At 71.0% G+C, this 55,046-nt stretch carries 58 protein-coding genes (1 of these 58 running past the window's edge); 27 read left to right on the top strand and 31 right to left on the bottom strand.

All coding sequences use genetic code 11. From position 1 onward, the window contains the following. Together KV102_RS11355 and KV102_RS11350 are read left to right on the top strand one after the other, a co-directional pair. On the top strand, window positions 1–906 hold the 3' portion of the coding sequence (locus KV102_RS11355; RefSeq protein WP_220346349.1) for a DNA recombination protein RmuC. The gene continues 246 nt to the left of window position 1, outside the view; 906 of the gene's 1,152 nt are visible here — the last part of the coding sequence; the start codon falls outside the window, past its left edge; it ends in the stop codon at window positions 904–906. A gap of 28 nt (window positions 907–934) precedes the next feature. Further along, entirely contained in the window at window positions 935–1,408 is a 474-nt protein-coding gene (locus KV102_RS11350; RefSeq protein ID WP_220346348.1) for a DUF6542 domain-containing protein, read from the top strand. Here the strand turns inward: KV102_RS11350 and KV102_RS11345 are convergent. Beyond that, window positions 1,401–1,781 carry an SHOCT domain-containing protein gene (locus KV102_RS11345; protein ID WP_220346347.1) on the bottom strand — a complete coding sequence of 127 codons (381 nt, stop codon included), beginning with the start codon at window positions 1,779–1,781 and terminating at the stop codon, window positions 1,401–1,403. The two genes, KV102_RS11350 and KV102_RS11345, sit on opposite strands and share 8 nt — an antisense overlap. Window positions 1,782–1,897: 116 nt before the next feature. Next, window positions 1,898–4,423 carry a bifunctional FO biosynthesis protein CofGH gene (locus KV102_RS11340; RefSeq protein WP_220346346.1) on the bottom strand — a complete coding sequence of 842 codons (2,526 nt, stop codon included), beginning with the start codon at window positions 4,421–4,423 and terminating at the stop codon, window positions 1,898–1,900. 80 nt (window positions 4,424–4,503) lie between these two features. Here KV102_RS11340 and npdG point away from each other — a divergent pair, with 80 nt between their 5' ends. Continuing rightward, window positions 4,504–5,187, top strand: a complete 684-nt coding sequence (npdG, locus tag KV102_RS11335) for an NADPH-dependent F420 reductase (RefSeq protein WP_220343819.1) — start codon at window positions 4,504–4,506, stop codon at window positions 5,185–5,187. 20 nt (window positions 5,188–5,207) lie between these two features. On the opposite strand, the gene KV102_RS11330 is transcribed toward npdG, so the two are convergent. Then, window positions 5,208–6,182 (bottom strand): 4-hydroxy-3-methylbut-2-enyl diphosphate reductase, encoded by a 975-nt coding sequence (locus KV102_RS11330; RefSeq protein ID WP_220346601.1) that lies wholly within the window; start codon window positions 6,180–6,182, stop codon window positions 5,208–5,210. A gap of 106 nt (window positions 6,183–6,288) precedes the next feature. Between KV102_RS11330 and xseA the strand changes: the two genes are divergently transcribed. Next, window positions 6,289–7,530, top strand: a complete 1,242-nt coding sequence (xseA, locus tag KV102_RS11325) for an exodeoxyribonuclease VII large subunit (RefSeq protein ID WP_220346345.1) — start codon at window positions 6,289–6,291, stop codon at window positions 7,528–7,530. After that, window positions 7,530–7,787 (top strand): exodeoxyribonuclease VII small subunit, encoded by a 258-nt coding sequence (locus KV102_RS11320; RefSeq protein WP_220346344.1) that lies wholly within the window; start codon window positions 7,530–7,532, stop codon window positions 7,785–7,787. The genes xseA and KV102_RS11320 overlap by 1 nt, the downstream gene beginning before the upstream one ends. Window positions 7,788–7,794: 7 nt before the next feature. On the opposite strand, the gene KV102_RS11315 is transcribed toward KV102_RS11320, so the two are convergent. Next, the gene (locus KV102_RS11315) at window positions 7,795–8,391 is read right to left on the bottom strand and encodes a DUF4245 domain-containing protein (RefSeq protein ID WP_220346343.1); all 597 of its coding nucleotides are present in this window, start codon (window positions 8,389–8,391) and stop codon (window positions 7,795–7,797) included. Between the two features lie 128 nt (window positions 8,392–8,519). Between KV102_RS11315 and KV102_RS11310 the strand changes: the two genes are divergently transcribed. From KV102_RS11310 to KV102_RS11270, 9 genes are all read left to right on the top strand, one after another. Continuing rightward, a complete protein-coding gene (locus KV102_RS11310; protein WP_220343815.1) occupies window positions 8,520–8,915 on the top strand; it encodes a molybdopterin-binding protein in 396 nt (131 codons plus the stop codon). Further along, window positions 8,912–9,676: a molybdate ABC transporter substrate-binding protein gene (gene modA / locus KV102_RS11305; protein ID WP_220343814.1), complete on the top strand. Its 765-nt coding sequence runs from the start codon at window positions 8,912–8,914 to the stop codon at window positions 9,674–9,676. The genes KV102_RS11310 and modA overlap by 4 nt, the downstream gene beginning before the upstream one ends. Further along, entirely contained in the window at window positions 9,673–10,476 is an 804-nt protein-coding gene (locus KV102_RS11300; protein WP_308290312.1) for an ABC transporter permease, read from the top strand. The genes modA and KV102_RS11300 overlap by 4 nt, the downstream gene beginning before the upstream one ends. Continuing rightward, window positions 10,473–11,480, top strand: a complete 1,008-nt coding sequence (locus KV102_RS11295) for an ABC transporter ATP-binding protein (RefSeq protein ID WP_220346342.1) — start codon at window positions 10,473–10,475, stop codon at window positions 11,478–11,480. The genes KV102_RS11300 and KV102_RS11295 overlap by 4 nt, the downstream gene beginning before the upstream one ends. An 80-nt stretch (window positions 11,481–11,560) precedes the next feature. Next, window positions 11,561–12,598, top strand: coding sequence for a class II fructose-bisphosphatase (glpX, locus tag KV102_RS11290; RefSeq protein WP_220343812.1), 1,038 nt, complete (start codon window positions 11,561–11,563; stop codon window positions 12,596–12,598). Window positions 12,599–12,605: 7 nt separating this feature from the next. Beyond that, window positions 12,606–13,523, top strand: coding sequence for a carbohydrate kinase (locus tag KV102_RS11285; RefSeq protein ID WP_220346341.1), 918 nt, complete (start codon window positions 12,606–12,608; stop codon window positions 13,521–13,523). Window positions 13,524–13,557: 34 nt separating this feature from the next. After that, window positions 13,558–14,457 carry an alpha/beta fold hydrolase gene (locus KV102_RS11280; protein WP_301022211.1) on the top strand — a complete coding sequence of 300 codons (900 nt, stop codon included), beginning with the start codon at window positions 13,558–13,560 and terminating at the stop codon, window positions 14,455–14,457. Further along, complete coding sequence (locus tag KV102_RS11275) at window positions 14,441–15,079, top strand: spermidine synthase (protein ID WP_220343809.1); 639 nt, start codon at window positions 14,441–14,443, stop codon at window positions 15,077–15,079. The genes KV102_RS11280 and KV102_RS11275 overlap by 17 nt, the downstream gene beginning before the upstream one ends. A 42-nt stretch (window positions 15,080–15,121) precedes the next feature. Then, window positions 15,122–16,516, top strand: a complete 1,395-nt coding sequence (locus tag KV102_RS11270) for a class II fumarate hydratase (RefSeq protein ID WP_220343808.1) — start codon at window positions 15,122–15,124, stop codon at window positions 16,514–16,516. A gap of 125 nt (window positions 16,517–16,641) precedes the next feature. Here the strand turns inward: KV102_RS11270 and KV102_RS11265 are convergent, their stop codons facing one another. From KV102_RS11265 to KV102_RS11225, 9 genes are all read right to left on the bottom strand, one after another. Further along, window positions 16,642–18,090, bottom strand: a complete 1,449-nt coding sequence (locus tag KV102_RS11265; protein ID WP_220346340.1) for a DUF2079 domain-containing protein — start codon at window positions 18,088–18,090, stop codon at window positions 16,642–16,644. After that, complete coding sequence (locus tag KV102_RS11260; RefSeq protein ID WP_220346339.1) at window positions 18,087–19,019, bottom strand: esterase family protein; 933 nt, start codon at window positions 19,017–19,019, stop codon at window positions 18,087–18,089. The genes KV102_RS11265 and KV102_RS11260 overlap by 4 nt, the downstream gene beginning before the upstream one ends. A 52-nt stretch (window positions 19,020–19,071) precedes the next feature. Then, on the bottom strand, window positions 19,072–19,785 hold the full coding sequence (locus KV102_RS11255) for a lytic transglycosylase domain-containing protein (protein ID WP_220346338.1): 714 nt from the start codon (window positions 19,783–19,785) through the stop codon (window positions 19,072–19,074). A 144-nt stretch (window positions 19,786–19,929) separates the two neighbouring features. Further along, on the bottom strand, window positions 19,930–21,180 hold the full coding sequence (locus KV102_RS11250; RefSeq protein WP_220343804.1) for an ABC transporter ATP-binding protein: 1,251 nt from the start codon (window positions 21,178–21,180) through the stop codon (window positions 19,930–19,932). Between the two features lie 5 nt (window positions 21,181–21,185). Beyond that, window positions 21,186–22,184, bottom strand: a complete 999-nt coding sequence (locus tag KV102_RS11245; RefSeq protein WP_220343803.1) for a carbohydrate ABC transporter permease — start codon at window positions 22,182–22,184, stop codon at window positions 21,186–21,188. Between the two features lies 1 nt (window position 22,185). Further along, a complete protein-coding gene (locus KV102_RS11240; protein ID WP_220343802.1) occupies window positions 22,186–23,130 on the bottom strand; it encodes a carbohydrate ABC transporter permease in 945 nt (314 codons plus the stop codon). Between the two features lie 16 nt (window positions 23,131–23,146). After that, complete coding sequence (locus KV102_RS11235; RefSeq protein WP_220346337.1) at window positions 23,147–24,472, bottom strand: extracellular solute-binding protein; 1,326 nt, start codon at window positions 24,470–24,472, stop codon at window positions 23,147–23,149. A gap of 129 nt (window positions 24,473–24,601) precedes the next feature. Continuing rightward, entirely contained in the window at window positions 24,602–25,903 is a 1,302-nt protein-coding gene (locus KV102_RS11230; RefSeq protein WP_308289423.1) for a PhoH family protein, read from the bottom strand. Between the two features lie 272 nt (window positions 25,904–26,175). After that, on the bottom strand, window positions 26,176–26,937 hold the full coding sequence (locus tag KV102_RS11225; protein ID WP_220343799.1) for an isoprenyl transferase: 762 nt from the start codon (window positions 26,935–26,937) through the stop codon (window positions 26,176–26,178). A 64-nt stretch (window positions 26,938–27,001) separates the two neighbouring features. Between KV102_RS11225 and KV102_RS11220 the strand changes: the two genes are divergently transcribed. Together KV102_RS11220 and KV102_RS11215 are read left to right on the top strand one after the other, a co-directional pair. After that, window positions 27,002–27,700 carry a hemolysin III family protein gene (locus KV102_RS11220; RefSeq protein ID WP_220343798.1) on the top strand — a complete coding sequence of 233 codons (699 nt, stop codon included), beginning with the start codon at window positions 27,002–27,004 and terminating at the stop codon, window positions 27,698–27,700. A 17-nt stretch (window positions 27,701–27,717) separates the two neighbouring features. Then, window positions 27,718–28,272: a Uma2 family endonuclease gene (locus KV102_RS11215; protein ID WP_220343797.1), complete on the top strand. Its 555-nt coding sequence runs from the start codon at window positions 27,718–27,720 to the stop codon at window positions 28,270–28,272. Between the two features lie 13 nt (window positions 28,273–28,285). On the opposite strand, the gene KV102_RS11210 is transcribed toward KV102_RS11215, so the two are convergent. Further along, window positions 28,286–30,277: a thioredoxin domain-containing protein gene (locus tag KV102_RS11210; RefSeq protein ID WP_220346336.1), complete on the bottom strand. Its 1,992-nt coding sequence runs from the start codon at window positions 30,275–30,277 to the stop codon at window positions 28,286–28,288. 83 nt (window positions 30,278–30,360) lie between these two features. Between KV102_RS11210 and KV102_RS11205 the strand changes: the two genes are divergently transcribed. Beyond that, a complete protein-coding gene (locus tag KV102_RS11205) occupies window positions 30,361–30,891 on the top strand; it encodes a DUF1269 domain-containing protein (protein WP_220343795.1) in 531 nt (176 codons plus the stop codon). 24 nt (window positions 30,892–30,915) lie between these two features. Here the strand turns inward: KV102_RS11205 and KV102_RS11200 are convergent, their stop codons facing one another. Continuing rightward, window positions 30,916–31,128, bottom strand: a complete 213-nt coding sequence (locus KV102_RS11200) for a hypothetical protein (RefSeq protein ID WP_220343794.1) — start codon at window positions 31,126–31,128, stop codon at window positions 30,916–30,918. Between the two features lie 13 nt (window positions 31,129–31,141). Beyond that, entirely contained in the window at window positions 31,142–32,671 is a 1,530-nt protein-coding gene (locus tag KV102_RS11195; protein WP_220346335.1) for an APC family permease, read from the bottom strand. A 94-nt stretch (window positions 32,672–32,765) separates the two neighbouring features. Here KV102_RS11195 and KV102_RS11190 point away from each other — a divergent pair, with 94 nt between their 5' ends. After that, window positions 32,766–33,581 (top strand): DUF1206 domain-containing protein, encoded by an 816-nt coding sequence (locus KV102_RS11190; RefSeq protein WP_220346599.1) that lies wholly within the window; start codon window positions 32,766–32,768, stop codon window positions 33,579–33,581. Between the two features lie 23 nt (window positions 33,582–33,604). Beyond that, window positions 33,605–34,186 carry a bifunctional 2-polyprenyl-6-hydroxyphenol methylase/3-demethylubiquinol 3-O-methyltransferase UbiG gene (locus KV102_RS11185; RefSeq protein ID WP_220346334.1) on the top strand — a complete coding sequence of 194 codons (582 nt, stop codon included), beginning with the start codon at window positions 33,605–33,607 and terminating at the stop codon, window positions 34,184–34,186. On the opposite strand, the gene KV102_RS11180 is transcribed toward KV102_RS11185, so the two are convergent. The 4 genes from KV102_RS11180 to mca form a co-directional block, all read right to left on the bottom strand. Next, window positions 34,183–34,560, bottom strand: coding sequence for an MmcQ/YjbR family DNA-binding protein (locus tag KV102_RS11180; RefSeq protein WP_220343791.1), 378 nt, complete (start codon window positions 34,558–34,560; stop codon window positions 34,183–34,185). The genes KV102_RS11185 and KV102_RS11180 overlap by 4 nt on opposite strands. Window positions 34,561–34,613: 53 nt before the next feature. Further along, window positions 34,614–35,660, bottom strand: a complete 1,047-nt coding sequence (locus KV102_RS11175; RefSeq protein WP_220346333.1) for a hypothetical protein — start codon at window positions 35,658–35,660, stop codon at window positions 34,614–34,616. 118 nt (window positions 35,661–35,778) lie between these two features. Next, window positions 35,779–35,982, bottom strand: coding sequence for a hypothetical protein (locus KV102_RS11170; RefSeq protein WP_220343789.1), 204 nt, complete (start codon window positions 35,980–35,982; stop codon window positions 35,779–35,781). A gap of 21 nt (window positions 35,983–36,003) precedes the next feature. Beyond that, window positions 36,004–36,855 (bottom strand): mycothiol conjugate amidase Mca, encoded by an 852-nt coding sequence (gene mca, locus KV102_RS11165; protein ID WP_220343788.1) that lies wholly within the window; start codon window positions 36,853–36,855, stop codon window positions 36,004–36,006. Window positions 36,856–36,923: 68 nt separating this feature from the next. Between mca and KV102_RS11160 the strand changes: the two genes are divergently transcribed. Both KV102_RS11160 and greA read left to right on the top strand, forming a co-directional pair. Beyond that, the gene (locus tag KV102_RS11160; protein WP_220343787.1) at window positions 36,924–37,325 is read left to right on the top strand and encodes a DUF4307 domain-containing protein; all 402 of its coding nucleotides are present in this window, start codon (window positions 36,924–36,926) and stop codon (window positions 37,323–37,325) included. A gap of 92 nt (window positions 37,326–37,417) precedes the next feature. Next, window positions 37,418–37,930: a transcription elongation factor GreA gene (gene greA / locus KV102_RS11155; RefSeq protein WP_220343786.1), complete on the top strand. Its 513-nt coding sequence runs from the start codon at window positions 37,418–37,420 to the stop codon at window positions 37,928–37,930. Between the two features lie 81 nt (window positions 37,931–38,011). Here greA and ilvA read toward each other — a convergent pair whose 3' ends face one another. Genes ilvA through KV102_RS11135 form a run of 4 tightly spaced genes read right to left on the bottom strand, consistent with a single transcriptional unit; the run spans window position 38,012 to window position 43,080 of the window. Beyond that, complete coding sequence (gene ilvA, locus KV102_RS11150; RefSeq protein WP_220343785.1) at window positions 38,012–39,229, bottom strand: threonine ammonia-lyase; 1,218 nt, start codon at window positions 39,227–39,229, stop codon at window positions 38,012–38,014. 45 nt (window positions 39,230–39,274) lie between these two features. Beyond that, a complete protein-coding gene (locus KV102_RS11145; RefSeq protein ID WP_255559599.1) occupies window positions 39,275–40,699 on the bottom strand; it encodes an AI-2E family transporter in 1,425 nt (474 codons plus the stop codon). After that, window positions 40,696–41,853: a cystathionine gamma-synthase gene (locus KV102_RS11140; RefSeq protein WP_220343784.1), complete on the bottom strand. Its 1,158-nt coding sequence runs from the start codon at window positions 41,851–41,853 to the stop codon at window positions 40,696–40,698. The genes KV102_RS11145 and KV102_RS11140 overlap by 4 nt, the downstream gene beginning before the upstream one ends. Window positions 41,854–41,913: 60 nt before the next feature. Continuing rightward, window positions 41,914–43,080: a glycerophosphodiester phosphodiesterase gene (locus KV102_RS11135; RefSeq protein WP_220343783.1), complete on the bottom strand. Its 1,167-nt coding sequence runs from the start codon at window positions 43,078–43,080 to the stop codon at window positions 41,914–41,916. Window positions 43,081–43,102: 22 nt separating this feature from the next. Between KV102_RS11135 and KV102_RS11130 the strand changes: the two genes are divergently transcribed. Next, window positions 43,103–44,215, top strand: a complete 1,113-nt coding sequence (locus KV102_RS11130; RefSeq protein ID WP_255560895.1) for a zinc-binding alcohol dehydrogenase family protein — start codon at window positions 43,103–43,105, stop codon at window positions 44,213–44,215. Between the two features lie 17 nt (window positions 44,216–44,232). On the opposite strand, the gene KV102_RS11125 is transcribed toward KV102_RS11130, so the two are convergent. Next, window positions 44,233–45,579, bottom strand: a complete 1,347-nt coding sequence (locus KV102_RS11125) for an HNH endonuclease signature motif containing protein (RefSeq protein ID WP_220343782.1) — start codon at window positions 45,577–45,579, stop codon at window positions 44,233–44,235. Between the two features lie 114 nt (window positions 45,580–45,693). Here KV102_RS11125 and msrA point away from each other — a divergent pair, with 114 nt between their 5' ends. Together msrA and KV102_RS11115 are read left to right on the top strand one after the other, a co-directional pair. Then, the gene (msrA, locus tag KV102_RS11120) at window positions 45,694–46,329 is read left to right on the top strand and encodes a peptide-methionine (S)-S-oxide reductase MsrA (protein WP_220343781.1); all 636 of its coding nucleotides are present in this window, start codon (window positions 45,694–45,696) and stop codon (window positions 46,327–46,329) included. Window positions 46,330–46,333: 4 nt separating this feature from the next. Beyond that, window positions 46,334–47,407 carry a S9 family peptidase gene (locus KV102_RS11115; protein ID WP_255559601.1) on the top strand — a complete coding sequence of 358 codons (1,074 nt, stop codon included), beginning with the start codon at window positions 46,334–46,336 and terminating at the stop codon, window positions 47,405–47,407. Here the strand turns inward: KV102_RS11115 and KV102_RS11110 are convergent. Beyond that, window positions 47,404–47,682, bottom strand: coding sequence for a DUF2277 domain-containing protein (locus KV102_RS11110; protein WP_220343780.1), 279 nt, complete (start codon window positions 47,680–47,682; stop codon window positions 47,404–47,406). The genes KV102_RS11115 and KV102_RS11110 overlap by 4 nt on opposite strands. A gap of 73 nt (window positions 47,683–47,755) precedes the next feature. Here KV102_RS11110 and KV102_RS11105 point away from each other — a divergent pair, with 73 nt between their 5' ends. Continuing rightward, a complete protein-coding gene (locus KV102_RS11105; protein WP_220346332.1) occupies window positions 47,756–49,348 on the top strand; it encodes an FAD-binding oxidoreductase in 1,593 nt (530 codons plus the stop codon). A gap of 15 nt (window positions 49,349–49,363) precedes the next feature. Here KV102_RS11105 and KV102_RS11100 read toward each other — a convergent pair whose 3' ends face one another. From KV102_RS11100 to KV102_RS11080, 5 genes are all read right to left on the bottom strand, one after another. Then, the gene (locus KV102_RS11100) at window positions 49,364–50,389 is read right to left on the bottom strand and encodes a PHP domain-containing protein (RefSeq protein WP_220346331.1); all 1,026 of its coding nucleotides are present in this window, start codon (window positions 50,387–50,389) and stop codon (window positions 49,364–49,366) included. A gap of 48 nt (window positions 50,390–50,437) precedes the next feature. Next, entirely contained in the window at window positions 50,438–50,737 is a 300-nt protein-coding gene (locus KV102_RS11095) for a DUF1540 domain-containing protein (RefSeq protein ID WP_220343777.1), read from the bottom strand. A 221-nt stretch (window positions 50,738–50,958) separates the two neighbouring features. After that, window positions 50,959–51,600 (bottom strand): hypothetical protein, encoded by a 642-nt coding sequence (locus KV102_RS11090; protein WP_220343776.1) that lies wholly within the window; start codon window positions 51,598–51,600, stop codon window positions 50,959–50,961. 153 nt (window positions 51,601–51,753) lie between these two features. Then, window positions 51,754–52,479, bottom strand: a complete 726-nt coding sequence (locus tag KV102_RS11085) for a tyrosine-protein phosphatase (protein WP_220346330.1) — start codon at window positions 52,477–52,479, stop codon at window positions 51,754–51,756. Beyond that, window positions 52,472–53,410: an LLM class F420-dependent oxidoreductase gene (locus KV102_RS11080; RefSeq protein WP_220346329.1), complete on the bottom strand. Its 939-nt coding sequence runs from the start codon at window positions 53,408–53,410 to the stop codon at window positions 52,472–52,474. Before KV102_RS11080 ends, KV102_RS11085 begins: the two co-directional genes overlap by 8 nt. 207 nt (window positions 53,411–53,617) lie before the next feature. Between KV102_RS11080 and KV102_RS11075 the strand changes: the two genes are divergently transcribed. After that, window positions 53,618–54,394: a hypothetical protein gene (locus tag KV102_RS11075; protein ID WP_220346328.1), complete on the top strand. Its 777-nt coding sequence runs from the start codon at window positions 53,618–53,620 to the stop codon at window positions 54,392–54,394. Then, window positions 54,378–55,046 (top strand): class F sortase (locus KV102_RS11070; RefSeq protein WP_308289424.1); only part of this gene is annotated, 669 nt, incomplete at its 3' end. The genes KV102_RS11075 and KV102_RS11070, both read left to right, overlap by 17 nt.

Genomic DNA, 55,046 nt, shown 5'->3' with positions numbered 1-55,046 from the left:
CAGGTCCGTACGACGAGCGAGTCCCTGCGACGCGAGACCGCCTCGCTGTCGACGGCGCTCCGCAAGCCGCAGGTCCGCGGCAGGTGGGGCGAGATGCACCTGCAGCGGGCCGCCGAGCTCGCAGGCATGGTCGATCGCGTCGACTTCGACCTCCAGACCACGGTCCGTGACGGCGGAGCCGCGCTGCGCCCCGACATGGTCGTGCACCTGGCCGGCGACAAGCACGTCGTGGTCGACTCCAAGGTCCCGCTCGATGCCTTCCTCGACGCCACCGAGGCCGATGACGAGGACGAGTACGCCGCTCACCTCCGGCGGCACGCGCGTCAGCTCCGGACTCACGTCGACGGGCTGTCGGCCAAGGCCTACTGGCGGCAGTTCACCACCGCGCCGGAGTTCGTGGTGCTCTTCGTGCCCGGTGAGGCGTTCCTGTCCGCCGCGCTCGACACCGACCCGTCGATCCTGGAGGACGCCGCCGCCAAGCGCGTCGTGCTGGCGACCCCTACGACGCTGATCGCGCTGCTGCGCACCGTCGGCTACGCCTGGACCCAGGCGCAGATCGCCGACCAGGCACGGGAGGTCCACACCCTCGCGCGCGAGCTGTACGAGCGTCTTGGCACCCTCGGCAAGCACTTCGGCAAGGTCGGGCGCAGCCTCGATGCGGCGGTGGGTGCCTACAACGGCGCCGTCGGGTCGCTGGAGACGCGGGTCCTCGTCACGGCGCGTCGGATGTCGGAGCTCCACGCACCCGACGCCGACCTGCCGGCGCCCGAGCCGGTCGAGAGCCTGGCTCGTCCCGTCCAGGCGCCGGAGCTGGTCGACCGCATCGTCGAGGAGATCACGTCCGCTGAGGTCGAGCGCGCCGAGGACGGCGATAGCGTCCTCGGCACGGCGCGCCGTACGGGCTGATCGAGCCACCACGCCATAGCGTGGAGACGTGCAGCAGTGGGCACGGCTCTCCCGCGGTCCTGGTCGGCGGCCGCCACGCCACCGCAAGGCGTGGACAGCGCGCGCCGCCCAGCACGACCTGTCCGCGCGCGGACTGGTGGTCGTCGCCGTCGTGGCAGCTTTCGCCACCGCCTGGCTCGAGATCCTCACGACCGGGCGCCTCGGCTGGTTCTTCGACGTGTTGTTCGTGCTCGTCTCGGCCACGAACGCCCTTGCCGCCTCGCGGCAAGCGCTCTACGCCCCGATGGTCGCGCCGCCGCTCGTCCTCGTGAGCGTGATGGCCGTGGCGGCGATCGCCCGTTCGAGCGCCCTCGACGAGCCGGGCACGCCACCCGACGCCTCGCTCGTGCAGCTCGTCGTGATCGCGGTCGTGCAGCACGCGGTCGCACTCGTGGCCGGGCTCGGCGCCGCCCTCGGCATCGTGGGCTGGCGCCGAGCCTCGTTCGGACGAGCGCTCAGCTGAGCGCTTTGGCCTTGAGCTGGTCGAACTCCGCCTGGCTGATCGTCCCCGAGTCCAGCAGTGCTTTCGCCGTCTCGATCTGGTGCGCCGGACTCGCGTGGCCTGCGGTCTGCTGGATGTACTGATCGGTCTCGGCCTTGGCCGCCCGCAACGCCGCCGCCTGCCGCTCGGCCATGCCTCCGCCGCGGGCGATCAGATACACCAGCGCCGTCAGGAACGGGAAGATGATCAAGAAGATCACCCACACTGCCTTCAACCAACCGCTCAGACGATGGTCACGGAAGAGGTCGGTCAAGATCTGGAAGAGCAGGATCAGATACGCCACGAAGAAGAAGCTCCAGACCAGGAGCCAGAAGAAGTCCCAGAAGTCGTCCATGCGCGACCCTTTCCGTCATGCGGTGCCTCGGCGCGCCCATGCGCTCCAGCAGAACTGTCTCGCCGGACGGACGTCACCAGCATCGCCCGGGAGGGGTGATTCCGGTGGTGCCGCCGTCAGGCCGCGGTCTCCTGCTGGTGGGGGTAGTCCGTACGCCGCTCACGAACGGGTCGGCCGATCCCCTCGGCGATCACCCGGAGCTCGTGGACCGTCTTGGCCGAGCCGTGCTGCGACCCCGCCATGCGGCTGATCGTCTCCTCCATCAGCGTGCCGCCGAGGTCGTTCGCACCGCCGCGCAGCATCTGCCGCGTGCCGTCCACACCGAGCTTGACCCACGAGGTCTGGATGTTGTGGATCCGCCCGTGCAGCATGATTCGCGCGAGGGCGTGGACAGCCCGGTTGTCGCGCAGCGTGGGCCCCGGACGGGCGACGCCGGCGAGATAGATCGGCGCGTTGGTGTGGATGAACGGCAGCGCGACGAACTCCGTGAACCCGCCCGAGCGCTCCTGCACCTCCGCGAGGGTGCGCAGGTGCCCGACCCAGTGCCGGGGGTTGTCGACGTGGCCGTACATCATCGTCGAGCTCGACCGGATGCCGAGGCTGTGCGCCGTCTCGACGACCTCGATCCACTGCGCCGCCGGCAGCTTGCCCTTGGTCAGCACCCAACGGACGTCGTCGTCGAGGATCTCCGCCGCGGTGCCGGGGATCGTGTCGAGCCCCGCCTCCCGCAGCTCCGTCAGCCACTCGCGGATCGAACGGCCCGCCTTGGCCGCCGCAGTGACGATCTCCATCGGGCTGAACGCGTGGACGTGGACGTCCGGCGACGCCGCCTTCACCGCGCGAACGATGTCGGCGTAGGCCGAGGGTCCCAGGTCGGGTGAGATGCCGCCCTGGAGGCAGATCTCGCTCGCGCCGAGCGCGGTCGCCTCGCGGACGCGGTCTCCGATCTGCTCCAGAGAGAGCGTGTAGGCGTCGGCGTCGGACTTTCGCTGAGCGAACGCACAGAACCGGCATCCGACATAGCAGACGTTGGTGAAGTTGATGTTCCGGTTGACGACGTAGGTCACCTCGTCGCCGACCGCGTCGCGCCGCAGGTCGTCGGCGAGACGGCAGACCGCGTCCAGCGCCGGGCCCTCGGCGGCCATGAGGGCGAGGTAGTCCCCGTCGGAGAGGCCCGCGGGTTCCTCAGAGGCGCGCGCCAGGGCCGTACGGACGTCGGAGTCGAGTCGCTCGGGGACCGACGGCAGACCAAGGGGTTCGGAGGTCCGGGACGCGTGCTCGCGCACCTCCTCCCAGTCGCCGTAGACACCCGCGAAGTCGCTGCGTCGGTCCGCACTCCGGCCGACCGTGTCGATCTCGGTGTGCAGCTCCGTACGGCCGCTCGCCTCCGGAGGTGTCTCGGGGTCCTGCCAGGGCCGACCCACGACCGGCGCTCCGGCGTCGGCGAGCCCGTCAGGATCCGCGAGAGCGGACACATGCGGGATCAACCGGCTGTCGAACCACGGGCGCTCCCCCGACAACGTCTCGCGCACGAACCGCGGGTGCACCGTCAGTCGCTCGGCCAGGGTCAGGCCCGACTGCGCGGTCCAGGTCGCGAGGTCGTCGATCTGCGGCCACGGGCGCTCGGGGTTGACGTGGTCGGGCGTCACCGGGGACACGCCGCCCCAGTCGTCGACGCCCGCCGCGAGCAGCGGGGCGATCGAGTCGGGGTCGGAGAGGTTGGGCGGGGCCTGCAACGTGACCCCCGGACCCAGCACGATCCGTGCGGTCGCCAGCGTGGCGAGGTATTCCTCGACCCCCAGATCGGGCTCGTTGCGCATCGCCGTGTCGTCCTTGGCGCGGAAGTTCTGGACGATCACCTCCTGGATCCCGCCGTAGGTGCGCGAGAGCCGCCGCAGCTCGAACAGCGCGTCGACACGCTCCTCCACGGTCTCCCCGATGCCGACGAGGATCCCGGTGGTGAACGGGATGCCGATGCGACCCGCGTCCTCCAGGACCCGGAGGCGCACGGCCGGGTCCTTGTCCGGCGAGGCGTAGTGCGGCTGACCGGGCTCCGACCACAGCCGTGTCGCGGTGGTCTCGAGCATCATGCCCATCGACGGCGCGACCGGCTTGAGCCGCTGGAGCTCCGCCCACGACATCACGCCGGGGTTGAGGTGCGGGAGCAACCCCGTCTCCTCGAGGACGCGGATCGCCATCGCGCGCACGTACGAGAGCGTGTCGTCGTACCCGTGCTCGTGCAGCCACTCGGCAGCCTGGGGCCAGCGGTCCTCCGGGCGGTCGCCGAGGGTGAAGAGCGCTTCCTTGCACCCCTGCGCCGCGCCCTGCGCGGCGATGGCGAGGATCTGGTCCGGCGACAGGAACGGCGCGTCGACACGGTTCGGCGTGGTCGCGAACGTGCAGTAGTGGCACCGGTCGCGGCACAGCCGCGTGACCGGGATGAAGACCTTGCGCGAGTACGTGACGACGCCGGGACGCCCAGCCGCGACCATGGCCGCGTCACGCACGCGCGACGCGACGTCACTCAGGCGCACGAGGTCGTCGCCGCGGGAGGAAGCCAGCGCTACCGTCTCCGCGTGGTCGAGGGACTTCCCAGCCTCGGCGCGGGTCAGCGCCCGTCGGATCTCGCGGTCGCTCGTCATGATCGCCTTATCGTAATCGTCTCCCGCCGTGCGTGAGACGATGCGTCGTGCTGCCGAACACACCCGGATCGAAGGACGTCATGACTCATCACATCGCCGTCGTCGGCGGGACCGGCCCGCAGGGCCGCGGGCTCGCGTACCGTTTCGCACTCGCCGGCCACACGGTCGTCATCGGGTCGCGATCGGCCGAGCGCGCCGCCGAGAAGGCCGAGGAGATCTCGACCCGCGCCGCTGACAACGGCGCGACCGTACGACTCGACGGCGCCACCAACGCCGACGCGGCCGCCGCGGCGGACGTCGTGGTGCTCGCCGTGCCGTGGGACGGGTACGACGCGCTCGTCGCCGACCTGGCACCGGCTCTCGACGCCAAGATCGTGATCAGCTGCGTGAACCCTCTCGGCTTCGACGCCGCCGGCCCGTACGGCCTCACGCTGGCCGAGTCGGCCGCCGAGGGGACGCAGAAGGCCGTGCCGGGAGCGCGGGTCGTCGGCGCGTTCCACCACCTGGCCGCCCTGTCGCTGTGGAAGACGCCCGATCCGCTGTCGCACGAGGACGTGCTGGTGTGCGGGGACGACGCGGAGGCCAAGGACCTGGTCGCCGACCTCGCGCGTACGGTCACCGGGCACCGCGGCATCGACGCGGGGGCCCTGCGGATCGCCCGTCAGCTCGAGCCGTTCACCGCGGTCCTGATCAACGTGAACAAGCGCTACAAGGTCCGCTCGGGCCTGCACCTGGCCGGCCTGCCGGACGACGCCCGCGCCTGAGGGCTGAGGTCCCGTCGGGGTCAGACGGGCTGGCCGGCCTTGCGGAGGTCGCGGCGAAGCTCCGGAGGAAGCGCGAAGATGAGGCTCTCCTCCGCGGTGTGCACGGCTGTCGCGGTCGGGAAGCCGCGGTCGTTGAGGTACGACAGCACGCCCTCGACGAGCTCCTCCGGCACCGACGCGCCGGACGTCACGCCGACCTTCTCGACACCCTCGAGCCACTCCTCGCGCATCTCGCTCACGTCGTCGATCCGGTACGACGCCTTGGCGCCGGCCTCGAGCGCGACCTCGACGAGCCGGACCGAGTTGGACGAGTTCGCGGAGCCGACCACGATCATCAGGTCGGAGCCCTCCGAGATCTCCTTGACCGCGAGCTGCCGGTTCTGGGTCGCGTAGCAGATGTCGTCGCTCGGCGGGTCCTCCAGCTGAGGGAACTTGTCCCGCAGCGCGTCGACGATGTCCATCGTCTCGTCCACGCTGAGCGTGGTCTGCGACAGCCAGGACAGCTTGGTGCCGGCGGGGAAGGACAGTGCCTCGACGTCGGCGACGGTCTCCACGAGCGTGATCGCCTCCGGGGCCTCGCCGGAGGTGCCTTCGACCTCCTCGTGACCGGCGTGCCCGATCAGCAGGATCCGGTAGTCCTCACGGGCGAACCGCCTGGCCTCGTGGTGCACCTTGGTGACCAGCGGGCAGGTCGCGTCGATCGTCTTCAGCCCGCGAGCCTGGGCGTCGTCGTGGACGGCCGGTGAGACACCGTGCGCGGAGAACACCACCGTCGAACCGGCCGGGACCTCGTCGAGCTCCTCGACGAACACCGCCCCACGGTCCTCGAGGGTCTGCACGACGTGCTTGTTGTGGACGATCTGCTTGCGGACGTAGACGGGAGCGCCGTACAGGTCGAGCGCCTTCTCCACGGTGATCACGGCGCGGTCGACGCCGGCGCAGTAGCCACGCGGCGCGGCGAGCAGAAGGTCACGGTCTGCTCCGAGGGTGGGCATGCCGAGAGTCACGGAGTCCGAAGCCATGGCTCCATCGTAGGGGAGCCCTCCACAGCCTCCGACGGCGTCGCGTCCTGCTGTCGGCCGGAGCACCTAGGGTGGCGGCATGGCCCTCGAGACCAGCCCTGACTCCCCCGCGCCGCTGCGTGTGATCTCCCAGCTGATGGGCGACTACATCGCGCGCCTCGGGGCCCAGTGGATCGAGGGCGAGGTCGCCCAGCTGACGCGACGCCAAGGGGTCTGCTTCCTCACGCTGCGCGACCTCGACGCCAAGATCTCCATGTCGGTCACCTGCCGCCGTGTGGTGCTCGACCGGTCCTCGACGCCGATCACGGAGGGCGCCCGGGTCGTCGTCCACGCACGGCCCGACTTCTATCCGACCAACGGCTCGCTGTCGCTCAACGCCCGCGACATCCGCCCGGTCGGCATGGGTGAGCTGCTCGCCCGCATCGAGCAGCGCCGTCAGCTGCTCGCCGCCGAGGGACTGTTCGACGTCGCCCGCAAGCGGCCGCTGCCGTTTCTCCCGCACCGGATCGGGCTCATCACGGGCAAGGGGTCGGCCGCGGAGCACGACATCCTCGAGAACGCGCGCCTGCGCTGGCCGGGGGTCGAGTTCGTCACCACCTATGCCCTGATGCAGGGCAACCAAGCCGCGGCGCAGGTCATCACCGCCCTGCGCGAGCTCGACGCGGACGAGACCGTCGACGTGATCGTCATCGCGCGTGGGGGTGGCTCCGTCGAGGATCTCCTGCCCTTCTCCGACGAAGGCCTGGTGCGCGCCGTCTCCGCAGCCCGTACGCCGGTGGTGAGCGCGATCGGTCACGAGCCCGACACGCCGCTGCTCGACTACGTGGCCGACGTGCGTGCCTCGACACCGACCGATGCCGCGAAGCGCGTCGTGCCTGCCGTGGCCGACGAGCTCCATCACCTCACCCAGCTGCGGCGCCGTGCCTGGTACGCGGTCGATCAGCGGCTCGGACGTGAGCAGCACGGACTCGACGCGATCCGCAGCCGGCCCGTCCTCGCGCGCCCGAGCACCCTCATCGACGAGCAGACAGCCCGCGTCGAGGACCTGTGCGCTCGGGCCCGCCGCTCGCTGGGACACCGGCTCGACCTCTCCCACCACGAGGTCGCCGGACAGCTCGCGCGTGTGCGGTCGCTCTCACCGCTGCGGACCCTCGAGCGCGGCTACGCCGTCGCCCAGGCGCCGGACGGCAGCGTCGTCACGTCCATCGACCAGCTGTCGCCCGACGACGAGGTCACGCTCCGAGTCGTCGACGGCCACGCCCGCCTCCGTACGCTGTCCACGGCGCCCGCGCCGCACGCCGACCTCGACGAGGAGTCCTGATGCCCGACACACCCGCCGGCGACACCCCGTCCGCCGCACCTGCGATCCCCTACGAGCAGGCCCGCGAGGAGCTCGCGGAGGTCGTCGGCAAGCTGGAGACGGGTGGCACGACCCTCGAGGAGTCGCTCGCGCTCTGGGAGCGCGGCGAGGAGCTGGCGGCGATCTGTCAGCAGTGGCTCGACGGGGCCCGTGCTCGCCTGCAGCGCGCGCAGGACCAGGCGGCGCAGCGACGTGACGGGACCGACACCACGGAGTGACGCGCGGTCACTCCGTCGTCAGCAGCTCCAGATAGCGCTCGATGTCCGTGCGCGGCGCAGGCCCTCCGACGAGGAGGGTCATCTCGCCCTCCTCGCGGACGAAGGCAGTCTCGCCGTCGCCCGTCCAGAGCTGCCAGGTCTTGCCCGCGACCTCGACGTCGTCCTTCTGCGTGGCGCCGGACGCATACCGTTCGACCATGCGTGGGACCGAGTCGATCTCCTGCTCCAGGCCGATGTAGCGGTCGCCGTCGGTGAGCACCCCGAGATGCCAGCGGCCGTCGCGCCCCGGCTCGTACGTGACGCCGTTGGCGCGCCACCCGTCAGGCAGGGAGGTCGGCGCGTAGACGGGGAACGGCGCGGACTTGCGCACTCCCTCCACCGTCTCCTCGTACGCGACGGCCGGACGCTCCTCTGGTGTGTAGCCCATGAAGAACTGACCCACGACGAAGAGCCCGATCACGATCGCCCCGATCACCAGCATGGATCGCGCGATGTCGGAGAACGCCGGGTTGCCGCGCGACGAGGGCGGCTTCGCTGGAGGAGTCTGGTCCACAGGCCTGCCGGGTGCCGCCGGAGGAGTCGGGGACGGATCGGTGCTGCTCACGGTGCCATTCTCCCAGGCCCGCCCAGAGCGGGCTCCGGCACGCCGACGGGGCGTACGACGGCGTCCGCAGATGCGCCCTTGGCTCGTATTGTCGGACGCACCTGCGGATGATGCGCTAGATTTTTGACGTGCCTGCGTATCGCTACTCCGAGGCGGCCGACCTGCTCGGCGTCAGCGACGACACCGTGCGCCGCTGGGGCGACCAGGGCCGGTTCACCCCGAGCCGGACGCCCTCAGGCGCGGCGGCCGTGGACGGTCACGACCTCGCGGCCCTCGCAGTCGCCCTGGCGGACGGCGACGAGACCAGCCGGTCCCGTGCCCGCAGCGCTCGCAACCAGTTCCGCGGCATCGTCACCAAGGTGGTCGCCGACACGGTGATGGCGCAGGTCGAGATGTGCTGCGGTCCCTTCAGGGTCGTCTCCCTGATCAGTGCCGAGGCGGTCCGCGACCTGGGCCTGGAGGTCGGCGTGGTCGCAGTCGCCGGGGTGAAGGCGACCAACGTCACCGTGGAGGTCGGCCCGTGAGCCGTTCGCCGCTCCTCCTGTCGGCCGCCCTCTTCGCGTTGATGGCTGCCACCGCCTGCGGCGGCGCAGACGACGGCGGCGGGACGCAGGACCGTACGCTCACCGTCCTGGCAGCGTCGTCGCTCACCGAGGCCTTCGACGACCTGGAGACGGTGTTCGAGCGGGAGCACGACGGGGTGGACGTCCGGCTGTCGTACGACTCCTCAGCTGTTCTCGCTGAACAGGTCATCCAGGGTGCGCCCGCCGACGTCCTCGCGACCGCCGACGAGACGACGATGCGCAAGGTCGTCGACGCGGACGCCGCCGACGGCGACCCGGTGCTCTTCGCGAGCAACACACTCGTCATCGCCACCCCGCCCGGCAACCCCGGCGACGTCCGTGGCGTGCGGGACCTGGGCCGGGCGACGTTCGCCGTCTGCGTACCGCAAGCACCGTGCGGTGATGCCGCCCAGCGGCTCCTCGCCCTCGACGGCAGCACCGCGAAGCCGACGACCGAGGAGCAGAACGTGAAGGGCGTCCTCGCCAAGGTGACCCTCGGCGAGGTCGACGCCGGACTGGTCTACCGCTCCGACGCCCAGGCCGCCGGCGACAAGGTCGAGACCGTCGAGGCGCAGAACGCCTCGGAGGTCGTCAACGTCGATCCGATCGTGGTCCTCGTCGACTCGCAGGCCACCGAGCTCGCTGTCGACTGGGTCGACCTCATCGTCAGCGAGCAGGGGCAGAAGGTCCTCGCGCGGCACGGGTTCGGGCCAGCCGCGTGACCAGGCAGGGCGGTGCCGCCCTCGGACGGGTGCCGGTCACGCTCGTCGTCCCGTCCGTCGTCGGCCTCCTCCTCCTGCTCCTCCCCCTCGGAGGGCTGCTGCTGCGGGCCCCCTGGGGGACGTTCGTCGAGCGCCTCGGCGAGCCGGAGATCCTCGACGCGCTGCGCCTGAGCCTTCTGACCTCGACGATCGCCACGGCCGTGTGCCTCGTGCTCGGGGTGCCTCTGGCGTGGGTGCTCGCCCGTACGACCTTCCGCGGGCGAGGTCTTGTCCGGGCGCTGGTGAGTGTCCCGCTGGTCCTCCCGCCGGTGGTCGGGGGCGTCGCCCTGCTGATGGTGTTCGGGCGGCGGGGCGTCCTCGGGCAGTGGCTCGACGACGCGTTCGGGATCACGGTGCCGTTCACCACCGCCGCCGTCGTGCTGGCGCAGACCTTCGTCGCAATGCCGTTCCTCGTGATGGCCGTGGAGGGCGCACTCCGTACGGCTGATCCCCGGTACGACGAGGTCGCCGCCACCCTCGGCGCGCGCCGCCTGGTGACGTTCTGGCGCGTCACGCTGCCGCTCGCCGGGCCGGGGATCGCCGCGGGCGCCGCGCTCGCGTGGGCGCGGGCACTCGGCGAGTTCGGTGCCACGATCACCTTCGCCGGCAGCGTCCCTGGCGTGACCCGCACGATGCCGCTGGAGATCTACGGCGCGATGCAGTCCGACCCGGACACGGCGATCATGCTGAGCGTCATCCTGCTGGCGATCAGCGTCGCGGTGCTGGTCGGCCTGCGCGGTTCCTGGGCAGGGCGCACATGACCGAGAAGGGTCTCGACGCACGTCTCGTCCTGCGCCGTGGCGCGCTCACCATCGACGTCACGCTGCAGGTCGCACCCGGGGAGGTTCTCGCCCTGGTCGGTCCGAACGGAGCCGGCAAGAGCAGCGTCCTGCGCGCGCTCGCAGGACTGAGCGATCTCGATTCGGGCCGCGTCGCTCTCGGCGGCACCGTTCTCGAGGACACCGCCACCGGCGTACGGGTCCCCACCCCCGAGCGCGACCTGACGATGGTCTTCCAGGATCCGCTGCTCTTCCCTCATCTCACCGTGCGCGACAACGTCGCGTTCGGCCTGCGCCACCACCCCTCCGCGCCCTCGACGAGCCGACGGCCAGCCCGTGAACGCGCCACGGCGGCCCTCGAAAGGAGCGGCCTCGCTCAGTTCGCCGGGCGTCGGGCGACGCGCCTGTCCGGCGGCCAGCGACAGCGGGTCGCGATCGTCCGTGCGCTCGCCTGCGATCCAGGGCTCCTCCTGCTCGACGAACCGACCTCCGCGCTCGACGTCGCCGTCACCGCGCAGGTCCGGGCGTTCCTGCGGCGGCACGTCCGCGACTTCGGCGGCGTGACCGTTCTCGTGTCACACGACCCCCTCGACGCGTTCGTCCTCGCCGACCGCGTCGCCGTGCTCGAGGAGGGACGGATCACCCAGGCGGGGACCCCCGACGAGGTCGCTCGTCGCCCACGCACCGACTACGTCGCGCACCTGATGGGGATGAACCTGCTGCGCGAGCGCGACACCTTCCGGACGTTCTCGCCGACCGCCGTCACGTTGTACGGGGAGGAGCCGGTCACGTCCGCGCGCAACGTGTGGCGGCTCGAGGTCACCGGTCTCGTCCCGCACGGTGACGCGGTCCGCGTCCAGCTGCGCGGCGAGGTGTCGCTCCTCGCCGACGTCACCCGCGCGGCCGTGGCCGATCTCGACCTGCACGAGGGGGTCTCGGTGTGGGCGAGCGTGAAGGCCACCGAGGTGACGACGTTCGAGGACTGACGCCGCCGATCCGCAATTGTGGTGGCACCCACGAAAACGCCGACCCCGAGGCCGCAGCGACTCGGACGTAGGATGCGGCCATGACCGACAGCGCGCAAGGATCCAAGCTGCCAGGCCCTCTCACCCCCGCCAAGGCCGCGCCTGACCGCAACCTCGCCCTCGACCTGGTCCGCGTGACCGAGGCGGCGGCGATGGCGGCAGGCCGCTGGGTCGGCCGGGGTGACAAGAACGGCGCGGACGGTGTCGCGGTCAACGCGATGCGATCCCTCATCAACACCGTCGGCATGAGCGGCGTCGTCGTGATCGGCGAGGGCGAGAAGGACAACGCCCCGATGCTGTTCAACGGCGAGGAGGTCGGTGACGGCACCGGACCCGAGGCTGATGTGGCGGTGGACCCGATCGACGGCACCACGCTGGCGGCCAAGGGCATGCCCGGAGCGGTCTCCGTGCTCGCCGTCGCTCCCCGCGGCGCGATGTTCGATCCGTCGGCCGTCTTCTACATGGACAAGCTGGCGGTCGGCCCCGAGGCCGCCGACGTGATCGACATCCGGCTCCCCATCTCGGAGAACATCCGGCTGGTCGCCAAGGCCAAGAGCCTCTCCGTCTCATCGGTCACGGTGTGCGTGCTGGACCGCCCGCGACACCAGGGTCTCGTCGACGAGATCCGCAAGACCGGCGCACGCATCAAGTTCATCAGCGACGGCGACGTCGCAGGCTCGATCTACGCCGCGCGCCCCGGCACGGGCGTCGACATCCTCGCCGGTGTGGGCGGTACGCCGGAGGGCATCATCACCGCCTGCGCGATGAAGGCGCTCGGCGGCGCGGTCCAGGGCACCCTCTGGCCGACCGGTGACGAGGAGCGGCAGAAGGCGGTCGACGCCGGCCTGGACGTCGACGCGATCCTCACCACCGACGACCTGGTCAAGGGCGACGACTGCTTCTTCGTCGCGACCGGCATCACCGACGGCGAGCTGATGCGCGGAGTCCGCTACGGATCCGGCTCCGCGATCACCGAGTCCCTCGTGATGCGCTCGCGATCGGGCACCTACCGCAAGATCATCTCGGAGCACCGCATGGAGAAGCTCCGCGCCTACGCCTCCATCGACTACGAGAGCTGAGCCGACGATGCCCGCGGTCACCGACCGCACGCTGGTCGTCGGGGAGGCGCTGGTCGACCTGACGCGTGACTCCGGCGGCCACGAGTCGGCGCACCCTGGCGGCTCTCCGCTCAACGTCGCCGTCGGGCTCGCGCGTCTCGGCCTCCCGACGGTCCTCGCCGCGCAGGTCGGCGACGACGAGTACGGCGAGCTGCTGCGCGACCACGTCGACGCCTCCGACGTCGACCTGCGCTCGCTGCCTCCGCACCACGGAGACAGTGCGGTCGCGGTGGCCCAGCTCGACGACCACGGCGTGGCGACGTACCACTTCGAGCTGACGTGGGACCCGTCCGAGATGCCGGGCCCGGCCGGCTTCGCGCTCCTCCACGTGGGATCCATCGGCGCGGCGCTCCGACCCGGAGCCGACGCTGTCGAGCGCCTGGTCGAGGAGGCGGTCGCCGCGGGTGTCCCGGTCTCGTACGACCCCAACGTCCGACCCGCCATCACCCCCGACCTGGCCGACGTCCGCGAGCGCGTCGACCGGATCGTGCCGCGGGCCGCGTTCGTCAAGCTCAGCGACGCTGACGCCGCCAAGCTCCGCCCCGACCTGGACCCCGCCGCCTACGCCGCCCGGATCGCAGGTGAGGGTCCCCGGCTCGTCGCACTCACCCGCGGCGGGGACGGGGCGACCCTCTTCAGCGGCGGCGCGTCCGTCGAGGTGGCGCCTCCGCCGATCACGGTCGCCGACACGATCGGTGCCGGCGACTCCTTCATGGCGGCCCTGCTGGCCGGCATCCTCGTCCGCGGCTGGACGGAGCGGCCGGCGTTCGACGAGGAGGCGCTGACGTGGCTCGGCGAGCTCGCGGTCCATGCCTCGGCCGTCACCTGCTCTCGCCCGGGCGCGGACCCTCCGCACCTCAAGGAGCTCCCCGAGCTGCTCGCGTGACCGGGACGTCGCAACGCCTGCCTACGATGGAAGGGTGACCGACCGGATCGCCAGGCTCGACAGCGGACTCAGCCTCGCCTACGAGACGTTCGGCGATCCGGACGACCAGACTCTGCTCCTCGTGATGGGGCTCGGCTGCCCGATGAACTGGTGGCGGACCGAGTTCTGCGAGTCCCTCGCCGACCACGGCTTCCACGTCGTCCGGTACGACTCCCGTGACGTGGGCCGCTCGACCCGGTTCGACCGCGCCCCCGTGACCCGCGCCCAGGTGGTGTCGACGTTCACAGGGCTGCGGCGTGACGTGCCGTACGCGATGACGGACCTCGCCGCCGACGCCGTCGGCCTCCTGGACGCGCTCGGCGTCGACGCCGCTCACGTCGTGGGCCAGTCGATGGGAGGAATGGTGGCCCAGACGGTCGCCGTCGAGCACCCCGACCGCCTGCGTTCGCTGACCTCGATCATGTCGACGACCGGCCGCCGTACGGTCGGGTGGCAGCACCCTCGACTCCTCGGGATGCTGCTCGGTGCCCCCGGTGAGGGCGAGGAGGCATACGTCCGGCGCTCCGTACGCAGCGCTCGTGCGATCTCGAGCCGCCAGTTCGCTCTCGCGCCCGAGGCCGTCGAGGCGCGCGCCCGCGAGACGTACGCCCGGGGTTGGTCGGTCGAGGGCACAATGCGTCACATGCTCGCCGTGATGACCCAGCCAGACCGCACCCGCGCGCTCGCCTCCGTCGCCGCACCCACGTTGGTGATCCACGGCAGCGCGGACCCCATGGTGCACCCGTCCGGCGGCCGCGCGACTGCCGCTGCCGTCCCGGGCGCCGAGCTGCTGATGGTTCCCGGCATGGCGCACGAGATCCCGGTCGATCTCGAGGGACTCTTCGCCGCATCGATCGCCCGGACAGCGCGGAGGGCTCATGCACACGCGCGGTGATGCCGTCGTCCGCCGGCGTGAGGACGGCGCGCTGGAGCTCCGTGTCAACGGCGTGTTCGTCATGGACGACGTCGAGACGACCTCGGAGCGTCTGCTCGCTCGTACGGCCCTGGCGGGTGCGGCCGACCCGCGCCACGTCGTGGTCGGCGGCCTCGGCATGGGGTTCACGCTGCGGGAGATCCTCACCGACCGACGGGTCAGGCAGGTGACGGTCGCCGAGCTCGAGCCGGCGATCCCCGCGTTCATGCGCGAGGGGACGTTGCCGGGAGCCGATCTCCTCGACGACCGACGGGTGGGCCTCCACGTCGGGGACGTGCGCGACGTCGTCGGCGACCTCGCGCCGCGGAGCGTCGACGTGATCCTCCTCGACGTGGACAACGGTCCCGACTTCCTGGTGAACGACAGCAACGCCGACCTGTACGGAGCGCCCTTCATCGCGACCTGTGCCGAGCGTCTGCGCGACCTCGGCGAGCTGTGCATCTGGTCGATGGACGACTCGGCCGCGGTCCGCGAGGCCCTCGCGGCGTCGTTCGCCCACGTCTACGCCGAGCGCGTCCCCGTACGCCTCCAGGGTCGCGCCGAGGCGTACTGGCTCCTGAGGGGCCGCGTCCCACGGCGGTGACCCCGCGCCCGCCCGTACGTCGGGCCGGATAATCTCGCTCTCATGAGCACTGAGACCGAGTACCGCATCGAGCACGACACCATGGGCGAGGTCAAGGTGCCCGCCGACGCTCTCTACAAGGCCCAGACCCAGCGCGCCGTCGAGAACTTCCCGATCTCCGGCAGCACGCTCGAGCCGCAGCACATCCGCGCGATCGCCCTGGTGAAGCTGGCCTGCGCGAAGGCGAACGCCGAGCTCGGTGTCATCGACCAGGACGTCGCCGATGCGATCGTCGCCGCGGCCCAGGAGGTCGCCGCCGGCGACCACGACGACCAGTTTCCGATCGACGTCTTCCAGACCGGGTCGGGCACGTCGAGCAACATGAACATGAACGAGGTGCTCTCGACCCTCGCGACCCGCCGTCTGGGCCGCGACGTGCACCCCAACGACCACGTCAACGCGTCGCAGTCGTCCAACGACACGTTCCCCACGTCGATCCACGTGGCCGCGACCGAGGCCGCGATCAACGACCTGATCCCGGCGCTCGACCACCTCGCTGCCGGTCTCGCCGCGAAGGGCTCGGAGTGGTCCGAGATCGTGAAGTCCGGGCGTACGCACCTCATGGACGCGACGCCGGTGACTCTCGGCCAGGAGTTCAACGGCTACGCCGCCCAGGTCCGCCGTGGCATCGAGCGCGTCGAGTCCGCGCTCCCCCGCGTGGCGGAGGTCCCGCTCGGTGGCACGGCCGTCGGCACCGGGATCAACACGCCGGCGGGCTTCCCGCAGCGCGTCATCGAGATCCTCGGCGAGGAGACCGGCCTGCCTCTCACGGAGGCGGTCGACCACTTCGAGGCGCAGGGCGCGCGTGACGGGCTCGTCGAGCTGTCCGGCCAGCTGAAGACGATCGCGGTCAGCCTCGTCAAGATCAACAACGACCTGCGCTGGATGGGCTCCGGCCCGCGCACCGGGCTCGGCGAGCTCAACCTCCCCGATCTCCAGCCGGGCTCGAGCATCATGCCGGGCAAGGTCAACCCGGTCATCCCCGAGGCCGTGCTCATGGTGTGCTCGCAGGTGATCGGCAACGACACCGCGATCACGTTCGCGGGCCAGTCGGGCTCGTTCGAGCTCAACGTCCAGATGCCGGTGATGGCCCGTGCGCTCCTGGAGTCGATCCGCCTGCTCTCGAACTCGTCGCGCGTGCTCGCCGACAAGTGCATCGCCAGCACGGTGCCCAACGCCGAGCGCTGCGCGGAGCTGGCCGAGTCGTCGCCGTCGATCGTGACGCCGCTCAACAAGTACATCGGCTACGAGAACGCCGCCAAGGTCGCCAAGACGGCGCTCAAGGAGCAGAAGACGATCCGCCAGACGGTGCTCGACATGGGCTACGTGGACGAGGGCCTCGTGACGATCGCGCAGCTCGATGCAGCTCTCGACGTACTCTCCATGACGCATCCCTGAGCTGGCCGGGTGACCCGCGGGCGCCAGAGGGTGACCCGCGGGCGCCAGAGGGTGACCCGCGGGCGCCAGAGGGTGACCCGCGGGCGCCAGAGAGTGACCCGCGGGCGCCAGAGGGCGACCCGCGATCAGTCGATGCGGCGCGCGACCTGGTAGCCGTCGCGGTCGAGCACGGTCTCCCAGCTCGTGCCCGGGTGCCGCTCTCGTGCGTACGCCGCAGCGTCTGGCGCCTGCCCGCCCCAGCTCGTGAAGGCGTCGATCACCATCCAGTCGGGGACCGCGTCACCCACGGTGCCGGTCCAGTAGACCGTGCGGTCGCTGGTCAGGTGGGTGATCAGGCCGATGTCGGTCTCGACCTTCGCCCCCTCCGGCACGAGCGCCAGGACCTCCTCGGCGGCGGCGGCGCGCGGACTCGCCTCGTAGGTCTCCGCCTCCGCCAGCCGCGCCAGGGGGAACTGTGACACGAGTGCCAGGGCGACGCCCGCCACCAGTGCGGGGACATGCGTGGCGTAGCGGCGGAGCCAGGTCGGCGACGCCCAGGTCCACCGACTCCTCTCCTCGGCCTCTTCCGCGGCCCGCAGCCGCGCGATCGCGTCGAGCATCGCCACGAACACGATCGGCATGATGACCAGGCCGTAGTGCCAGTCGGTGCCCCAGTAGTACTCGTTGTCCCCGACGAAGCGCCACAGCAGCGTAGGCCCAGCCACGAGGACCCAGGGCGACCTCAGCGCGAGGAAGCCCGTGACGCCGAAGGTCGCGATCAGCGTCGGGAGCTTGAGGTCCCACCCCGCCCAGAACGTCGCCCACGGCCCCGGGCCGCCCTCGCCGCCCGCTCCGATCACGCCGACGTAGTCGTAGCCGCCGCCGGGGTTGAACGACGGGATCACGACCAGGAGCGTCAGCGCGAACCCGCAGAGCCCGATCACGGCCGTCGCGGCGCCGATCCGGCGGGCACCGGAGAGTGCGAGGACGATCCCGACCGCGAGCACGGTCAGACCCAGGTCTTCCTTGACGAGCAGCAGCGGCAGGGACCATGCGGCCGCTGTCCACCACCGGCGCTCGAGATAGGCGACGCCGGAGAGGGCCAGGAAGACGGCGGCGAAGGCCACCTCGTGGAAGTCGACCCACACCGCGGAGGCGATGCCGAACGACACCCCGTACGCCAGTCCGACCGCGAGGCCGGCGGCAGAACCGAGGAGGTGGACCGCGCCGCGCGCGATCACCCACACCGACAGCGCGATGAGAACGGCCTGCGCGACGAGCAGGGTCCGGCCGTCGGGGAAGACGCGGTAGAACGGGGCTACGAGCGCGGTGACGGGCGAGAAGTGGTCGCCCAGGATGTTGTATCCGGGAGCCTTGATGTCGACGATCGGCGCCTCGAGCCTCGAGTAGGCCGCGATCGCCTGCTCGAAGATGGCGTTGTCCCACGACGGCGTCTCGAAGCGTCGGAAGCGGAGCAAGGACACCGCCGCGTACGCCGTGCCGCAGACGACGGCCAGCAGAGCGGGGCCGAGGATGCCGACTGCGCCGGAGCGTCTGCGCGCGCCGACGTCGTCCTCGGTCGGGGGGTCGGTCATGCCGACACGCTATCCGGCGGGGCCAGCGGTCCGCCGCGGTCTCCCCGTGCCGATGCCGCGAAGCTGTCACCGAGGAAGGCCAGCTGGCGCGGGGCCATCCGCCGCCAGTAGCCGACGGTGTGTCTGCCGGGTTGGAACCCGCCCGCAGGGCGCCGCTCGAACCCACGCACGTAGTCGCGGGTGGCGGCGGCGAACGGGTCCGACCGTCCGCAGTCGATCCGCACCGGGATCCCTCGCAGGGACTCCTGCCGCGAGGTCACGTCGACCGCAGCGAAATCGTCCGCGTCGTCGTACGCGCCCCGCGCCGTGTCGGCGTAGTCGCGCCACAGCGCTGGACTCATCACGGCCACGGCGGCGACTCGATCGGGCCCGAGGGACCCAGCCAGGTGAAGGGCTCCGAACCCGCCCATCGACCAGCCGAGCAGCCCGACGCGGTCGGTGCGCACCCCGTGGCGGGCCACCAGCGGGAGGAGCTCGTCGACGATCATGGCGGGGGCGTCGTCACCGTCGTCGCGTGCATGCCAGTAGCTCTCTCCGCCGTCGACGCTCACCAGGGCAAAGGGCGGTGTCCCTCCGGCGACCGTTGCCGCGAGAAAGCGATCGAGGCCCAGGTATCCGGGGCTGAACGCGGAGGCGTGGTCGTTGCCCCGGCCGTGGAGCACGACGGCTACCGGCAGGTCGCGGGAGTGCCCTGGCGGCAGTGCGAGAGCCCAACCGCACCGCTGACCACGGCGCGCTGCGGAGCTGAAGGAGCCGGTGAGGAGGCGTCCCGGGCGTACCTGCGGCACGACACCGTCCGCGCCGTCGTCCTCGAACACGCGGGAGGCGACGGCACCACCGGCGACGAGGCCGACGGTGGCCACACCGCCGATGACGAGACGGCGTCGTGTCAGGTGACGGGCGACGGCGGGGTCCGGCGTACGGCGCATGCGGACATCCTCACGGCTCACGACACCGGTGTCCGGCGAATCAGGACCGGCGTCAGTACCAGCCGTTGGCGTTCTTGAACGCCAACGCCGAGCACGGGTCGCCGAAGCGGTCCTTGATGTAGCCCAGCCCCCACTTGATCTGGGTCGCCGGGTTCGTCTTCCAGTCCGCCCCGGCCGAGGCCATCTTGGAGCCGGGCAGGGCCTGCGGGATCCCGTACGCGCTGGAGGTCGGGTTGTCGGCGTTCCAGCGCCAGTTGCTCTCGCCCACCCACAGGTCGTTGAGGCATCCGAACTGGCCGCTGAAGCCATAGTCGGGGAGCATCGCCTTCGCGATCTGGCGCGGATCGCGGTCCTTCATGCGCGCGGTCCTGGTGGCCATCCGGGCGGCGCGGGCGGTCTTTGCAGCCTGCTGCTTCTTCGCGTCAGCGATCGACGGGCTCGGCGCGGCCTTCTGCGGGGCCGGCCGCTCCCCGGATCGCGAGACCTCGGCGTCGTCACGCTCCGCGGCCCTCGAGGGGCTCGAGCGCGGGTCCAGCTTTTCCAGCCCGGTGACGGACTCCACCTCGGTCGCCGGCGGTGCACCGGTCGCACCGACGGCCGCGCCACCGACGATCGCCGCCGAGGCAGCGACCGCCGCGGCCACGGCGATCCGACCGCGCGGCGTACGGGCGCGGGTGAGGAGCCGTGTCGTCAGCGGTTTGCGTTCGGCCTTGCGTCGGCCGTCCTGGGCACCAGAACGGCGCACGGGCATGCGGGGGTCGATCACTCGTGGTCCTCCGGGGGAAGGAATCGCGGTAAGCGCAACCCCCAGGATGCGCGGAGAACATCACGGGATCAAACAGACAACCAGTGAAAATCCGGTCAGATCGCCCTCTGACCTGCACGAACGGACTTTCCTGAGAATCTGGGCCTACTCCCTCGCGACGGACTCCGCGGCGTGCGCCCCACCCGTGGCTGCGCCCGACGACCCGTCGGCGTCGGACGACGTGTGAGCCCCCGCACGAGCGCTCAGCATCAGGTTGTCCCCGGTCTCGGGATCGAAGAGGTGCAGCTTGGAGACGTCGATCGTGAGCTGCGCCTCGTCACCCTCACGCACCCGGGTCGTCGGGTCCAGCGTCACCACGATCTGCTGCTGCATCCGCTCGCCGTCGAGGTCCTTGGCGAGCTGGTCCAGCGTCGACCTGACCTCGGACGGGGCCTCGAACGGGATGTAGGCGTACTGCTCGTTGCCCAGCCACTCCACCACGTCGACCGTGGCCGAGAACGGCACGCTCGCCTCGGGCACCTGGGGCCCGTTGGCGTCTGTGAAGTGCTCGGGACGCGCACCGGCGATGAGGAGCTCGTGCCCCTCGGCCGCCTTCGCCATCTCCGGCGGCATCGTGAACGAGACGAAGGGCAGCTCCAGCTGGTCCCCGTTGGGGCGTGCCGGAAGCATGTTCATCGGCGGCGAGCCGATGAACCCGGCGACGAACAGGTTGACCGGGTCCTCGTACAGCTCGCGTGGCGAGGCCACCTGCTGGAGGACTCCCTTCTTGAGCAGAGCGACGCGGTCACCGAGCGTCATCGCCTCGGTCTGGTCGTGAGTGACGTAGACCGTCGTCACGCCGAGCTTGCGCTGCAACCGGGCGATCTCGGTCCGCATCTGCCCGCGCAGCTTCGCGTCGAGGTTCGACAGGGGCTCGTCGAAGAGGAACGCCTGGGCCTCCCTGACGATCGCCCGCCCCATCGCGACGCGCTGGCGCTGGCCGCCGGACATGTTGGCCGGCTTGCGGTCGAGGAACTCGGTGAGCTCCAGCGTCTGCGCGGCATCGCGCACCCGCTTGTCGATCTCTTCGTCCTTCATGCCCTTCTGAAGGCGCAGCGGGAAGGCGATGTTCTCGTAGACGTTGAGGTGGGGATACAGCGCGTAGTTCTGGAAGACCATCGCGAGGTTGCGGTCGCGCGGCGGCTCGTCGTTGACCCGCCTGCCGCCGATCATCATGTCACCGGACGTGATCTCCTCGAGGCCGACGATCATCCGCAGCAGCGTCGACTTCCCGCAGCCGGAGGGACCGACAAGGATCATGAACTCCCCGTCGGCGACCTCGAGGCTGACATCGTTCACGGCCGGCGCGTTGTCGCCGTACTGCTTGACGATGTTCTTCATCTCGATGGTGGCCATGGTGATCAACCCTTCACTGCACCGGAGGTGAGCCCGGAGACGATCTTGCGCTGGAACAGGAGGACGATGATGAAGATCGGCACCGTCACCACGACGGAGGCCGCGGCGATCGCTGCGATCGGCTGGTCGAACTGCGACGCACCGGTGAAGAACGCCAGTGACGCCGGCACGGGGATCGCCCGTGTCGTGGAGGTCAGAGATATCCCGAAGACGAAGTCGTTCCAGGCGAAGAAGAACGTGATGATGGCCGCCGTGAAGACTCCGGGCGCCGCCAGCGGGACGATCACCTTCCGGAACGCCTGCCACGACGAGGCACCGTCGACCTGGGCCGCCTGCTCCATCTCCCACGGGATCTCGCGGAAGAACGCCGACAGCACCCAGATCGACATCGGCAGGGTGAACGACAGGTACGGGATGATCAGACCGAGCCACGTGTCGTAGATCCCGATCGCGCGCCACATGTCGAAGAGCGGGCCGACCAGGGCGACGACCGGGAACATCGCGATCGCGAGCGCCATCGAGAGCACGAACTTCTTGCCCCGGAACCGCAGCCGCGCGATCGCGTACGCCGCGAACGTGGCGAGCACCACCGAGATGGTCGTGGAGATGACCGAGATGCCGAACGAGTTGACCAGCGCGCTCTGGAAGAGGTCGAACTTGAAGACCGTCTCGTAGTTGTCGAGGCCGGGGTCGTGCGGGAGGAACCCGCCCTGGTTGACGTCGGCGTTGCCACCCTTGAGGGAGAGCGAGAGCAGGTAGACGACCGGTGTCAGCGTGTAGAGCACGATCAGCTCCGCGCCGACGATGGACGACCACGAGACGTGCGGCGCGGTGTCGCCGAGCAGGAGGCCGACGGCGCCGGTGAGCACGAACACGGTGGCCACGATCAGCCAGAGCCAGAGGTCGGGCCGGTCGATCAGGACGAGCCCGGCACCGGCGAAGATCAAGCCGATGACGATCGCGACCAGCGACCACACCACCCGGGACTTCCGTCGCGGTGACATGTCAGTCTCCTCTCACCTGGCTCAGGTCCACCCGGAACAGCTTCATCAGCCCGAAGGCGATGATGAGGACCGAGAGGAACAGCAGCACCGACATGGCCGACCCGAGGCCGAGCTCGACGCGTTGGATCATGGCGTTGTAGACCAGCCCCGACGGCGGGGCGGTGCCGTTGGCGAAGCCCGTCATGATGAACGGGCTGTCGAAGATGCGGTAGGCGTCGAGCGCACGGAAGAGCACCGCGACCATGATTGCGCCGCGCATGGACGGCAGGATGACCCTGGTCAGCCGCTGCCACGCGGTCGCCCCGTCGACCGTCGCCGCCTCGATCGCGTCGTTCGGGACCTGTGAGAGGCCGGCGAGGAGGAGCAGGGAGACGAACGGCGTCGTCTTCCAGATCTCGGCGAGGCAGATGACGAAGATCGAGCCCCAGAAGTCGTCGAACGGGTTGGTGCCTGGGTCGAGGTTGAGCCACTGGTTGACGAACCCGGTCGTCGGCTGGAACGCGTACAGCCATGCGTACGCCGAGACCACCGTGATGATGCCGTACGGCACGAGGATCGAGGCTCGGACGATGCCGCGGGCGACGAGGATGTTGTTCATGACCATCGCGAAGCCGAAGCCGATGACGAGCTCGACGGCCACGGTGACGACCATGATGAACACGGCGACGCCGACCGCACGCCACCACAGCGGGTCGGACAGGACCACGCCGTAGTTCGAGATGCCGACGAGCTCACGGTTGTCGGGGTCGGTCAGCCGGTAGCTGAACAGCGAGAGGTAGAGCGCCCGCAGCATCGGCCACGCGGTCACCAGCAGCATCACGGCGACCGCCGGACCTGCGAGCTTCCAGCCGAGACGGTTCTCGGAGCTCTCAGCCGTGCGTGCCTTCGCCGGGCGACCCTTGTCAGGCGCCGCCTTGGTGGGTTCCAACGTCGTGGGGCTGGTCATCCTCATCGCCTCCCGCTCACAGCAGCGCCTTGCCCTGAAGGACGTCCTCGATGTATCTCTTCGACTCCGCCGGAGTCTTGTCGGGGTTCACCGACGACGGCGGGTGCCAGCTCGAGTAGAGCGCGGTGCTGATGTCGCTCCAGTACGGCGTCATCGGCCGCGCGGCCGCGGCGTCGATGCTCTCGCGCCACAACGGCGCCATCGGGAAGGCCTTGCGCGTCTCCGGCTCGTCATAGATCGCGGAACGTGCCGGCTGGTTGCCCGAGGCCTGGGCGTACGTCTTCTGGCTCTCCTCCGACGTGAGGCACGCGGTCGCCTCGTACGCCAGCTCCGGGTGCTTTCCATAGCTCGACACGCCGATGTTGATGCCACCGATCGGTGGACGGCTCTCCTGGTCGGCGACCGTGCGCGGGTAGCGGACCCAGGCGAGGTCTTCCTTGAAAGGAGCCACGTTGGGATCGGAGTAGAGGTAGGTCCAGTTCACGAGGAAGCCGCCGTCGGCTGCCGAGAACGCGGCGACGGACCCACCCTCGTCCGCGTTCGACAGGGCAGGCGGTGCGGCATCGGACTTGCCCAGCGTGGAGACGACCTCGGCGGCCGCCTTGCCCGCCGGGCTGTCGATGGTGATCTTGGCGTCCTTGCCAGCCTCGGGATCCTCGACGATCTGTCCACCGGCGCCTGCGACGAGGGAGTTGATCCACACGGAGTAGCCCTCGTAGCGCTTGGCCTGGACGCTCACCGTCGTCCCGGTCTTCTCGGCCGCGGCGATGACCTGGTCCCACGTCACCGGTCCGCTCGTGTCGAGGCCGGCCTTCTTGGCGACGGACTTCTTGTACCAGAGGATCTGGGTGTTGGACCAGAGCGGCACGGCGACGAGGTTGTCGTCGTAGGTGGCCGCCTCGATCGCGCCGTCGAGCATGCCCTCAGAGAGCTGGGACTGCTGCTCCTCGCTCATCGGCTCGAGGAAGCCGGCGTTGGCGAACTCGGCGGTGAAGGCCGGGTCGAGGCTCATCAGGTCGATCGACGTGTCCTTCGCCGCCAGGCGGCGTACGAGCTGCTCACGCTGCTGGGAGGCGTCGTTCGGGAGCAGCTGGACCTTGATGTCGTAGGCGCCGTTGGACTCCTTGGCGCACTTCATCGCCAGATAGGCCTGGCCACCGGGGGTCTGCTTGCCGTCCTCGCCGGTGACGTACGGGTCGAGGTTGGAGACGTCGGGGTTGATGTACCACGTCAGGGTCGGCGTACCGCTGTCGGAGCTGCCTCCTCCGCACGCCGCGAGAGCGCCAGCCGTGATGACAGTGGCGGCGAGCACCGCGGCCCGCCGTCGAGCCCTCATCCTCATCGACAGCTCCCGTCGTCAAGGGCGCTCGGACGCCTGCGTACGTGACGTCAATACTGAACCACAGCGGTGGGACTTTCGCAGACCGAGAGACCCGGACTTCGCTGCACCAAGCCCGGGCCGCCCGCCAGGTCAGAGGGTCGGATCCTCCAGCATCTCCGTGACCAGCGCCGCGACCGGCGAACGCTCCGACCGGGTCAGCGTGACGTGGGCGAAGAGCGGGTGGCCCTTGAGCTTCTCGACCACTGCCACCACGCCGTCGTGGCGGCCGACGCGCAGGTTGTCCCGCTGAGCCACGTCGTGGGTGAGGACGACCCGCGAGTTCGCGCCGATCCGCGACAGCACGGTCAGGAGGACGTTGCGCTCGAGCGACTGCGCCTCGTCCACGATCACGAACGCGTCGTGCAGCGACCGTCCCCTGATGTGGGTGAGCGGGAGAACCTCCAGCATGCCGCGCTCGATGACCTCCTCGAGCACGTCACCGGAGGTGACCGCACCGAGGGTGTCGAAGACGGCCTGTCCCCACGGGCCCATCTTCTCGGCCTCCGACCCGGGGAGGTAGCCGAGCTCCTGACCTCCGACGGCGTACAGCGGGCGGAAGACCACGACCTTCTTGTGGAGGCGGCGCTCCATCACCGCCTCCAGCCCCGCGCAGAGCGCCAGTGCGGACTTGCCGGTCCCCGCGCGCCCGCCCATCGACACGATCCCGATCTCGGGGTCGAGGAGGAGGTCGAGCGCGACCCGCTGCTCGGCCGAGCGGCCGTGGATCCCGAACGCCTCACGGTCGCCGCGGACGAGCCTGACCCGCTTGTCGGCGGTGACCCGGCCGAGGGCGCTCCCCCGCGACGACAGCAGCACGAGGCCCGTGTGGCACGGCAGCTCCCGCGCGTCGGGGAGGTCGGCGACGCCCCGGTCGTAGAGGTCGGCAACATCCTCTGCGGGGACCTCGAGCTCGACCATGCCCGTCCACCCGGACTCCAGCGCGAGCTCGGCGCGGTATTCCTCGGACGCCAGCCCGACGGCTGACGCCTTGACCCGCATGGGCAGGTCCTTGGAGACGAGCGTGACGTCGCGGCCCTCGTCGGCGAGGTTCTTGGCCACCGAGAGGATGCGCGTGTCGTTGTCACCGAGCCGGAACCCTGACGGCAGCGAGCTGCAGTCGGTGTGGTTGAGCTCGACGCGCACCGTGCCGCCCTCGTCGTTGACCGAGATCGCGCGGTCGAGCGTGCCGTGGCGGACACGCAGCTCGTCGAGGAGACGCAGCGCGCCGCGGGCGAAGTAGCCCAGCTCGGGATGGGCTCGCTTCGCCTCGAGCTCGCTGATCACGACGACCGGGATGACGACCTCGTGCTCGGCGAAGCGGGTCAGAGCCCGGGGATCGGCGAGAAGCACGCTGGTGTCGATCACGTAGGTGGTGGGGATGTCAGCAGCCACGGCAATCTCCTCGTACGAGCCCACGCGCATCCCCGCGCCGGCTCACTCTCTCGCAGATGGAGCCGGTTGCGGAGCGGCGGGCCCGGGGGCGGGCCGACCTCCCGCCGTGCACACGGGACCGGCTCCTGTGACGAGCGGTCGGTGGTGCACGGAGGGCCTCCCGGTGCCGTCGGGAGGTGGTCCCGTCGACGAGACGACGGTACGACGCGGGCGGTCCCCTTGGACAGCGACACGCCACCAGGTGGACACGTCCTGTCAGGCGGGCGGGCGACTCACTGTCCGAAGCGGCGCTCGCGCTCGGCGTACGAGCGGATCGCACGCAGGAAGTCCACCCGCCGGAACGCCGGCCAGAGCGCCTCGCAGAAGTAGAACTCGCTGTGCACGCTCTGCCAGAGGAGGAAGCCCGACAACCGCTGCTCGCCGGACGTCCGGATGACGAGGTCGGGGTCGGGCTGACCCTTGGTGTAGAGGTGGTCGGCGATGTGCTCGACGTCGAGCACCTCGGCCACCTGGTCGATCGTCCGACCCTGCTCGGACTGCTCGCGGAGGAGCGAGCGCACGGCGTCGGCGAGCTCCTGGCGGCCGCCGTACCCCACGCAGAGGTTGACCTCCATCCCGTCGACGTCGCTGGTCGACGCCACCGTGTCCTGCAGGGATCGGGCGATGTCGGGCGGCAGGAGATCGAGGTTGCCGATGAGCCGCACGTGCCAGCGCCGGGAGGCCGTGAGCTGGTCGACGAGGTTCGCGATCACGGCCAGCAGCGCACGGACCTCGGGCTCGGGACGCAGCAGGTTCTCGGTTGACAGCAACCACAAGGTGACGACCTTCACCTCGAGGTCGTCGCACCAGCCGAGGAAATCGACGATCTTGTCCGCGCCCGCCTGGTAGCCGCTCGAGACGTCACCACCGGCACCCCTGGCCCAGCGGCGGTTGCCGTCGACGATCACGCCCACGTGCGCCGGGACCTGGTCGGGGCGCAGCCTGCCGAGGAGCCGACGCTCGTACGCCGTGTAGAGCAGGTCGCGGACCGACACCGGTTCGTCCTCCCGTGAGGAGTGTTACCTACGCTGGCGTAGGTGCGTTGGCTAGGGTCGACTCGTGACTGAGCACGAGAGACATCCCGGGGCAATCGACGTCGGCGATCGTCTTCGCGATGCCGTCGACGAGATCAAGCCTAGACTGCGCGGCTGGCTGCACGCCGCCACCTGGCCCCTCGCGCTCGTCGCCTTCGTGGTGCTGCTGGTCCTCGCCCCCGGAGCCAGGCCCAAGACCGGCGTGGCCGTCTACATGGCGAGCGCGCTGCTGCTCTTCGGCGTCAGTGCCGTCTACCACCTCGGGCGCTGGGGCCCTCGTGCCGAGGTGCTGCTCAAGCGCCTCGACCACGCCAACATCTTCCTGCTCATCGCGGGCTCCTACACGCCGTTCGCCCTCATCCTTCTCGAGCCCCGCGAGGCGGCCCTGCTCCTGACCCTGGTGTGGACGGGTGCCATCGGCGGGGTGCTGTTCCGGGTCCTGTGGGTCCACGCGCCACGGTGGCTCTACACCCCGATCTACGTGCTGCTCGGGTGGGCCGCGCTCTTCTGGCTCGAGGACTTCGCCGCAGCCTCCTCGACGGCCGTGCTGGTGCTGATCATCGTCGGCGGGGCGCTCTACTCGCTGGGCGCGCTCGTGTACGGGTTGCGCTATCCCGACCCGTATCCGCGCTGGTTCGGGTTCCACGAGGTGTTCCACAGCCTGACGATCGCGGCCTTCGTCGTGCACTACATCGGTGTCTCGCTGGCCGCCTACTCGGTGTAGGCGCCTAGGCTGGCGTCATGACGCACCCCATCGGCCTTCCACCGGGGAGGCCGCTGACGCGTGCCGACCTGGACACGCTCCCCGACGACGGTCGCCGCTACGAGCTCATCGACGGCTCACTGATCATCACTCCCGCGCCCTCTCCGGAGCACCAAGAAGCCGTGCTGGAGCTGACCGTCCTGATGCGGGCGTCGTGCCCGCCGGAGATGAAGGTCTTCGTCTCGCCCCTCGACGTCGTCCTCGCCGAGGACTCGGTGGTCCGGCCCGACGTGGTCGTGGCACGCCGCGCGGACGTCGAAGGCCGGGTCCTCTCCGCGCCCCCAGTGCTCGCCGTGGAGGTGATCTCGCCGAGCACGCGCAGCATCGACCTGCTGCTCAAGCGGTCGCGCTACGAGTTCGCCGGCGCCGGCTCGTACTGGGTGGTCGACCCCGACCCGTACGAGCGGTCGCTGACCTGGTGGGAGCTCGAGGGCGGCGAGTTCGGCGAGATGAAGCGGATCGTGGGCGACGAGTCGGCGACCTTCGAGCGCCCGTTCCCCGTGACGCTGTCGCCGTCGGACCTCCTCGGCTGAGCACCCGGAGGAGTCAACCGCGCAGCTGGGACGGATCGGTCACGGGCCGCTCGCACGCGAAGCCCCGGCACACGTAGGCCGCCGGCGTTCCGTCGACGAGGTCCTTGTACGCGAACAGCGGCACCGGCGTACCGACCGGACCCGCCACCACCACGGCTCCCGGTGACGGGAGCGAGAGAGCGGCGCGGTGGAGCCGCGCCGCCGCCTCGCCCTCGCCCACGACGGCGATCTCCAGCGGGCCGGCCAACAGCGCCTCCGCGGCCGCCAGCGTCCAGCCGGCGAACCGCGGCGACCCGGTGGCGAGGGCGGACGCCGACCGCACCGCGTCCTCGGCGCCGCTGCGGTAGCGGTCCTCCCCCGTGACGGCGGCAGCCGCCACGAACGCCGCCGCCGCCGACGACGTCCCTGACGGCGCGGCGTTGTCCGCGAGGTCGCGAGGGCGTACGACCAGCCGCTGCGCGTCGTCGGCGGTGTCGTAGAACCCGGTCACGCCGGCATCCCCGGGGACCCGGAAGTGGTCCAGCACCGTGTCGAGGAGGCCGGTGGCCCGCTCCAGCCAGACGGCCTCGCCGGTGATGCCCAGGACCGCGAGGTAGGCCTCCGCCACGCAGCCGTAGTCGTCGAGCACGCCGGCGTTGGTCGACGGCACCCCGTCGCGCGAGGTCCGCAGCAACCTGTCGGCAGCATCGGTGTGCACCGTGGCGAGCAGCGTGGCCGCCACGACAGCGGCGTCGCAGTAGTCCGGCTCCTCGAGAAGCACACCGGCCTCGGCCAGCGCAGTCACGGCGAGACCGTTCCACGCCGCGACGACCTTGTCGTCGCGGGCGGGCGCGGGCCGGGTCGCCCGGGCGGTGACGAGACGCTCACGGACCGACGCCCAGCGAGCCGGGTCGTCGGGGTCCTCCCGCAGCTGCAGCGTGGAGGCACCGTCCTCGAACGTGCCACCGGTCGTGACCGACAGGAGCCGGGCGGCCCAGGCGCCGTCGTCGTCACCGAGCACCTCGACGAGCTGCTCCGGGGTCCAGACGTAGGTCGCCCCCTCGACGCCCTCGGTGTCGGCGTCGAGGGCGGAGGCGAACCCGCCCTCGGCCGTCGCGAGGTCGGTCAGGAGGAAGTCGGCGGTCTCCCGGACCACCCGCAGGGCCAGCGGCGAACCGGTCTGGCGCCACAGGTGCAGATAGACGCGCAGCAGGAGCGCGTTGTCGTACAGCATCTTCTCGAAGTGCGGGACGACCCACCCTGCGTCGACGCTGTAACGCGCGAAGCCCCCACCGAGCTGGTCGTACATGCCGCCGCGTGCCATCGCGTCACAGGTGTGCTCGGCCATCGCGAGGGCGTCCGCCGACCCGGTCCGTGCCGCAGCCCGCAGGAGGAACTCCAGGCACATCGACGGGGGGAACTTCGGCGCGCCGCCGAACCCGCCGCGGGCGGCGTCGTACTGCCCGGCGAGGCCGCGGACCGCCTGGTCGAGGGCGTCCGCGTCGAGCGCGGGACCGTCCCCCGCCTCGAGCGCACCGAGGTGGGAGACGACCTGCGCACTGATCCGGTCGACGTCGCCGCGGCGCTCCTCCCAGACGTCGACGACAGCCTCGAGCACCTGCCGGAAGGCCGGCATCCCGTGCCGGGGCTCGGGTGGGAAGTAGGTGCCCGCGAAGAACGGGTCGCCCGCCGGGGTGAGGACGACCGTCATCGGCCATCCGCCCTGACCGGTCATCGCCGTCGTGGCCCGCATGTAGACCGCGTCGACGTCGGGGCGCTCCTCCCGGTCGACCTTGACCGGCACGAAGTGCTCGTTGAGATAGGCCGCGGTCGCCTCGTCCTCGAACGACTCGTGGGCCATCACGTGGCACCAGTGGCACGCGGCGTAGCCGACGCTGAGCAGCACGGGCACGTCGCGCTCGGCCGCGAGCGCGAGCGCCTCGTCACCCCACTCGTGCCAGTCGACCGGGTTCTCGGCGTGCTGCAGGAGGTACGGGCTGGTGGCTCGGCTCAGTAGGTTCGCCATGCCCTCAGCCTAGGCACGATCCAGGATGCGCGGCCGCCGATGCTCCGTAGCGTGGGGCATCCAGCACCACCGAAGGAGACCCGATGGCACTCGACACGATGATGGTTCTCGCCGCGAGCTACGACAGCGAGGACGACGCGGTCGCCGACTACGAGGCGGTCAAGGAGGTCTATCGGGAGAGTGGTCTGATCGACACCTACGACGCCGCCGTCATCTCCAAGCACGACGACGGCACGGTCAAGATCGTCAAGAAGCACGAGCAGCCGACGCGCCGCGGAGCGTGGGGCGGGCTCGGGATCGGTCTGGTCGGCGGCGCGCTGGTGGCGCTCTTCCCGGCGGTCGCGCTCGCCGGCAGCCTCCTCGCCGGCGGCGCGGCAGGGGCGGGCGTGGGCGCGCTCGCGGGCCACGTCTCGCGAGGCATGAGCCGCGGTGACCTCAAGGACCTCGGCGAGCTCCTCGACGACGGCCAGAGCGGGCTCGTCGTGGTTGCGGCCACCGACATGGAGGCGCACGTCGAGCGCGTGGTCAAGAAGGCCGCCAAGACGATGAAGAAGGAGCTGCGCGCGGACGAGAAGGCGATCGAGGCCGAGATCGACGAGGCCAGCAAGGCCTGACGGAGCGGCCTCTCGTCGCGTCGGTCACCCGTCGAACGACTGGCCCCGCGAGGCGAGCTCCTCGCCCAGGATGCGCACGGCCTTCGGCCCGACGCCGTGGATCGCGAGCAGGTCCTTGCGTGAGACCGTCGTCAGCTGGTCGTACGTGGTGTAGCCGCTCGACGCCAGCTGGCGTCGAGCCGTACGGCCGATCTCCTCGGGGTACTCGGTCGGGACGGGCGAGTCCTGGGGCGGCATCGCTGAGCTCCTCTCAGGGCCGCGCGTCCCTGACGTCCTCGCGTCCGTGCTGGTGCGCCAGGCGCGCGTGGCGGTGGCCGTACCCGAAGTAGACCACGAAGCCCAGCAGCAGCCAGACGAGGAACCGCAGCCAGGTCTCCACGGCGAGGCTCGCCATCAGCCCGAGGCAGCAGACGACCGCGACGACCGGCACGAGGGGAACCAGCGGCGTACGGAACGGACGTGGCATGTCCGGACTGGTACGACGCAGGACCACCACCGCGATCGAGACGACCACGAACGCGAAGAGCGTCCCGATGCTGACCATCTCCGCCAACACGGAGATGGGCACGAGGCCGGCGAGGAGCGCCACCGCGCCCACCGTGACCCCGGTCATCAGCACCGGGGTGCCCCACCGTGGGTGCACACGCCCGACGACCGGTGGCAGCAGTCCGTCGCGGGCGAGAGCGAACCCGATGCGCCCCATGGCCACGAGGTCGACGAGGATCACCGAGGTGAGACCGGCGACGGCGGCGATCCCGATGAGCAGACCCGCCCACTCCAGGCCGACCTGGTCGAACACGTCGGCGACCGCGTCGCTCTCGCTGAGGTCGCGGTAGTCGACCAGCCCGGTGACCACCAGGCACACGCCGACGTAGAGGACGGTGCAGATCCCGATCGTCCCCAGCAGACCGAGCGGCATGTCGCGGGCAGGCTTGCGCGTCTCCTCGCCGAGGTTGGCCACCGCCTCGAACCCGGAGTAGGCGAAGAAGACCACGGCGGCAGCCACGAGCACGCCGGCGATGCCGAACTGCGTCGGCTCGACGCCGGAGAGGAACTGCCAGAGCGGTGCGCGGATCCCCTCTGCCGTCCCGTCGGAGCTCGGCTCGGCCGGCGGGACGAAGGGCACCAGGTTCTCGGGCCGGATGTGGAACGCGCCGACCGCGATCACGAAGACACAGATCGACACCTTGATCACCACGAGTCCGTTCGTGAGCCACTTGGACTCGCGGATCCCGCGGATCGCCACCCAGCCGAGCACGAGGACGATGCCGATCGCTCCGACGTTGACGACCGATCCCTCCTCGGCGAACCACCGGTCCGGCAGGTTGAACACGCCGGCGAGGTAGCCCGACCAGCCGCGTGCCACCACCGCCGCGCCGAGCGCGAACTCGAGGACGAGGTCCCAGGCGATCACCCAGGCGAAGACCTCCCCGATGGTGGTGTAGGCGTACGTGTAGGAGCTGCCCGCCGTCGGCACGGCTGCCGCGAGCTCCGCATAGCAGAGGGCGGCGAGCAGGCTCACGAAGCCGGCGATCAGGAACGAGACCATCACGGCGGGTCCGGCGTTCTCCTTGGCCTGGAGCCCGGTGAGGGTGAAGATCCCGGTGCCGATGACGATCCCGATGCCGAAGCCGATGAGGTCACGGGCCTGGAGGTTCTGGCGCAACCTGCCCTCGGAGGCGGTCTGCGCGCCGGCGCTGCCGTCGGCGGTGCCGTCGGCGGGCGGGGCGTCGTTCTGATGGACGACGTCCTCGACCGCCTTCCTCCGTGTGATGCTCATCGCTCGACGGTAGAGTTCCGTCGCCGTTCTGTCAGGGGAGCTCCCTCGTCCTGACAGCCCCTGCGGGAGGTGGCAGGCTGCGTCCGTGCCAAACATGACCAGCAACACCAAGCAGGCGGGCCGCGGCGTCCGCAACAGCAAGGCCCTCGAGACCGGCGCCAAGATCGGCCTCATCGCCTACGGGATCGTTCATCTCCTCATCGCATGGATCGCGATCCAGGTTGCGCTCGGCGGTGGCGGCGAGGCCAGCCAGGGCGGAGCGATGAAGACGCTGTCCGACGACCCGGTGGGCGTCGTCATCCTCTGGATCACCGCGGTCGGGTTCGTGGCGCTCATCTTCTGGAAGCTCTCCGACGCCATCTGGGGCTTCCAGGACGAGGACGGCACGAAGAAGATCGTCAAGAAGGTCGAGGCGGCGGCTCTCGCTGTCCTGTACGGCTTCCTCGCCGTGCTCGCGTTCAAGTCGGCCAGCGGTTCGGGCGGCGGCGGCGGCAACAGCGAGGAGGGCTTCACCGCGCAGGTGATGAGTGCCCCCGCAGGCCGCTGGCTCGTCGGTCTCATCGGTCTCGCAATCATGGCCGCCGGCGCCTACCAGATCTACCGCGGTGTGACCCGCCGGTTCGAGCACGACCTCAAGCCGCAGGCGACGAGCGGCAGCAGCGGCACCGCGCTCGTCCGGCTCGGCCAGGTCGGCTACACCGCAAAGGGCATCGCCCTCGGCATCGTCGGCCTGCTGTTCATCATTGCCGCCATCGACTACGACGCCGACAAGGCGGGCGGTCTCGACGATGCGCTCAAGACGCTCCGCGACCAGCCCTTCGGCCCAGTCCTGCTCATCCTCGTGGCCCTGGGCCTCGCGGCCTTCGGCGCCTACTGCTTCGGCTGGGCGCGCTACGTCAAGCGCCGGTGAGTCCGGCTGCCTAGGCTGCGGGGATGGACTCGCACGCCTGGGACAGCCGCTACACCGAGCAGCCGTCTCCGTTCGGCGACGCCCCCAACGCCACGATCGCCCAGGCGTTGGGGGCGTCGACGTCCGGGGACGCACTCGACCTCGCGTGCGGCGACGGACGTCACGCCGCCTGGCTCGCCGGGCAGGGCTGGCAGGTCGACGCGGTCGACTTCTCCCCCGTCGCGATCACCGCCGCACAACGACGGTGGGGAGACGTCGGTGGTGCGGTGCGGTGGATCGTCGGCGACGCGCTCGCCTGGGAGCCGGGCCGACGGTACGACCTCGTGCTCATCGCCTACTTCCAGAGCCAGCAGCTGCGCACCGTCCTCGACCAGGCCCGGACGTGGTTGACCCCGCGAGGGCGGCTCGTCTATCTGGGGCATGCTCGGGAGAATCTCGTCTACGGCGTCGGCGGGCCGCGTTCGGCGGCGGTGCTTCCGACCGTGGCCTCGCTGGCCGGCGCGCTCGACAGCCTGGAGGTGCTCGACCTGCGCCACGTCGAGCGCGTCACGCCCGACGGCACCGCGTACGACGTCCTCGCGGTGGCCCGCGAGTTCCCGGCCTAGGACACCTCGTCGGGGCGCTGGACCTGGGCGACGAGCCGAGCGGGCGCCTGCACGCAGTAGGCGTCCACGAGGAGCTCGCTCAGCTCGTCCCAGTCGGTCTCGTCGTCGAGGAGCATCCCGACGACGTTGTCTCCCCACTCCCCGCGGAAGTAGGGCGGGCCGAGTCGCTCGAAAGCCATCAGCTCGTCGCGCTCGGCCCGGAAGGTGATCCGGAACAACCCGTCCTCGCCACCGAACACGTGGGCGACCGTCGCGGAGCCCACGCGCCAGCGGACTCCCACCCAAGCGTCCTCCTCGACGCACGACGGGAGACCTGAGAGCGCCTCACGGATCCGGTCGAGCATCTCGAGGGGGACGTCGGGTCGGGCAGCCACCGCATCACCTTCTCCTACGGGACTGACACTCCGCACTGACAGTCCCGCACCACCTACGGCGTGAGCCTCCACACCTGCCCGGCGGGAGACCCCGGCGGGTACGACCGACGCGTGTTCCACGCATGCGCCGTCGCGTAGAGGCGCGTGCCGCGAGCAGCCAGCGAGCCGGAGCTCGGGACGGCGAACGACGGGCCGGCCCCGTCGACGCGCCGGATCGGTCCCTCGATCTCGTCGACCCACACCACGCCGTCGGACGTCGCCGTGGCTTCGCTGACCGGCTGCGGGGTCACCCAGGTGCGCAGCGTCCGTCCGGCGGCGTTGAGCCGGACGACGCGCGTCGGCGCGTTGGTCGACGAGTCCTCGGCGACCACGGCGTAGACACGGCCGTCCGCGCCGTGCGAGAGGGCGTTCACGACGGGAGCGTTGGGCGCGCCGGCCGGCCGCGGGGCGCGGTACCAGGTGCGCAGCCTGCCGTTGCGGAGCCGGAGCACCGTCTTCGACAGGTGGTCGAGCACGAGGACCTGACGGCGCAGCGCCACGACGTCGCCGGGGTCAGCGCGTCGTCCGTCGAACCTCGGCCTGGCGACGACGCGCAGCTTCCCGCGCTTGGTGACACGGACGACCTTGCCCGCGTACTTGCCGGGGGCGTACGTGCTGAACGTGGCGTAGACCGAGCCACCGGGCCGCCGATCGACCCCCGCGACACCGGCGGCGAAGGTCTCGAACGCCGTGCGGTTGGACGGGAGGCGGCTGGCGACCGTGCGCCGCTTCGTGCCTGCGGCGGTCATCGACCGGATCCGCCCGGTGCGTCCGATGCAGTCGGCATCCGAGGTCCCGCCCGGACGGCAGGCGCCGCGGCCCCACCTTCCGTGCCCGGCCTCGCTGACCAGCAACCGACCGGAGGCCGTGAAGCTGATCTGACGGACGTTGTCGAGCCCTCTGACGATGTGCGTCGTCGCCTGCCGGGCGTCCGAGCCGGCCGTGCGTTCGTCGGGGCTGGCGCCCTGAGCGCTCGCGGGGGCGACGGTCATCAGGCTCGCCACCAGGGCCCCGGCGGCGGACATCGCCATCAGGGCTCCCGTACGGGTGTGTGCACTCATGTGCTCTCCTTCGACGCGCCGCCCGGGGCTGCCGGAGATCGGCAGGCGACTCGACCATCGTGCACAGGAGAGGGTCAGGGACCGCGCGGCTGTTGCCCGGGATGACCCGGGCCGACGGTCAGGCGTCGTCGCGCGGCTCCTCGGCCGACGGGCGAGGACGCTCCGTGGCCGACTCGTCGAAGTCCACCTTCTTCATCTGGTGCGACATGCTGCGCATGAGGAAGTAGAGGCCCACGCACAGCGCGAGGATGATGAAGAGCGCGACCCAGCCGGCAGGCTTGAAGTTGATCTGCTCGGCGGCGGCGAGCACAGCGGTGGACATGCCTCCAGCCTACGCCCGCCCTCAGCGCAGACCGGCGAACAGGTCGTCCTCGGGCACCGACGTCTCCACGAACGACGTCACCAGCTCGTAGTCCTCGGTGGGCCACGCCTCGGCCCGGACCTCCCGGGGGATCGCGAACCAGTGGCCGTCGGGGTCGATCTGGGTGGCGTGGGCCCGCAGCGCGTCGTCGGCGACGCCGAAGTAGTCCGAGCAGGGGACGCGCGTGGTGAGCCGCTGGTCCTCGTCCGGGTCGAACGTCCACTCCTTGAGCCGCTCACGGTAGACCGGCTCGAGCCCGTGCCGCTCCAGCGCCGAGTCGATCGCCTCGGCGCGGGCCCGGGACCAGCCCCGGTGGTAGTACAGCTTCTGCGGCTGCCAGGGCTCGCCGAGCTCGGGATAGGCGTCGGCGTCTCCGGCCTTCTCGAACGCGTACACCGAGATCTTGTGGCACATGATGTGGTCGGGGTGCGGGTAGCCCCCGTTCTCGTCGTACGTCGTCACGACGTGCGGGCGGAACGACCGCATCAGCGCGATCAGTGGCTTCGCGGCCTCCTCGACCGGCACCAGGGCGAAGCATCCCTCCGGCAGCGGAGGCAGCGGGTCGCCCTCGGGCCACCCGGAGTCGACGAAGCCCAGCCAGTCCTGCTTGATCCCGAGGATCTCTCGCGCCCGGTCCATCTCCTCGCGCCGGATCTCGACGATCAGCTCGGGGTTCTCGAGGATCCCCGGGTGGTCGAAGCTCGGGTTGAGGATCGAGCCGCGCTCACCGCCGGTGCACGTGGCGACGTGGACGTCGACGCCCTCGGCGACGTACCTCGCCGTCGACGCCGCCCCTTTGCTCGATTCGTCGTCGGGGTGGGCGTGGACGTGCATCAGGCGCAAGTTGTCCGGCACAGCAGTCCTCCGGTGGGTCGTGTGGGTCGCTCGGTCACAATGGTGGCATGCCCGTGACCGACCCCGCTCTCTCCACCAGCCGGTACGGAGAACGCCGGACGCTGAGCCGCCGCACCTGGACGGTCATCGCCGCCGTCGGCGTGACGCTCGGCGTCATCGCGGCGTGGTTCGTCGCGCAGGCCCAGGCCGGTGACTCCTTCCAGGCCGACGTCGTCGCGTACAAGGTGCTCTCCGACCACGAGATCTCGGTGACGGTCCGCGTGCTGCACCCCTCGGGCGACCCTGCCTTGTGCGAGGTGGCCGCGCAGGCCGAGGACCACTCGTACGTGGGCGAGGCGACCATCCGCGTGGACCGCACCGATACCGACGAGATCCAGGTCAGGGACGTGGTCGCGACCGAGCGCCGTGCGGTGACCGCGACGGTCGTGAGCTGCCGCCTCGCCGACTGAGGATGCTTGGCCGAGAGCCTGGCTGTTGCTAGGCTCAAGGTTCAGCCCCAGGCGTGACGTCTGGGGTTTGTTACATCCAAGGAGCTTTTCCCATGACGACGTCGAACGAAGAGAAGAACACGGTCTGGCTCACCCAGGAGGCGTACGACCGCCTCCAGGCGGAGCTGGACCATCTTCGTGGCCCCGCTCGCCAGGAGATCACGACGAGGATCGCCGACGCCCGCGAGGAGGGCGACCTGCGCGAGAACGGCGGCTACCACGCGGCTCGTGAGGAGCAGGGGAAGTCCGAGGCCCGGATCCGCCAGCTCGAGGACATGCTGCGCCGCGCCGAGGTCGGCGAGGCGCCCGCTGACGATGGTCTGGTCGAGCCCGGCATGGTCGTGACCATCACGTTCGCCGGTGACGACGACACGGAGACGTTCCTCCTCGGTTCCCGCGAGATGCTCGGGCTCGACGCCTCGGTCGAGATCCAGGTCTACTCCCCGCAGTCGCCGCTCGGCTCGGCGATCAACGGCAAGAAGGCCGGCGACTCCGCGACGTACGCCGCGCCCAACGGGCGCGAGCTGACGGTCGAGATCGTCGACGCCAAGCCGTACGTGGCCTGACCCGCGACCGGCCTCCGACAGAGCCGACGGCACCCGTCGCCCCAGGGCGCGGGTGCCGTCGGCGTCTCCCCACTCCCCGGCTCAGGTGTAGGTGATCACGTAACCCTGGTCGCGCAGCGCCTGCTCGACGGCGAAGCGGTGCTCCGGCCCGCGAGTCTCGACGCTCAGCGTCACCTCCACCTCGTCCATGGCGAGGGTCGAGGACGTCCGCTCGTGGATCACGTCGAGGACACTGACCGCCATCTCGGCGAGGACCCTCAGGAGGATCTCCAGCGAGCCCGGCCGGTCGGAGATCCTCACCCGGAACGACAGGAAGCGTCCCGCCGCGGCCAGGCCGTGCCGGACCACGTTCATCAGGAGCAGCGGGTCGATGTTGCCGCCGCTGAGCACGCACACCAGCGGGCCTTCGCTGTCGTCGGCGAAGAGCTCGGGATGCTGCATGATCGCGGCGACGCCGGCGGCCCCCGCCGGCTCGACGACCAGCTTGGCGCGCTCGAGCAGGAGCAGGAGCGCCTCGCTCAGCGCCTCCTCGGTCACCGTGACGATGCGGTCGACGTAGCGCGCGATCTCCTCGTACGGCACGTGGCCGGGCAGCGAGACCGCGATGCCGTCGGCCATGGTGCGCTGCGCGACGACCGACGTCGGCCGTCCCTCGGCGAGCGACACCGGGTACGGGGCGACGCGCTCGGACTGGACCCCGACGATCCGGACGTCGGGTCGTAGCGTGCGGACGGCGAGCGCCACGCCGGCGATGAGTCCACCACCGCCGACCGGAACGACGATCGTCGAGGCGTCAGGCACCTGCTCCAGCAGCTCGAGTCCGAGCGTGCCCTGTCCTGCGACGATGTCGGGGTGGTCGAACGGGTGGATGAGGACGGCCCCGGTGCGCTCGGAGTAGGCGCGGGCGGCCTCGAGCGCCGACTCGACCGACGTTCCCGCGAGCTCGATCCGGGCTCCGTAGTCGCGGGTCGCGGCCAGCTTGGGCAACGGCGCCCCCTCCGGCATGAAGACGGTCGCGGTGGTCCCGAGCAGCGAGGCGGCGAGAGCGACGCCCTGCGCGTGGTTGCCCGCGCTGGCGGCGACCACGCCGCGAGCCTTCTCCTGGGCCGAGAGGTGGGAGATCCGGACGTACGCGCCACGGATCTTGAACGACCCGGCCCGCTGGAGGTTCTCGGCCTTGAGCAGCACGGGTCGTCCGAGGAGCGCGCTGAGCGGGCGCGAGGACTCGATCGGCGTGCGTACGGCCACGTCGGTGAGGAGGGCCGCAGCCGCGCGGACGTCGTCGAGGGTGACGGTCATGGCCTCCACCCTAGGACGGGCACCAGGGCGGCGGACGGTCGACCGCTACTCGGCGACGAGCGGCGGTGAGCCGCTCGCCGGCGCCACCCTGGCCGGGTCGCCACGCTCCGAGAGGTGGCGTACGACCGCATTGACGCAGGCCGCGAGCGGGACGGCGAGCAGCGCTCCGACGATCCCGGCGACGGTCACGCCGGCGGCGATCGCGAGGATGATCGCCAGCGGGTGGAGCTGCACGAGATGCCCCATGAGGAACGGCTGGAGGATGTGGGCCTCGACCTGCTGGACCGCGATCACGCCCAGCAGCATGAAGATCGCCGTCCACGGACCCTGGGCCACGAGCGCGACGAGGACCGCCACGAGCCCGGAGACGAACGCGCCCACGATCGGCACGAACGCACCCAGGAACACGAGGGTGGCGATCGCGAGGACCAGTGGCACCCCGAGGCCCCACGCCACACCGGCGATCCCGATCGCGTCGACGAGCGCGACCAGCACGGTGGCGCGGACGAAGGCCGTCAGCGAGGCCCAGGCGACGCGTCCGGAGGTGTCGACGGGGCTGCGGGCGTTGCGCGGGAAGATCCGGACGACCCAGTCCCAGATCCGACCGCCCTGGTAGAGGAAGAAGTACGTCGCGAACAAGACGATGAAGAACCCTGCGAGCAGGTGGGTCACCGTCGTCCCCAGCTCGGTGACGCGGTCGACGACCCCCGTGCCGCTGCTCCCCCACGCCTCGATGGTGCCCGTGACGCGGTCGATCCCGGCGTTGAGCTGGGCGTCGCTGAGTCCGAGTGGCCCGGTGCGCGCCCAGTCCTGGATCTCTTCCAGGCCGTCGACCACCTTGGTCCGCAGGTCGTCGAACTGCGCGGAGACCTGCTGCCCGACCAGGGTCAGCATCCCGACGACGGCGCCGATCCCCAGGACCATCACCAGCAGCGTCGCGAGCGCCCGAGGCACGTGGAGCCGCTCGAAGCGGTCGACGAAGGGCCTGATCAGCGCGGTGACGAGGATCGCGATCGCGACCGGGATGGTGATCTCGGAGAAGAAGCCGAGCAGCCACATGAGCCCCAGCCCTGCGGCGGCGATGATGATGAGACGCCAGCCCCACGAGGCGGCCAGCGCGATGCCGTACGGGACGTTGGGAGGGGTCGCGTCGGCAGGTGTGGCCGGAGGGAGCGCGGCGTACGGGCTCGAGGTCGGGACAGGATCGCCGAGGACGCCTGCCCGGTCGTCCCGCGCCGCGAGATCGCGCCGTGCGGTCGCTCGCATCCGCTCCACGAGCTCGTCGAGGCGGTCGCGACGGGACGGGGAGGACGAGATGGCGACCGACGGCCCGTCGGACAGCGACGCGTCGGCCGCGACGGTCTCCCCGTTGCCGTCGGCGCCTCTCCCGTCGCCTACCGGGCCTCTCCCGTCGCCGACAGCGCCGTCGTCACCGTCGGGCGGGAGCCCGTCCTTCCGGCCCGGAGTCATCGCGCCAGCCGCTCGAAGGCCGTCGCGAGGTCCGCGACGAGGTCGTCGGCCGTCTCGATGCCGACGCTGACGCGCACCAGGTCGGCGGGCACCTCCAGCGGGGAGCCGGCCGCGGACGCGTGGGTCATCCGACCGGGATGCTCGATCAGCGACTCGACGCCGCCCAGCGACTCGGCCAGCGTGAAGAGCTGGGTGTGCTCGACGACCTCGAGGGCGGCACCCTCGCCCGCAGCCATCCGGAAGGACACCATGCCGCCGAAGCGCTTCATCTGCCGGGCGGCCACCGCGTGGCCGGGGTGCTCGGGAAGTCCGGGGTAGATGACCTGGGACACCTCGGGTCGGCTCTGGAGGAAGGCCACGACGCGCTCCGCGTTGTCGCTGTGCCGGTCCATCCGGAGGGCGAGCGTGCGGAGCCCGCGCAGGACCAGCCACGAGTCGAACGGCCCGGCGACTGCACCCATGGAGTTCTGGTGGAAGGAAATCTGCTCGCCGATCCCCGCGTCGCGCACGACGATCGCGCCACCGACGACGTCGGAGTGACCGCCGGCGTACTTGGTCGTCGAGTGCACGACGATGTCGGCACCAAGCTCGAGCGGCTGCTGGAGGTAGGACGACGCGAACGTGTTGTCGACGACCAGCAAGGCGTCGGCGGCGTGCGCCACCTCGGCGAGGGCCTGGATGTCGGCGATGCCGAGGAGCGGGTTGGTCGGTGTCTCGACCCACACGATCCGGGTCGTCCCCGGGACGACGGCCGCGCGGACCGCCTCCACGTCGGAGATCGAGACCGGGTCGTACTCCAGGCCCCAGCGGGCGTGGACCTTGTCGAAGAGACGGTAGGTCCCGCCGTACGCGTCGTCGGGGATCACCACGTGGTCACCGGGCTGGGTCAGGGCGCGCAGCAGGGTGTCCTCGGCCGCGAGGCCGCTGGCGAAGGCGAACCCGCGCTCGCCGTGCTCGAGCGCGGCGAGGCACTCCTCGAGGGCGGTACGGGTGGGATTGGCGCTCCGCGAGTACTCGTAGCCCTCGCGGAGCCCTCCCACACCGTCCTGCTTGTAGGTGCTGGTCGCATAGATCGGGGGCGTCACCGCGCCCGTACGGGGATCGGGGTCCTGGCCCGCGTGGATGGCCCGTGTCTCGAAACCGAAGTCGCTCACACCCGCGAGCGTATCCGTTCGTGGTACGGCGCATGGATGGCCGGATCAGGCGCTGTCACCTCATCGGTGAGGCAGCGCACCCTGCCGCGATCGTGCGGCGACGGCCACGTCGGGGAAGTCGGTGAAGACCCCGTCGACCCCGGCGGCGTAGAAGGTCCGCAGCTCGCCGCGGAGGTTGCCGCGGGCACGGGGATCGGTGCCCCGGCGGAAGTCGGCCGGAAGGAACTGGTTCTCCGCCCGGAACGTCCAGGCGTACACGTCCAACCCGCTCCGGTGGGCGTCGCGCACGACGGTCGTGGGATCGGCGAGCGCGCCGTCCGCGGTCCGCGGGATCAGTACGTCCTTCTCCGCGCTCAGGATGTCGGCATAGCGGGAGAGGGCACGAAGTCCCTTCGGGGTCACCATGTCGGCGTACGTCGTGGGGTCTCCCGACGCCACGTGGTCGTACGGAGATCCCGACGCACTGACGTTCTGCGCGAGCGGGACCCGCAGCCGCCTCGAGAGCGCCTGCAGGTTCGCGGTCTCGAACGACTGGACGGTGACCGGCGACCGGCGGTGGTTGAGACCCCGACGGTCCAGGGTTCGGACGAGCGGGTCCTCGAGGTTCTTGCCGATCGAGCGGAAGTACGTGGGGTGCTTGGTCTCGGGGGCGACACCGATGGGGCGGCCTCGGCGGAGGCTCTCCCTGCGCGCCAGGTCGAGCACCTCGTCGAAGGTGGGGACGGTGAACCGACCGTCGTAGACGGTGTTCCCGGGTCGGACGAGCGGCAACCGCTCCTTGGCCCGCAGCGTCTTCAGCTCTGCGAGGGTGAAGTCCTCGGTGAACCATCCGGTGACCGGGCGGCCGTCGATGGTCTTGGTCGTGCGGCGAGCGTTGAACCGCGGGTGGTCGGCGACGTCGGTGGTGCCCCCGATCTCGTTCTCGTGGCGGGCGACGAGCACCTTGTCCTTGGTGATCACCAGATCGGGCTCGATGACGTCCGCGCCCTGCCGGATCGCGAGCCCGTAGGCGGCGATGGTGTGCTCCGGGCGGTAGCCGGACGCACCGCGGTGCGCGATCACGACAGGCAGGCGGGCCGTGTGGTGGAACGCGCCCGCCACGCGGTCGGGTCGGTCGGTGGCCGTGCCGGGGGTGCCTGCGGCGGCGGGGCCGCCGGCGACGACGATCGCGGGCGCGACGAGGGAGGCGGCGATCCCCAGGAGGATGGTCGTGCGACGTGTTCTCATGGGGACATCGCAGCGTCCCCGGATGGCGTCGCGGCAGCTCCCCGAGGTGGTGCGCATGAACGGTGGACGAACTCCGGAGGGCGGAGGCGGAGCCCGGGACCTGCCCGACGTGATGCGTGCGTGGCGGGTGACGTCGCCGGGGCCGGTGGCCGGTGGCGGCGACCCACCGCTCGAGCTCGTCGAGGTTCCGCTGCCCTCCCCGCTGCCGGGCGAGCTGCTCGTCCGGGTCGAGGCCTGTGGCGTGTGCCGCACGGACCTTCACGTGGCGGAAGGGGACCTGCCCGTCCATCGTCACCGCGTCGTCCCCGGGCACGAGGTTGTCGGTCGGGTCGTCGGGGACGGCGGCGGGGTCCACGGCGGTGCCCTCGACGGCTGGTCGACCGGTGACCGGGTCGGCATCGCGTGGTTGCGGCACACCTGCGGGCGTTGCCGCTGGTGCGTGCGGGGAGCGGAGAACCTCTGCCCGTACGGACGTTTCACCGGCTGGGACGCCGACGGCGGCTACGCCGAGTTCGCGACGGTCCCCGCCGCCTTTGCCTACCGGCTCCCCGACGACGTCGCCGCCGTGTCGCTGGCACCGCTGCTCTGTGCCGGGATCATCGGCTACCGCGCCCTGCGCCGCGCCGCGCTCCCCGAGGGAGGAAGACTCGGCCTGTACGGCTTCGGCGGCAGCGCCCACCTGTGTGCTCAGGTCGCGATCGCTGCCGGGGCGACGGTCCACGTGCTGACGCGCGACGCCGCGGCGCAGCGGCTCGCGCTGGACCTCGGGGCGGCCTCGGCCGGTGGCGCGTACGACGCGCCGCCGGAACCCCTCGACGCCGCGGTCCTCTTCGCGCCGGTCGGCGATCTCGTCCCTGTGGCGCTGCGTGCCCTGGACCGTGGCGGGGTGCTCGCCGTCGCCGGCATCCACCTCTCGGACACGCCCCCTCTCGTCTACGAGTCGGAGCTGTTCTACGAGAAGGAGCTGCGCTCGGTCACCGCCAACACGCGCGACGACGGACGGGCCTTCCTCGATCTCGCCGTCCGTCACGGGGTCCGAGCGACGACCCACCCGTACCCCCTCGAGGAGGGACTCTCCGCGCTGCGAGACCTCAAGGCAGGTCGCTTCGACGGCGCGGCGGTGCTCGTGCCGTGAGGTGGCTGCTGCACCTGTCAGGTCCTGGAGACGGTGACGAGGTGCCGTAGCCGGTCCTCCATCGGAGACCACCGGTCCTCACCAGGGCCGAATGGCCTGACCGGACCGCCCACCGCGCCCGCGGACACATAACGCCGACCCGTGGGCGTCGTCCAGGTAAGGCTCCTGGCGTGGTCGCGGTCGACCCGCCACCCTCGCGTCTCCTTGAGGAGGTTGTCGGTGCGGCAGACCCCCTGCGCGTTGTCGAGCACCGTCTCTCCGCCGCGTGCATACGGGGTCGTGTGGTCGATCTCGCGCACACGGCACTCGCACCACGGACGGGCGCAGAGCTCGTCGGTGGCCCGGACCAGCCGAGCGACGCCGGCCGGGAAGCGACGCCGACGGGGATCGACGGCCTCAAGGCCGTGACCGTCGGGTCGCGTGAAGAATCGGCGCACCCACCCCTGCTCTCCCGAGGCGAGGCGACGCGCGAGCTCACCGGGCACCGGCCCGTAGCCCCGGAGCACCGCGGCCACGTCGTCGGTGCCGTACAGCGTCTCCGGGCGCATCAGCACGCCGATCTCGGTGACGATGGCGAGCGCGCCGTCGGCGGTCACCGAGGCCCCGGCGAGCCGCTCGACGGCAAGGTCGGAGGTGAGCTGCGCGATGGTGCGGGGATCTCCGTCGGAGTGACGGGCCGACGCCTCGTGGTCGAGCCGCTCCCACACGGGGGCGAGCTGTGCCGCAGGTGCGCAGATCGACAGGGTTGCCATCGCGTCGAGCTCCGGTCGCAGCCGCACGTGGCGCTCGTCGCGAGCGCGCACCGTCCGCACGAACGCAGCATGCGGGTCCTTCTCGATGACCAGCCGCCGGGCGGCCGCGGCGGCACGCCGAGGACCCAGCACGGCCAGGAACGGCGCCAGCTCGGCGTCGACCTCGGCGCGCTGGTCCGGAGCAAGGTAGACCGTCTCCCGGCAGACCGCGGCGACGACGGACTGGTTGACGACGCCGTCCTGCAGGAGTCTGCGGGCTGCCGGATGGTGCTCCAGGTCGCGGGTGAGCCGGTAGGTGGACTCCCCGGCGGTGGCCGAGGCCTGGCGCGCGAGCCCGATCTCGGCGAACAACGACCGGCAGACCTCCCGCTCGTCGGTGTGCGGACCGAGCACCTCCCGCCGACGGACGTCGAGGTCGGCGACCGCGTCGGTCTGGCACGCCTGCGCCATGCGCACGATGACCTCGCACAGGGCCACCGCCTCCACCGCACCGGCACCCGCGGCCACCGCCTCCTCCTCGGCGGCGTCGATCCGTGCGAGCGCGGCCGCGACCGCCTCACCGACCCGCTCCAGCAGGCCGGTGAGCAGGAGCTCTGTCATCGGATCGCTCATGTGTTCGATTCTAGCGCGGACGAGCGACAAGGGTGAGGACGTTGTCCACCGGTCAGATCGGGAACACTGAAGCGGCAGGCATGGTTGTAGGTGGAGCACCCGAGGAGGAAACAGATGTTCTCGTTCAAGACTCACCTCATCTCCCCCGACCAGGCCCTTCCCGGCCGCGAGGCCCGTCCGTTCTCGGTCGGTGACGAGCACCTCGTGCTCGGCACGCCGATCATGACCGAGCCACCGGAGGGCTACGAGGCCGTCGTCTTCGGTCTCGGATGCTTCTGGGGTGAGGAGCAGACCTTCTGGAACGTGCCGGGAGTCTGGTCGACATCGGTCGGCTACGCCGGCGGCTTCACCAAGAACCCCACGTACGAGGAGGTCTGCAGCGGCCGCACCGGGCACGCCGAGGTCGTCCGCGTGATCTACGACCCGGCCAAGGTCTCCTTCGACGACCTGCTCAGGGTCTTCTGGGAGAACCATGACCCCACCCAGGGGATGCGGCAGGGCAACGACCGTGGCACGCAGTACCGCTCGGTCATCTACACGACCACGCCGGAGCAGCTCGAGAAGGCCGAGGCGTCGCGCGCGGCGTACCAGAAGCGGATGACCGCCTCCGGCTACGGCGAGATCACCACCGAGATCCGGCCGCTGGGCGACTACTGGTACGCGGAGGACTACCACCAGCAGTACCTCGTGAAGAACCCGTTCGGCTACTGCCCGAACCACTCCACCGGCATCGCGTACGCCACGAGCTGATCGCATGCAGGGAGCGCCGGTCCGCACGGTGGTCGCCGCGGTCGCCCTTGTGGCGGCCGCGGCGTGCACCAGCGAGCGGACGACCGGCGACACGGCTCCGTCGTCACCGCCCGGCGCCACGACGGAGCCGGTCTCCGAGCCGTCGGTCTCCGAGCCGTCTGCCGCCGACCGGCCCGACCCCACCGCGACGCCCGCACTCCCCGCCGCCGGCAGCCCGGTGTCCCTCCCGGCGCTGATGGCGAAGGAGTACGACGGCCGAGCGCTGCGTCTCGGGGAGACGCTCGCCACCACCGAGGCCTACACGCGGCGTGCGGTCACCTACCGCAGCGGCGACCTCCGGATCTCGGGGATCCTCGTCGTCCCCCGGGGTCGTGGCCCGTTCCCCGTGCTGATCCTGGCGCACGGCTACATCGACCCGGCCGTCTACACCAGCGGCCGCGGGATGACGCGCGAGCAGGACTACCTCGCGCGCGCGGGGTATGCCGTCCTCCACGTCGACTACCGCAACCACGCCGGCTCGGACGACGACCCGACCGCCGAGCGCGACCTCCGGCTCGGCTACACCGAGGACGTCATCAACGCGGTCCTCGCCGTCCGCCGCTCCGGCGACCCGCGCCTCGACGGCGACCGCGTCGGCCTCGTCGGCCGTTCGATGGGGGGAGGCGTCGTCCAGAACGTCCTCGTCACGAAGCCGGGGCTCGTCGACGCCGCGGTCGTGTTCGCGTCCGTGAGCAGCGACACGGTCGACAACTACGAACGCTGGACGGCCGCCGAGCGCCCGGAGGTGGCCCGCCAGATCGTCCGCCGGCACGGCTCGCCGGAAGATGCCCCGGGCTTCTGGAAGCAGGTGTCTCCCCGGACCTACGTCGACCGCGTGACCGAGCCGCTGCTGATGCTGCACGGGACCGCCGACGACACCTGCCCTCCGCGCTGGTCCGAGCAGACCGCCGCGGCCTTCGAGCGCGCAGGCAAGGATGTCGAGCTCGTGACGTACGCCGGAGAAGGACACGCCTTCGGGCCGCAGTGGCCGCAGTCGATGCGGCGCACGGTGCGCTTCCTGCGGACCGAGATGGGCTAGCCCGCCATCGAGGCGTAGCGCTTGGCGGCGCGCGCCTTGGCCTTCTCGGCCTCGACCTCGCGGTCCTTGGGCGGCGCCTGCGTGACCAGGTCGGCAAGGAGGTGCTGGGTGACGTGCGCGACCTCGCGCACCGCCTGCTCGAACACCTCGGCGTTCGTCTGCGACGGCTTGGTCATCCCGCTGACCTTGCGGACGTACTGGAGCGCCGCGGCCTCGATCTCGTCGTCGGTCGCGTGCGGCTCGAAGTTGTGGAGGGTCCGGATGTTGCGGCACATGTCGTCCACGCTACGCCGCCGGGCGGACCTCGTCACGGCCTCGGCGCCACCCGGTGCCGTAGAGTCGCCCGCCATGGTGAGCGACGGTGCGACGCGATCGTGGTGGGGATGGGGCACGCTCGAGGAGGCGCTCGACTCGGGTGAGACGGACGCGCTGGTCAGCCGTACGGCCGCGCTGATGCCGTCACAGGACCTCACCGTCCACGCCCCACCTGTCGTCGACGACGACCTCCTCCCCGCCCGGCGGGTGACCCCACCGCCGTCGCTGGACCACCTCTGCTCCGTCGACCCCGTCGACCGCGCCGCGCACACCCACGGCAAGGCGTTCCGTGACATCGTGCGCAACCTCCGGGGCGACCTCGCGAACGCGCCCGACCTCGTGCTCCGGCCGCGCACCGAGGCCGATGTCGTCGCCATCCTCGACTGGTGCTCGGGCGCGGACGTCGCCGTCGTCCCGTATGGGGGCGGCACCTCCGTGGTCGGCGGCGTCGAGCCGCGGCTCGACGGTGACTTCGCCGGCGCGGTGTCGCTCGACGTGAGCGCGATGGACCAGGTGCTCGAGGTCGACCGGACCAGCCGTGCCGCCCGGATCCAGGCCGGCGTCCTCGGCCCGCACCTCGAGGACCAGCTCCGGCCGTACGACCTGACGCTCCGGCACTTCCCGCAGTCCTTCGCCTACTCGTCGCTGGGCGGCTGGCTCGCGACCCGCGCGGGCGGGCACTTCGCGACGCTGCACACCCACATCGACGAGCTGACCGAGTCGATGCGCGTCATCTCGCCGTACGGGACCGGTGAGTCGCGACGACTGCCGGGCTCGGGTGCGGGACCGTCCCCCGACCGGTTGTTTCTCGGGTCCGAGGGCACGCTCGGCGTCATCACCGAGGCATGGATGCGTCTCCAGGACCGGCCGCAGTGGCGCGCCGGCAGCTCGGTGCACTTCGCCGACTGGGCGTCGGCCGTCGAGGCGGTGCGCCACCTGGCGCAGTCGGGCCTGCACCCGGCGAACTGTCGTCTCCTCGACCCGGCCGAGGCCTTCCTCAACGCCGGCGTCTCGGTGGGCGGTGGCGTCCTCGTGCTGGGGTTCGAGTCGGCGGACCACCCGGTCGACGCCGCGCTGGAACGGGCGGTCGAGATCTGCCACGACCTGGGCGGCATCCTCGCCGGAGCGTCTCCGCCGGGCGGCGCGCGCGACGCCTCGGCGTCGACGTGGCGCTCGTCGTTCCTGCGGATGCCCTACCAGCGTGACGCGCTGGTGCAACGCTCGGTGATCGCCGAGACGTTCGAGACCGCGACGACGTGGGACCGCTTCCCCGCGCTGCACGCGGCGATCACGACCGCCGCCACGGACGCCGTCCGGGAGGTCTGCGGCGTGGGGGTCGTGACCTGCCGGTTCACCCACGTCTATCCCGACGGCCCCGCGCCGTACTACTCGGTCTACGCCGCCGGGCGCTGGGACGGCCTCGTCTCCCAGTGGGACGAGGTGAAGGCCGCCGTGTCGGAGGCGATCGTCGCCCACGGCGGCACGATCACGCACCACCACGCGGTCGGACGCGACCACCGGCGCTGGTACGACGAGCAGCGGCCCGAGCCGTACGCCGCCGCGCTCGCCGCGGTCAAGCGCGCCCTCGACCCGGCGGGGATCCTCAACCCCGGCGTCCTCCTGTGAGGACCGGGCCGGCCCTCAGCGCCGCGTCCACGCGAGGAGCTCGTCGAGAGGCCACGTGTCGACGACGCGTTCGGCGGTGATGCCTGCCGCCTCGGCACGCACGCAGGCGAGCCCCTGCCAGGAGAGCTGACCAGGCGCGTGCGCGTCGGTGTCGATCGAGAAGAGGCACCCGCGCTCGACCGCGACGTCGAGCAGCCGCGACGGCGGGTCACGGCGTTCGGGTCTGCTGTTGATCTCGAGCGCGGTGTCGAACTGCTTGCACGCCTCGAACACGATCTCGGGGTTGAAAGCCGACTCCGCCCGTGTGCCCCGCGATCCCTCCACCAGCCTCCCTGTGACGTGGCCGAGGACGTCGGTGTGGGGATTCGCGACCGCGGCCACCATGCGCCGGGTCATCGTGTCGGCATCGTCCTTCAACCGCGAGTGCACGCTCGCGACGACCACGTCGAGGCGCTCCAGCAGCTCAGGCTCCTGGTCGAGGCTCCCGTCGTCGAGGATGTCGACCTCGATGCCGGTGAGGACCCGGAACGGCGACAGCTCCTCGTTGAGCCGCTCCACGACGTCCAGCTGCTCACGGAGCCGCTCAGGAGAGAGCCCGCGGGCCACCGTGAGCCGGGGCGAGTGGTCGGTCAGCGCGCAGTAGTCGTGGCCGAGCCGGACCGCGGTCCGCATCATCTCCTCGATCGACGCTCCGCCGTCGGACCAGGTGGAGTGCGTGTGGAGGTCGCCGCGCAGGGCCGCACGCAGGGCGGTGTCGTCACCAGGGACCGGCTCGTCCTCCTCCCGCAGCCGCGCGAGGGTGTCGGGCACCCGGCCGGCTGAGGCCTGCGCGATCACCGCCGCCGTCTTGGCTCCGACACCGCTCAGCTCCGACCAGGAGTCCCGCTCGGCCAGCTGCGCCCGACGGTCCTCGTCGAGGGCGTCGTAGACGTCCGCGGCCTTGCGGTAGGCCATGGGCCGCCGCGGCTCGGAACGGGAGCGCTCCAGCAGGTAGGCGATCTCACGCAGGGCAGCAGACGGCCCGGTGTCGGTGAGATTCATCCCCGGCACCGGGCCGTCGCTCGCGACGCGTCGGTCGTACGACCGCGGTCAGACCCGCATCTGGTAGGTGAGGCAGTCGGCCTTGTCCTTGCCGGGCCCGACCCGGATGGCGTCGGCGGTGCACTCGAGCTCTGCGTTGTGAACACAGTCCGTACGGTGGCACGCTCCGACGCGCGCCACCACCTTGGAGAGGCCTCCGCTCGGTCCGATGTCGAGGAACGTGCCGCACAGCGGGTCGTCCACCGTGCCGGAGATCGTGATCGCGCCGGCGTGGCACTCGTGCTCGTGGTTGTAGGAGCAGCCTGCCGCTGCGCACCCGTTGACCGCGGGAAGATCCGTGACGCTCATGCCGTGCCCCCTGCTCGATGGCCAGTGCCTCAGGCTAGAACGGGGTCCCCGCCGTAAGGCAAGACTCAGCGGCCGTCACCTTAGGCGAGGCTTCCCCCGGAGAACGACCCCTGGACACGACACTGGGTCCGGTGCCGTCCCTCCCGGACACCGGACCCAGTGGTCTTGCGGGCACCGGCGCGTACGTGGGCGTGACGCGCGCGGTGCCCGGCTCGAGGCGCTCAGAACTGGATCGGGCCAGCCTGCAGCGTCATCTTGTTGCCGCTGCCCGAGAGCAGCGAGGTGAGGAGCAGGTCGCGACCGCTGGTCGGACCGATCTTGTAGCCGCAGCCCTGGAACTTCGGGATCGTGTACTCACCCTCGAGCTGCACCGGCTCGGTGAGCGAGAAGGGCGTTGTCGAGCGGAGCGTCGTGGTGATCTCACCCGTGCCACAGCCGCTGCGGACGATGTTGAGGAACGGCAGGAGGTCGGAGGAGACCCGCGGGACAGCCAGCCGGAACGAGAGGTCGACGCTGACCACGCCGTCTTCACCGACGGTGGCCGCCGTCGGGCTGGTCTGGACCAGCTTCACGGTGGAGGTCGTGTCACCGAGCCCGGGGATGCCGAGGAGGCGGATGTGGGCCTCGATCGGGGGAATGTTGACGTCTCCGACGACCGTGATCGGCGGGCCGAAGTTGAAGTCACCGTCGAGCGAGGCACCCTCGGGGATCTGCAGGGTGGCGTTCTGCTTGGCCACGGTGGCCGTGCCCGTGATCGGCAGCGTGACGGGCTGTGCGTTGGCGGGCGCGGTCGTGGCAACGAGGCTGCCGAGGACCAGGGCCCCGACGGCGGCGAGGCCACCGAGCTGCTTGCGGATGGACATGGGTCTCCCTCCCATTGGACGGCACGCTCGCGGGGTCGCCCTCGGGGGTCGGGCCGTCTGTGTCGTAGATCACGCAGACTACTGAGAGGTAACGTCGACTGCAACCCTGGGTTACAGACGTGACGGCACCCTCAGGTTGTGTGAAGCGGAGCCTCAGCCGACGAGGCGGGTGCGCAGGCCGTCCACGACCCGCGCGGCGGCCCCGGCGTCGTACAGCCAGCCCGCCGTCCCACCGGGATGGGCGTCCCAGACGTCGAGCACGGCGTCGATGGCGTCCTGCGGGATCGCGAGGTAGGAGGAGGGGGCACGTCGCGACGGATCGATCTGCGGTGCGATCCGGAGCCGCTGCAGCACCGCGTCCATCGCTGCGCCGGTCGCCAGGTAGTCCTTCACCACCGCGTCGCGCGAGACACCCGCCGTACGCAGCAGCATGGCCACGGCCACCCCCGTACGGTCCTTGCCCGCCGCGCAGTGCAGGAGCGTCGCGCCGTCGTGGTCGGCGACCAGCGTCGCGACCTGCACCAGCTCGGCGCGGGCCACCTCCAGCATGCCGAGGTACAGCGCCTCCAGCCCGCCGGTGGCCATCCGCGCCACGACCTGCGGGCTCGCCGACTGAGGGCCGTCGGGACGCAGAGCCTCGAGCAGCGAGATCTGACGCACGGTGGCACCGGTGGGGGCGAGAGGGTGCTCGGGGCCGGACTCCGCCGACGAGCGCAGGTCGAGGACCAGACTCGGCGGCCACGGCAGCCCTCCAGGGTCACGGTCGTCGATGCTCGGCATGGCCGAGCGCAGCAGGACACCGTGCACCGTCGTGGCGCCGTCCTCGGTCGGCAGCCCACCGAGGTCGCGGAGGTTGGGCGTGGTCGTCGCCTCAGACATCCGCCACCTCGGGGAGCACCTGCTCGCCGAGCAGCGCGAGGTGGTCGAGGTCTGCGAGGTCGAGCACCTGCAGGTAGATCCGCTGCGACCCCTCGCCGGCGAAGGTCGCGATCCGGTCGACCACCTCCTGCGGCGTCCCGCAGAGTCCGTTGGTGCGCAGGTCGTCCACGTCGCGCCCGATGGCTTCCGCCCGACGTCGGATCTCCGCCTCGTCGCGACCGCAGCACACCACGAGCGCGCTCGAGTAGGTGAGGTCGTCGGGGTCGCGGCCGATCTCCTCGCACGCGGCACGCACGCGGTCGTACTTGGCCCGGTGCTCCTCCGGCAGGGTGAACGGGAGGTTGAACTCGTCGGCGTAGCGAGCCGCGAGCGCCGGGGTCCGGCGGCGTCCGTGCCCGCCGATGACGACCGGGGGACGCGGCGTCTGGGTCGGCTTCGGCAGCGCCGGGGAGTCGGTCAGCGTGTAGTGCTCTCCCGCGAAGGAGAACCGCTTGCCCGTCGGGGTCTCCCACAGCCCGGTGAGGATCGCGAGCTGCTCCTCGAACCGATCGAAGCGTTCGCCCGTCGACGGGAAGGGGATGCCGTACGCCTCGTGCTCCTCGGCGAACCAGCCCGCGCCGAGCCCGATCTCGACCCGGCCCCCGCTCATCTGGTCGACCTGCGCGACCTGGATCGCAAGCACGCCGGGGTGCCGGAACGTGGCCGACGTCATCAGCGTGCCGAGGCGGATGGTCGACGTGTCGCGGGCGAGACCGGCGAGCGTCGTCCAGGCGTCGGTCGGCCCCGGGAGCCCGTCACCTCCTCCCATCACCAGGTAGTGGTCGGATCGGAAGAAGGCCCCGAACCCCTGCTCCTCGGTGGCCAGCGCGACCGCCAGCAGGTCGTCGTACGTGGCGCCCTGCTGTGGCTCGGTGAAGATTCGCAGCTCCATACACCCACTCTGCCATCCACGGCGAACGCCCGGTGCCGGGCCGATCCACAGGCCCACCTCGCAGGACTGTTGCGTCGCGCCCTTTGTGCCCTAGTGTGTAGCGAGCCGTCCTGGAACGTATCCAGTTCGGCCTGTGACAACCCCCCGGACCGACCCCTCGCTGCTTACCCCCGCGGCGTGACGGGTCGAGGAAGAAGTCAAACCACCGTGCGCGCTGCAAAGAAGCTCGTCGCGGCGGCGGGACTGGTGCTGCTGCCTGCGCTCCTGATCTCCGCCCCCGCCCACGCCACTGTCTCCACCACCTATGGTCACACCTCGGTCTGCAAGGACCTGGACACCGGCAAGCTCGAACCCACGGGCGACAAGAAGTACGTGAAGATCACGGCGCCCGAGGGCAAGCTCATCTCTGGCTACTGCGTGAAGACCGACTCCAAGCGCGGCGTCGAGTACGTCAAGGTCAACCCGCCGGCCGAGAGCGTGAAGATCAGCCACGCGTGCAAGGACGTGGTCCACTACTCGGTCACGTACGTGCCGGCTGGCAAGCCGACCCCCTCGCCCTCACCGTCGCCGTCGGCGACCCCCCCGCCGTCTGAGACTCCGACGACCGAGCCGACGACCGAGCCGACCCCGACCCAGCCGACCACGGAGCCGACCGAGACGGAGCCGACCAGCCCCGCCACGGAGCCGACGACCGAGCCGACCGAGACGGAGCCGACCAGCCCCGCCACGGAGACCTCTCCGACGCCGTCGGAGGATGTCGCCCCGGCGACCGAGACCGCTCCCGGTGACGATGACGACAGCGACAACGGTGTCGCAGGCGATGACGAGACCGCCCCGACTGCTGTCGACGCCGGTCTGACGAGCAGCACCACGCCGGGGTCCACCACCTGGATGGCCACCGTCGCGGGCCTCGGAGGCGCCGTCCTCCTCGCCGCCGCGGCCTACCTGATGCGGATGCGCAAGCGCGGTGACCACCGAGCCTGATCTCGTCACCGTCCGCCGCGAGGCGCGTGCCCGTCGCCGGGCGCGCGCCCGCGTGCGGATGGCGGTCGCCGTCGTTGCAGGCGCCGCGGGCCTCCTCTGCACCTGGGTGGCCTTCGGCGCCTCTGCGTCGTTCAACGACGAGGACGGCTCCGGCACACCGACCGCGGCCGCTCCGGTCGCCTCCGAGAGCGCTGAGGCCATCCTTGCCGAGACGCCCGCCCGCAAGCTGCCCGCCGGACGCGCCGCCAAACCGGTCCTCGTGCGGGTGCCCGCACTGGAGGTTGTCGCCCCGGTCGCGCCGATGAGCGCCGTCGACGGAGTGCTGACCCCTCCCGCCGACGCCTCGATGGTCGGCTGGTGGGACGACGGCGCACGACCGGGAGCCTCCAAGGGCACGGTCGTGGTCGCCGGACACACGGTCCACACAGGCGGAGGCGCTTTCGACGACCTCGGCCAACTCGAGCCCGGCACGAAGGTCGCCGTCAGGACCAAGCGCGGAGTCGTCCGCTACGTCGTCCGCCGGGTGGAGACCTACGACAAGGCGACCCTCGCCGAGAAGTCCGCACGACTCTTCCGACAGAAGGGCCGCCCGCGTCTCCTCCTCATCACGTGCGAGGACTGGGACGGCACGGGCTACCGCTCCAACACCGTC

Source organism: Mumia sp. zg.B53 (genome assembly GCF_019550935.1).
GTDB lineage: Bacteria > Actinomycetota > Actinomycetes > Propionibacteriales > Nocardioidaceae > Mumia.
The sequence above is the reverse complement of the archived record's forward strand: the minus strand, read 5'-3'. Positions and strand labels throughout refer to the sequence as shown.

What these genes read in the sequence shown, in the direction of transcription:
- KV102_RS11345 (WP_220346347.1), bottom strand. Translation starts at nt 1,781, where the DNA reads ATGGACGACTTCTGGGACTTCTTCTGGCTCCTGGTCTGGAGCTTCTTC.
- KV102_RS11340 (WP_220346346.1), bottom strand. Translation starts at nt 4,423, where the DNA reads ATGACGAGCGACCGCGAGATCCGACGGGCGCTGACCCGCGCCGAGGCT.
- npdG (WP_220343819.1), top strand. Translation starts at nt 4,504, where the DNA reads ATGACTCATCACATCGCCGTCGTCGGCGGGACCGGCCCGCAGGGCCGC.
- KV102_RS11330 (WP_220346601.1), bottom strand. Translation starts at nt 6,182, where the DNA reads ATGCCCACCCTCGGAGCAGACCGTGACCTTCTGCTCGCCGCGCCGCGT.
- xseA (WP_220346345.1), top strand. Translation starts at nt 6,289, where the DNA reads ATGGCCCTCGAGACCAGCCCTGACTCCCCCGCGCCGCTGCGTGTGATC.
- KV102_RS11320 (WP_220346344.1), top strand. Translation starts at nt 7,530, where the DNA reads ATGCCCGACACACCCGCCGGCGACACCCCGTCCGCCGCACCTGCGATC.
- KV102_RS11295 (WP_220346342.1), top strand. Translation starts at nt 10,473, where the DNA reads ATGACCGAGAAGGGTCTCGACGCACGTCTCGTCCTGCGCCGTGGCGCG.
- glpX (WP_220343812.1), top strand. Translation starts at nt 11,561, where the DNA reads ATGACCGACAGCGCGCAAGGATCCAAGCTGCCAGGCCCTCTCACCCCC.
- KV102_RS11285 (WP_220346341.1), top strand. Translation starts at nt 12,606, where the DNA reads ATGCCCGCGGTCACCGACCGCACGCTGGTCGTCGGGGAGGCGCTGGTC.
- KV102_RS11275 (WP_220343809.1), top strand. Translation starts at nt 14,441, where the DNA reads ATGCACACGCGCGGTGATGCCGTCGTCCGCCGGCGTGAGGACGGCGCG.
- KV102_RS11270 (WP_220343808.1), top strand. Translation starts at nt 15,122, where the DNA reads ATGAGCACTGAGACCGAGTACCGCATCGAGCACGACACCATGGGCGAG.
- KV102_RS11265 (WP_220346340.1), bottom strand. Translation starts at nt 18,090, where the DNA reads ATGACCGACCCCCCGACCGAGGACGACGTCGGCGCGCGCAGACGCTCC.
- KV102_RS11260 (WP_220346339.1), bottom strand. Translation starts at nt 19,019, where the DNA reads ATGCGCCGTACGCCGGACCCCGCCGTCGCCCGTCACCTGACACGACGC.
- KV102_RS11250 (WP_220343804.1), bottom strand. Translation starts at nt 21,180, where the DNA reads ATGGCCACCATCGAGATGAAGAACATCGTCAAGCAGTACGGCGACAAC.
- KV102_RS11245 (WP_220343803.1), bottom strand. Translation starts at nt 22,184, where the DNA reads ATGTCACCGCGACGGAAGTCCCGGGTGGTGTGGTCGCTGGTCGCGATC.
- KV102_RS11240 (WP_220343802.1), bottom strand. Translation starts at nt 23,130, where the DNA reads ATGACCAGCCCCACGACGTTGGAACCCACCAAGGCGGCGCCTGACAAG.
- KV102_RS11235 (WP_220346337.1), bottom strand. Translation starts at nt 24,472, where the DNA reads ATGAGGATGAGGGCTCGACGGCGGGCCGCGGTGCTCGCCGCCACTGTC.
- KV102_RS11215 (WP_220343797.1), top strand. Translation starts at nt 27,718, where the DNA reads ATGACGCACCCCATCGGCCTTCCACCGGGGAGGCCGCTGACGCGTGCC.
- KV102_RS11210 (WP_220346336.1), bottom strand. Translation starts at nt 30,277, where the DNA reads ATGGCGAACCTACTGAGCCGAGCCACCAGCCCGTACCTCCTGCAGCAC.
- KV102_RS11205 (WP_220343795.1), top strand. Translation starts at nt 30,361, where the DNA reads ATGGCACTCGACACGATGATGGTTCTCGCCGCGAGCTACGACAGCGAG.
- KV102_RS11200 (WP_220343794.1), bottom strand. Translation starts at nt 31,128, where the DNA reads ATGCCGCCCCAGGACTCGCCCGTCCCGACCGAGTACCCCGAGGAGATC.
- KV102_RS11195 (WP_220346335.1), bottom strand. Translation starts at nt 32,671, where the DNA reads ATGAGCATCACACGGAGGAAGGCGGTCGAGGACGTCGTCCATCAGAAC.
- KV102_RS11190 (WP_220346599.1), top strand. Translation starts at nt 32,766, where the DNA reads ATGACCAGCAACACCAAGCAGGCGGGCCGCGGCGTCCGCAACAGCAAG.
- KV102_RS11185 (WP_220346334.1), top strand. Translation starts at nt 33,605, where the DNA reads ATGGACTCGCACGCCTGGGACAGCCGCTACACCGAGCAGCCGTCTCCG.
- KV102_RS11175 (WP_220346333.1), bottom strand. Translation starts at nt 35,660, where the DNA reads ATGAGTGCACACACCCGTACGGGAGCCCTGATGGCGATGTCCGCCGCC.
- KV102_RS11170 (WP_220343789.1), bottom strand. Translation starts at nt 35,982, where the DNA reads ATGTCCACCGCTGTGCTCGCCGCCGCCGAGCAGATCAACTTCAAGCCT.
- mca (WP_220343788.1), bottom strand. Translation starts at nt 36,855, where the DNA reads ATGCACGTCCACGCCCACCCCGACGACGAATCGAGCAAAGGGGCGGCG.
- KV102_RS11160 (WP_220343787.1), top strand. Translation starts at nt 36,924, where the DNA reads ATGCCCGTGACCGACCCCGCTCTCTCCACCAGCCGGTACGGAGAACGC.
- greA (WP_220343786.1), top strand. Translation starts at nt 37,418, where the DNA reads ATGACGACGTCGAACGAAGAGAAGAACACGGTCTGGCTCACCCAGGAG.
- ilvA (WP_220343785.1), bottom strand. Translation starts at nt 39,229, where the DNA reads ATGACCGTCACCCTCGACGACGTCCGCGCGGCTGCGGCCCTCCTCACC.
- KV102_RS11145 (WP_255559599.1), bottom strand. Translation starts at nt 40,699, where the DNA reads ATGACTCCGGGCCGGAAGGACGGGCTCCCGCCCGACGGTGACGACGGC.
- KV102_RS11135 (WP_220343783.1), bottom strand. Translation starts at nt 43,080, where the DNA reads ATGAGAACACGTCGCACGACCATCCTCCTGGGGATCGCCGCCTCCCTC.
- KV102_RS11130 (WP_255560895.1), top strand. Translation starts at nt 43,103, where the DNA reads ATGGCGTCGCGGCAGCTCCCCGAGGTGGTGCGCATGAACGGTGGACGA.
- KV102_RS11125 (WP_220343782.1), bottom strand. Translation starts at nt 45,579, where the DNA reads ATGAGCGATCCGATGACAGAGCTCCTGCTCACCGGCCTGCTGGAGCGG.
- msrA (WP_220343781.1), top strand. Translation starts at nt 45,694, where the DNA reads ATGTTCTCGTTCAAGACTCACCTCATCTCCCCCGACCAGGCCCTTCCC.
- KV102_RS11115 (WP_255559601.1), top strand. Translation starts at nt 46,334, where the DNA reads ATGCAGGGAGCGCCGGTCCGCACGGTGGTCGCCGCGGTCGCCCTTGTG.
- KV102_RS11110 (WP_220343780.1), bottom strand. Translation starts at nt 47,682, where the DNA reads ATGTGCCGCAACATCCGGACCCTCCACAACTTCGAGCCGCACGCGACC.
- KV102_RS11105 (WP_220346332.1), top strand. Translation starts at nt 47,756, where the DNA reads ATGGTGAGCGACGGTGCGACGCGATCGTGGTGGGGATGGGGCACGCTC.
- KV102_RS11100 (WP_220346331.1), bottom strand. Translation starts at nt 50,389, where the DNA reads ATGAATCTCACCGACACCGGGCCGTCTGCTGCCCTGCGTGAGATCGCC.
- KV102_RS11095 (WP_220343777.1), bottom strand. Translation starts at nt 50,737, where the DNA reads ATGAGCGTCACGGATCTTCCCGCGGTCAACGGGTGCGCAGCGGCAGGC.
- KV102_RS11090 (WP_220343776.1), bottom strand. Translation starts at nt 51,600, where the DNA reads ATGTCCATCCGCAAGCAGCTCGGTGGCCTCGCCGCCGTCGGGGCCCTG.
- KV102_RS11085 (WP_220346330.1), bottom strand. Translation starts at nt 52,479, where the DNA reads ATGTCTGAGGCGACGACCACGCCCAACCTCCGCGACCTCGGTGGGCTG.
- KV102_RS11080 (WP_220346329.1), bottom strand. Translation starts at nt 53,410, where the DNA reads ATGGAGCTGCGAATCTTCACCGAGCCACAGCAGGGCGCCACGTACGAC.